A 57671-nucleotide genomic window follows, 5' to 3' on the forward strand; every position below is an offset into this window, starting at 1 on the left:
AAACACCTTTTCCAACTGTTCCTTCCTTCTCTTTTCATCGTCATAACTGCAGATCCATTAAAATAAGGATTGAAACACATCGAAAAAGAGGAAAACGGAAGTCAGCAAGTTGTCATAACTGCAGATCCATTAAAATAAGGATTGAAACTAGACCGTGGGAGCTAAAAGTGGTTGCATGCCAGTGTCATAACTGCAGATCCATTAAAATAAGGATTGAAACACTCTGACTTTGTATGCTCCACCGCAATAACTATCCTGTCATAACTGCAGATCCATTAAAATAAGGATTGAAACTTATTGTTATTATTAATACTGTTATTATTAGAACTGTCATAACTGCAGATCCATTAAAATAAGGATTGAAACTGACATAGTTAATAATAATAATAGTCAGAAAGTATTGTCATAACTGCAGATCCATTAAAATAAGGATTGAAACTTAGAACTAAGTTTGCACTAATTGAAGCTGATGAACGTCATAACTGCAGATCCATTAAAATAAGGATTGAAACATGTTATTCACTTCTTTGACGGGACACAAATCAGTGTCATAACTGCAGATCCATTAAAATAAGGATTGAAACACCTTTTCCAACTGTTCCTTCCTTCTCTTTTCATCGTCATAACTGCAGATCCATTAAAATAAGGATTGAAACAATACCACCTTAAAGACTTTATTAAACACGGTGGTGGTCATAACTGCAGATCCATTAAAATAAGGATTGAAACTCATATTCGCTTTCCAAAATTTCATGAGTGATATAATGTCATAACTGCAGATCCATTAAAATAAGGATTGAAACATTCAGATTGACAAAGAAAGAAACTTCGAAGAACTGTCATAACTGCAGATCCATTAAAATAAGGATTGAAACACTCTACAATAATATCAAAGGAGGAATAACAATGAGTCATAACTGCAGATCCATTAAAATAAGGATTGAAACATCAGAAACCAGGAAGAAATAAACGAGATAGCAAGAAGGTCATAACTGCAGATCCATTAAAATAAGGATTGAAACCAGACTTACAACCCGCAAAAAGACACATTCCATTGTCATAACTGCAGATCCATTAAAATAAGGATTGAAACTTGCCTATAACTTCTATATCATCAGCCCAACTTTTTGGTCATAACTGCAGATCCATTAAAATAAGGATTGAAACGTTCTCTCGGTTTTGTAGGTATCTTTTTTAACAGTGTCATAACTGCAGATCCATTAAAATAAGGATTGAAACAATGTTTTGCTATATTGCTTAAGAATGTTTTGCTAATGTCATAACTGCAGATCCATTAAAATAAGGATTGAAACTCGAACAGATGGGAATATTCCTCCTCAATCCTGTTGAGTCATAACTGCAGATCCATTAAAATAAGGATTGAAACATCAACGTTCAGGCTTTGTATTTCTAACAAATGAAGAGTCATAACTGCAGATCCATTAAAATAAGGATTGAAACTCCACTCCTTTTAATATGCTAATACCATTATAACAGTGTCATAACTGCAGATCCATTAAAATAAGGATTGAAACATGGTGCAAGTTGGGATACAACTTCATATTACAAATGGTCATAACTGCAGATCCATTAAAATAAGGATTGAAACATACTCATTATCTAACCTCCTACTCTGACACCACGTCATAACTGCAGATCCATTAAAATAAGGATTGAAACATTCTCTAGCTCCTTTGCCTCTATTGCAATCAAAACAGTCATAACTGCAGATCCATTAAAATAAGGATTGAAACATTATTCTTTTGGAGACTGGTTCTGTTTCTGAAATGTCATAACTGCAGATCCATTAAAATAAGGATTGAAACTAGTTTGTTCTATTCTAGACCTACCATCTACTGGGTCATAACTGCAGATCCATTAAAATAAGGATTGAAACTTAAACCCTTTGTCTAACTGTTCTTTTGATATTCCTAGTCATAACTGCAGATCCATTAAAATAAGGATTGAAACTTTGACCTGTATAACGGAGAAACTGACACAGTGATAGGTCATAACTGCAGATCCATTAAAATAAGGATTGAAACAAAAATAAGCAGTTTTATAAGATGCTTAGCTTATTGTCATAACTGCAGATCCATTAAAATAAGGATTGAAACTTGTGCTAAATTTCCCCAAATTGCTCCAAGTGAATCTAGTCATAACTGCAGATCCATTAAAATAAGGATTGAAACTCCTCCTTGTTTTGATCGTGCCTAAAATTAGCTTTAGAGTCATAACTGCAGATCCATTAAAATAAGGATTGAAACCCCCCTAACCACTGGCTTAACATGATATTTTTCTGCAGTCATAACTGCAGATCCATTAAAATAAGGATTGAAACATTCTTCTATCACAAATTCACCACCATTAGCAAATGGTCATAACTGCAGATCCATTAAAATAAGGATTGAAACATTACAGGATAAAGGGTGCTAATGTCTACATAAGAAGGTCATAACTGCAGATCCATTAAAATAAGGATTGAAACATATACCATTCTACTATTTTTTCCGCTGTTTCTGCGTCATAACTGCAGATCCATTAAAATAAGGATTGAAACTCCCCTTTCAATGTATGCTCTAATCTTCTTCTAAAAGGTCATAACTGCAGATCCATTAAAATAAGGATTGAAACACTATCACTTTCAAATTACCACCTCCAAAATAAAACTAGTCATAACTGCAGATCCATTAAAATAAGGATTGAAACTTAAACTCTTTGGGTAACCCTTTCATTAACTCTTTGTCATAACTGCAGATCCATTAAAATAAGGATTGAAACATCCATCTGTTACATTATTAATTCCACTAATTCCATGTCATAACTGCAGATCCATTAAAATAAGGATTGAAACTTTATACCCCCCTTTTCCATATCTGGATTTTCCACACGTCATAACTGCAGATCCATTAAAATAAGGATTGAAACATTACAGGATAAAGGGTGCTAATGTCTACATAAGAAGGTCATAACTGCAGATCCATTAAAATAAGGATTGAAACATTTTAAGTTCCCACCATTCGTGTCCTTTATATTCCTGTCATAACTGCAGATCCATTAAAATAAGGATTGAAACATTTTTCGCTTTGCTCGTCTATATCCATAAAATCAGTCATAACTGCAGATCCATTAAAATAAGGATTGAAACTAATCTTCTATTTTCTGATAAAATTCAGATGTAAATGGTCATAACTGCAGATCCATTAAAATAAGGATTGAAACAAGGTTCCAAATTATGAGGTATTAAGCAACGGTGAGTCATAACTGCAGATCCATTAAAATAAGGATTGAAACTAAGTATTTCATCAACCTATTATTATTATATCAAGTCGTCATAACTGCAGATCTATTAAAATAAGGATTGAAACGAAAGTACTGATGCTTTGGAAAGAGAAGGTAGTAGAGTCATAACTGCAGATCCATTAAAATAAGGATTGAAACGTAGCATCAGCACCTAAAGGCATAATAACTTTAGGTCATAACTGCAGATCCATTAAAATAAGGATTGAAACAATAAATGCAGGAATTATCAAAGTTTTGTTGAATGTGTCATAACTGCAGATCCATTAAAATAAGGATTGAAACATTGGATCAAGGTCCGTTTGCTCTTCATCATTATTCGTCATAACTGCAGATCCATTAAAATAAGGATTGAAACTCAAAAATCAAGAACTGATATCAAGAACCAGGTGCAAAGGTAGTCAAGAATTATTACAAGCTGCCAGGTGTTGTTGAAAAAGAGAGGCTAACAGCTATGATAGATTATTTATCTCAATAATTTACAGACGGCCAGTTAGAGGAAGATCAAATCAAAACAGCATTGAAGGTAGGTGATTACAATACCAACAATTGAGGATTTTAGAAGAGAATTTGAAAAGGCTGAAACACACGAAGAGAAAAAACGGGTCCTGGAAAAACTAGAATGTTATATCAAGGCCCTGGAAGATCTCAAAAAAATAATATCAAGAGCCGTATTAAGAGGAAAAATATTTTTCACAAGAGAATAAAAAAAGGGCCGTTAAGGCCCTTCTTTCTTTTTATCTTCCTTCTCTTTTCTTTCTTCTTTTTTCTCAAACTGCATTAACTCCCACACACCCTCCAAACCTAACCGCTTGGCCTCTTTTCGTGATATGTTAGACCATCTAGTCATAAACTTCAGCCCCCTTGGCTATCTGCTTTAAAAAAACTATTAATTCTTGCTTGCGTTTTTTCAATTCTTCTCTTCTTTTTGCTAACTTCCTGTACTCATCAAGTCTAACCACTTTTTTGCTCATCTTTTTGGCCCTCCTGATATTGATATAATAGATCATAATAAGACCTGATATTGCCTATCTCACAATCAGTCAGAAACGTTACGACTGTCCAACCGGACCAGGCACATTTGCTATCAGGTGTTATTATAGCGAATACTAACTTATCGTTGATCTCACCAACAAAAAACGGGTAGTATATGTTGCCTGAAAAAAGATGGGGTTTTATGCCAACCTTTAATTTAGGCAGGAATTTACCTTTAATGTGGCCTGCTATCTTTCGCTTGCCCCACTTCGCTTTAACACGCTCATGCCACCTCTTATAAGCGTGTCTCGTAATCTTAACTGTCATAACTGCAGATCCATTAAAATAAGGATTGATGTTTCTGTCAATTGAAATTTGACCCTTTTAATAATTGAAAACTGACCCGGGTAAGAAAAAAATAATAATAATTTTATTGACCCACCCATTCTTTAGTTTTTTTCATTCAGTAAGAATTACCATTCATATTAATTAGATATGATTTGTGGGTCAATCTATCTACCATAGCTGCAGTTAATGCCGGATCATTAAACACCTCATTCCATCTTTCAAAAGAGATATTGGAAGTTATTATAGTAGACTTTCTCCTGCTCTTAGAGAAAGGAAGGAGAACCGAAGAAAACTTAAAAGATGATAAATTTAGCTTTTATTTAATTATATATATGATAAAATATAAGCAGTGTGAATTATATTTAACGTAAAATTTCAAGGAGGTCAAAATAATGATAGAAAATTCTACCTTAAGAAACCCTGATTTAGCAGAAGAGGGATGGAGAAAAATAGAGTGGGTTGCAGACAAGATGGATATCTTAAATCAAATACTTAGAGAATACAAAAAAGAGCAACCTTTTGCAGGTAAAAAGGTAGCAATCTGCCTGCACTTAGAGGCTAAAACAGCTTATATGGCTTATGTGATCAGTCAGCTGGGGGCAGATGTGGCAATTTGTGGCAGCAATCCTCTTTCTACTCAGGATGATGTAGCAGCTGGTCTGGCAGCACATGGAGTTGAGGTTCACAGCTGGTATGGCTCTACAGCTGAAGAATATAAAGCTCACCTAAATAAAGTGCTTGATACTGAACCCCACTTTATAATTGATGATGGTGGAGATATGGTAGAAAGCCTTCATACTGAACGTCAGGAGTTATTGCAAAATATTATCGGTGGGGCAGAAGAAACTACAACTGGTATTCACCGCTTAGAAGCAATGGAAGCAGATGGCACTCTTAGTTTTCCGATGATGGCTGTAAATGATGCTAAATGCAAATCGCTTTTTGATAATAGATATGGTACAGGACAATCAGTCTGGGATGGTATTATGAGAACCACAAATCTAGTTGTAGCAGGTAAAACTGCTGTAGTAGCTGGTTATGGCTGGTGTGGTAAAGGTGTAGCAATGAGAGCTAAAGGCTTAGGAGCCAGAGTTATTGTAACCGAAATAGACCCGATAAAAGCCAGTGAAGCCTGGATGGATGGTTTTGAAGTAATGCCGATGCAGGAAGCAGCGAAAAAAGGAGATTTTTTCATCACAGTTACAGGCTGTAATGATGTAATTGCCAAAGAACATATCAAAGTAATGAAGGATGGGGCAATATTATCTAATGCCGGCCACTTTGACGTTGAAGTAAGCAAAACAGATCTCAAAGAATTAGCAGTTGAGACAGCAGAAGCCAGAAAAAACATTAAAAAATATCAAATGCCTGATCAGAGAAAAATTTATCTCTTAGCAGAAGGAAGGCTGGTTAACCTGGCGGCTGCAGATGGACATCCGGCAGAAATTATGGATATGACCTTTGCTTTACAGCTCTCTTCACTGCTTTATTTAGATCAAAATCAAGCTTTGGCAAATAAGGTCTATAAGATTCCAGATAAAATTGATAATATGGTTGCAGAATATAAATTAAAATCACTGGGAATAGAAATTGATAAACTTAGTGAAAGCCAAGAAAAATATATCAATAGTTGGGAGACTAATTAACATGCTTTTAAAATATGGTAGAGAAAAATTTTCACTCGATCTGCCCAAAGAAAATCTGCTTAAAGTATTAAAAGCTGCTGAAAAAGCGGGGCTTGAAGATCCTTTAAAAGCAGTTGAGCATTCCCTGAAAGAGCCAATAGCTTCTAAAGCCCTTAATGAGCTTTTGAAGGAAAAAAAGATAGAAAAGTTAGTTATAGTTGTTAATGATGTGAGCAGATATACACCTTATGAATATATGCTGCCTCCAATTTTAGAGACCCTCAAAAAAGCAGGAGTCAAAAAAGAAGCGATCACCTTTTTAGTTGCTACAGGAGTGCATGATGCTCATTCTGAGGCACAAAACAGGGAAATCTTTGGCGATGAAATTCATGAGAATTATACTTTTCATCATCATGATTGTGATGGAGAGCTTGTAGAATTGGGCAGCTTAAATACGGGCAATAAAGTTAAAATAAATAAACTTGCCGTGGAAGCTGATTTTATAATTACCACAGGAGTAATATTACCTCATTATATGGCAGGCTTTTCTGGGGGAAGAAAATCAATTTTACCTGGAATTGCAGGTAGAGAAACAATAGAAAATAATCATGCTAATATGGTAAAGGTAATGGCAGAAAATCCTCCTTTAGCTGAAAATCCGATTAATCAGGAAATGTTTGCGGGAGCAGAGCTATTAGGGGTTGACTTTATAGTTAATGTGGTGACAAACAGTAAGCGTGAAATAGTAAAAGTTGTTTCAGGTGATTTACGGGAAGCCTGGTCAGCTGGTATAGATTCTTCAGCTGAAATGTATGAAGTAGAAATAACAGAAAAAGCAGATGCTGCTATTGTAAGTTCAGGTGGATTTCCGCGAGATATAAATGTTTATCAGGCCCAAAAAGCACTTGATCATGCTGATCATGCTGTCAAAAAAGGTGGAACTATTATTTGGGTTGCAGAATGTACAGAAGGTTTAGGAGAAGAGCGTTTTGAACGCTGGATGAATGAGGCAGAAAAGCCTGAAGATAACATAGCAAGGATCAAAGAGAAATTTTTAATAGGTGGTCATAAGGCCTATGCAATTTCTAAAGTAGTAAAAGATAAAGAAGTTATTTTGCTTTCTGCATTATCTAAGCCCCAAACTGAAAATATGTTTCTTAAAAAGAAAAAAAGTTTAGCAGAAGCTCTAAATTATCTAGAAGAAAAATATCAAGGTAATTATAAGGCCTATGTTATGCCTCAGGGTAGTTTAACAGTTCCAATTTTGAAATATGAAGACTAATAAGGAGTATCAAGGCGGGTAAATCAAAAATTTATCCAGATTAATATGGCAAAAAACAAAGAAGAATATCAATTAAGATATATTTACCACACAAATAAATATGAAGATGCTTATCTGATAGAATTAGAACTTGATCAGTATTGTGATCTCTATAATGCCTGGGATGGCTCAGCTCTTGATAGAAAAGCACTTGATCCAGGTCTATCTAATTTTTTAGAAAGAGCCAGTTTTGAATTACCTTTAGAAGAAAAGGTGGAAATCTGTTTTTATTTACCGGAAGAAAAAAAGGATGAAAGCAAAGAAGCAGATGCTAGAGCAACTATCAAAAATAATTTCAGAATGGATATATTTTTTCTCAATAGAAAATTAGATAATAATAAGCGAAAAATTTCATATTATTTCCTTTTAGGAATAGCTTTTATTTTAACAGCTTATTTGATTCCTGAAAATCAGGACTTAAGTCTTTTGGTCTCTCTATTACAGGAAGGTCTATTTATCGGAAGCTGGGTTTTTATGTGGGAAGCATCATCTTTATTCTTTTTTTCCACTAAAGAATTAAAAGATAAGAAAAAAAGATATTTAAGATATTTAAGTTCAGAAATCATTTTTAATTATTATTGATTTTAATTTAGCTTTAAAGATCTCACTGGGTAAATTGGTGAGATTTTTTCTTTTTTCTTTTGAATATGATAAAATTATTATTGCGATTTTAAAAAATGAAAAGTAAAACTTGAGCAGCTAGGAGGAAAAGGAATGAAGATAGCAGCATTTGGAGTAGAAGAATGGATGAATGAATATGAAAAAGGTGCTAAATATAATATTGCAGAAACCTGTGTAGAATCTTTAACAGTAGAAGAATTACTTAATTTAAGTGATAATCCCGAAAAGAAGCTAGAAGAAATCAAAAAGATTAGGCTTGACTATGGGGATATTAAGGGTTCAAAGGCTTTTAAAAAGGGAGTATGCAGTTTATATAAAAGTTTAGCTCCTCAAAATATTTTACCTTCTCATGGGGCAAGTGGGGCTAATTTTCTGGTGATGTATTCACTTGTTGAAGCTGATGATAGGGTTGTTTCTGTTCATCCTACTTATCAACAACTTTATTCAATACCGGAATCATTTGGGGCAGAAGTTAAAAAATTAGAATTAAAATATGAAGATAATTATGCCATAGATTTGGCTAAATTACGGCAGTTGGTTAATCAAAATACAAAATTAATTGCTATTAATAATCCCAACAATCCTTCTGGAGTTGTTATGGGAGAGGAGACTTTAAAAGCTATTGTTGAGATAGCGCGTGAGGTTGATGCCTATGTTCTGGCTGATGAAGTTTATAGGGGGTTAAATAAAGCTAAAAAAATACCTGCGGTAGCTGATCTTTATGAAAAGGGGATCAGTGTTGGTAGTATGTCAAAAATATTCTCCCTTGCCGGCTTAAGAATGGGCTGGCTTGCAGCTGCCGAAGAAATCATAGATAACTGTCAGCTGCATAGAGATTATACAACAATTAGCAATGGGAAAATAGATGATTTTCTGTCTGTTATTGCTCTAGAAAATAGAGATAAGATCTTTAAAAGGAATTCTAATAAATTAGAAGATCAGCTCGAAATTCTTGATCAGTGGGTTAAATCCGAAGCTCTGGTTGAATATGTAAAACCAAATGGAGGTACTACCGCTTTTTTGAATTACAAAATTGATTTAGCTTCTGAAAAATTTTCCAAAAAATTATATGATGAAAAAGGAGTTTTGACTGTTCCCGGGAGTGCATTTGGAAGAGAAGGTTTTATTAGAGTAGGATTTGCCGGGAATAAAAAAGAATTGCTAAAAGGACTTCAACTTTTAAAAGAATTTATCCAGGAAAATAAATAAAGAAAACTAAGCTGAGCTAATTAATTCGGAGGTAGAAAATGCTAAATAAGCAGATATTTGTGAGTTATGGTGAGCAAGCTAAAAAAATGACTAAAGAACTACTTGAAAAAATCGACCTAAAAGCAGAATTAAAAAAAGATGACTTAATTGCTTTAAAACCAAATTTGGTCAATGCCAGCAGCTCAGAAAAAGGAGCCACAACTGATCCTCAAATAGCTGCTGCTCTAATCGAATATTTAATCAACAAAGGTTTTGAAAAGCTTATAATTATTGAAGGCTCCTGGGTTGGGGCAGATACTGATAATGCTTTTTTAAAATGTGGTTATCAAGAACTTGCTGCTAAATATGAAATTCCTTTATATAACCTGCAAAAAAGCAGTTATAAGCAAAAGAAAGTGCTAGATATGGAGATAGAAATAGCTGAAATAGCTTTAAAAGTTGATTATTTAATTAATCTACCTGTTTTAAAAGGTCACTGTCAGACAAATATTACCTGTGCTTTAAAAAATCTTAAAGGCTGTCTCTCAGATCAAGAGAAAAGACGTTTTCATAGAATAGGGCTTCATAAATCAATTGCCTATTTAAATAAAGCCTTAAAACAGGATTTAATTATAGTTGATGGTATTTATGGTGATTTAGATTTTGAAGAGGGTGGTAATGCTGTTAAAATGAATAGAATTTTAGCTGCTAAAGATCCAGTTTTAGTTGATAGCTATGCAGCTGAATTATTGGGTTACCATATTTCTGAGATCCCCTATCTGCAGATTGCGGCAGAAATTGGGGTTGGGAATAATAATTTAGACAAAGCAGAAATTATAGAAATGAATAAAGATCAGGCTGCAGATATAAATTATAATTCTAGCAAAATTGAGCAATTAACAAAAAAGATTAAAGCTAAAAATGCCTGTTCAGCCTGTTATGGAAGCTTGATTCATGCCCTGAAAAGATTGGCTGAAAGGGGTAAATTAAAAAGAATAAATCAAGCTATTTACCTTGGTCAGGCTTATCAAGCCAAAGAAATTGCGGGATTAGGAATTGGCAACTGCTGTAATCAAGCTGCTGAATTTGTCAAGGGATGTCCACCATCAGCTAAAGAAATTATTGACTTTTTAAACGACCAAAATATGTAAAGAATAATACAGTAAAATTTTTCTTGCTATGATAATTTATTAACAGTGTTAAAAAATTACTTAAACTGAAATGAGGAGGGACATGTCATGGCAAAAGATATTTATGAAGCGATTAAAGACAGAAGGAGTAATTATTCAATTAGTAATGAGAAGGTTGTTCCTGAAGCTAGGGTAGAAGAAATAGTTAAATTTGCAGTTAAACATACTCCTACCGCTTTTAATTCACAAACAGGTAGGGTGGTAATTTTATTTGATGAGGAAAATAATAGATTTTGGAATATAGTTGAGGCTGCCCTGAAAAAGATAGTTCCTGAAGAAAGTTTTGCTTCAACTAAAGAAAAAATTGATGGTTTTAGAAGTGGTTATGGAACAGTTCTATTTTATGAGGATCAGGCAGTTGTGGAGCAAATGCAGGAAGATTTCCCACTATATAGTGAAAACTTCCCTAAATGGTCTGAACAATCTTCAGGTATGCTGCAGTACAATGTCTGGACTTTGCTGGAAACAGAAGGCTTAGGAGCTTCACTACAGCATTATACTGAATTAATCGAAGAAGATGTCAGAGCAGAATGGGATATCCCTAAAAATTGGCGTTTTGTTGCCCAAATGCCATTTGGTAAAGTAACTGCAGCGCCAGATGAAAAAGAATTCCAGCCCCTATATAAAAGAGTAAAAGTTTATAAATAAAGCTTTAAAAAGCTTTAATCTTAAATTAAGCTCCCCCGCTGGGAGCTTTTTTTGCTTCTTTTAGATAAATTCATTATAATAGTGTTTAAGATGTTATAATATTTATTAAAGTGAATTTTATAAAATAAAGGGGATAAATATGACAGTTAAATTAAATATTAAAAATCTAGGAATCCTAGAGCACCAAAAAGCTTATCAACTACAACTGGAAATGCTGAAAAAAAGAATAGCTAATCAGATAGAGGATACACTTTTGATTGTCGAGCATCCACCTGTCTATACAATAGGGACAAGTGGTTCCAGGGAAAACATTAGGGTCAGTTCTGATTTTTTAAATGAGGCTGGGATTAAAGTATATGAAACAAATCGTGGTGGAGATATTACCTATCACGGACCTGGCCAAATTGTAATTTACCCTATCTTAAATTTGAAAAATCATAAAAAAGATTTACACTGGCTGCTGCGTTCATATGAAGAAGTTTTTATTAAATTATTGAAAGATTTTGCTATTGATGCCCAAAGAATAGATGGTTTAACAGGTGTCTGGGTCGGAAATGAAAAAATCACAGCTATTGGGGTAGCTGTTAGACGCTGGGTAAGTTATCATGGTTGTGCTTTTAATTTAAGTCCTAATTTAGAACATTTTTCTTATATAGTGCCCTGTGGAATAACTGATAAAGGGGTAACATCTTTAGAAAAGCTGCTGGGCAGAAAAGTTGAAACAGATCAGGTAATAGAATTATTAATCAAAAATTTCAAAGAAGTATTTGCGATGGAGGTAATAAATTATGAAAAGTAAGTTCCCAGAGTGGCTGAAAAAAAGGCTTCCTGCTCAGGAAAAGTGGATGCAGGTTGAGGATATTTTGGAGGATTTAAAATTGAATACTGTTTGTCAGAGTGCTCAATGCCCAAATCAAGGAGAATGTTTTGCCAATAATACAGCAACCTTTATGATCTTGGGAAAGATTTGTTCCAGAAACTGCCGCTTTTGTGCGGTTAGCTCAGCTGAGCCCGAAAAGGTAGATCCTGATGAACCAGCTAATTTAGCAGAAGCAGTTAAAAGATTAAATTTAAAATATGTTGTAATTACTTCAGTTACCAGAGATGATTTAGCTGATGGTGGTGTTAGTCAATTTATTAAAGTTGTTGAGGAAGTTAAAAAAATAGATCAGGATATCAAGGTTGAACTTTTAACTCCCGATTTTTTGGGTAAAGAAAAAATATTAAAAAGCTTAGCAAAAGCAGAATTTGAGGTTTTCAATCATAATATTGAAACAGTACCCAGATTATATAGTGAGGTAAGACCTGAAGCTGATTATCAGCGCTCACTTGATGTACTAGAAAAAATGAAAAACTATAATCCCTCCTTATTTACTAAATCAGGTTTAATGCTTGGTTTGGGTGAAAAGGAAACAGAAGTAATTCAGGTTATGCAGGATTTAAGAGAGGTTGAGGTTGATATTTTAACTATAGGTCAGTATTTACAGCCCTCTCAAGAACATTTAGAAGTTAAAGAATTTATCAGGCCGGAAAAATTTGCCGAATACAAAAAAATTGGTGAAGAATTAGGTTTTAAATCAGTTGTTTCTGAGCCTTTTTCCAGAAGTTCATATCATGCTTCAAAAAGTATTTAATGATTTAGCTTATTGCAATTAAGATCTCTTAATCATAGTATTTTAGAAAGGAGCAGATTTATGAAAATTGTTGTTTTAGATGGACATGCAGTTAATCCTGGTGATCTAAGTTGGGAGCCTTTAAAAGAGCTAGGTGAGCTTGAAGTTTATGAACGGACTCCAGAAGAAAAAATTATGGAGCGGGCAGAAGGAGCAGATATAATCCTCACAAATAAAATTGAATTTACAGCCGAAAGGATAGCTAAACTGCCTAATCTGAAATATATTGGTGTTCAAGCAACAGGTTATAATATTGTCGCTTTAGAGGCAGCTGCAGAAAAGGGGATTGTAGTAACAAATGTTCCCGCTTACAGCACTGATTCTGTAGCTCAGTTTGTTTTTGCTTTAACTTTAGAAATAGCCCATCATGTGGGAGAACATAATCGGGTAGTAAAAGCCGGTAAATGGAGTAAAGCCGAGGACTTTTGTTTTTGGGAATATCCCCTAATAGAGCTGAAGGGTAAAAGCATGGGTATAATTGGTTATGGGAATATTGGCCAGAGAACAGCAGAAATAGCACTTGCTTTTGGTTTAAAGGTAATTGTTTATGATAGAAGCCCAGCTAAAAAAATTGCCGCTGAAGATATTATGACAGCTCAAATAGAATTTCTTGAATTAGAAGAACTATATGATAAGGCAGATATTATCAGTCTGCATTGTCCTTTAACTAAAGAGACAGAAGGTTTGATCAATCAAGCAAGTATTTCGAAAATGAAAGATGGGGTAATTATTATCAATACGGCCAGGGGAGGCTTAATTGTGGAAGAAGACCTTAAAACTGCGCTTGACAATGGCAAAGTTTATGGGGCAGCAGTTGATGTCTTAGCCAATGAACCTCCTAGTCAAGATAATCCACTTTTAAAGTCAGATAAAACAATTATAACTCCTCATATAGCCTGGGCCTCAAAAGAAACCAGACAGCGGCTGCTTGATATTGTGGTTGAAAATATTAAGAGCTTTATCAATGGTCAGCCAATTAATCAGGTTAATTAAATTCTGATTTGTCTGCAGCAGTATTTATAAAAAAACAATAAGATGAAGTTGGTAATTATGCTAAAAAAATATATAAAAAATATAGAAAGCAATAAATATTTAAAGATCATCGCTGAATTTTCTTTATTACAGTTTTTTTTCTGGAGCACATGGGCTATTTATGGCAGCTACTTAGTTTTGTACTTGGGAGAAATCGGTTACAGCAATATGCGGATTGGAACATTAATGTCCCTGAGAACTTTCACCGGTTTAATTGGACCACCTGTAATTGGCTTTATTTGTGATAAAATTGAGAGCAGAAAAATAGTTTTCATTATTTCTATGACATTAATGGGACTGATTGTTGCTCCTTTTACTTTTTATGGAGACTGGATGCTTTTTATTGCCATAGGAGTAATGGGGTTTTTATGGGAGCCACAGCAGTCTGTACTGGACAGCTGGATTATTGAAACTTCAGAAAAAACTGCCCTTAATTATGGTTTCATGAGAGCCTGGGGTTCAATTGGTTTTGCCCTTGTTGTAACTCTTTTTGGCCTGGTTATTGAATTTTTTGGCTGGACAGTACATTTTTCAAGTTATGGCCTGCTGGCTTTTATTGTGGTTGTAATTTCTCTAATGATCGAGGATAATAGTTATGCCAAAAGTGATGATTCAATAGCTGAGCCTGGAAAGCAAAAAACAAACCTGAAAAATCTGCTTAAACTTTTAAAAGATCCAGAGTATCTTTTCGTATTATTTGTTACACTTTTAATTTTTATTCCGGCAATGATGATAATGGTTTATCTTGCCCCAATAGTTCAGGCTGTAGGGGGAGATTCTAGAGATTTAGGTTATATATTATTTTTTAATGCTTTAAGTGAAGCACCCATCTTTTTTATGGCTAAACATTTTCTGCAGAAATATAAAACTAAAGCTCTACTTTTATTTGCCGCCACTTTTTATTTGCTGAGAACTATAATTGTTGCCTTAGCTGTTTCCCCAGCTCAGTTAATATTTTATGGTCTGCTCCAGTCTCTATCATTTGGAGTCTTTTTGGTTACCATCCGCTACTATGTAAAAATAATTGCTCCAGTTGGTCTCAAAACAACTGCCCAAAGTATTACTCTGATGTCAGCCTTTGGAGTGGGAGGTATAATTGCAAGCCTTTTAGGAGGATTTTTAATTGACACTTATGGAATGAATTCCATGTTTGCTGTTAGTATTGCTTTTAGCTTATTGGCAGTAATAGTAATACTTTTCTCGATAATAAGAAAAACTTGAACTACTCAAATTGACTAATTAGTTGATATTTTCTGAATATTTTGTGGTATACTATCTATGAACAATAAAATATTTAATAGTTGAGGGGGATATAAGATGGAATATGGTTTATGGAGTATTTTACCACCACTAGTAGCAATTTTTCTGGCAATTACAACAAAACAGGTTTTTATCTCATTAATTTTAGGTATTTTTTCAGGTACATTGATCTTAAATGACTGGCAGCTTTTTGTCTCAATTAATGCCACATTAGAAGAAATAGTACTGGTTTTTTCTGAAGGCTGGATTACCAAAACCATAATATTTTCATTTTTGGTAGGAGGACTAATTACAGTAATTTCTGCTTCGGGAGGAGTACAGGGATTTATTAATTATTTAACAGAAAAAAAGGATTTAATTAATGATAAAAGAGGTGCTTTACTTCTAGCCTACATAACAGGACTTGTTATCTTTATCGAATCTTCTATTACAAGTTTGGTTTCCGGAACTGTAGCAAGACCATTAACAGATAAGTATAATGTTTCTCGAGAAAAATTAGCCTATGTATGTGATTCTACATCTGCTCCGGTTTGTGGCCTGATACCACTTAATGGTTGGGGAGCCATGCTGATGGGAGTGATTGGGGTCCAGATAGCAAATGGAGTAGTAGAAGGAACCGCAGCAGGGCTGCTGGCAAGATCAATTCCTTTTCAGTTTTACAGTATAATAGCAATTATAGCAGTTGGTTATTATATTATAACAGGTAATGACTGGGGACCAATGAAAAAAGCAGAAAAGAGGGCCAGTGAAAAAGGTCTGCTTTTAAGAGAAGGTGCTACCCCGATGGTTTCTGAAGAGGCGACTGCAACTCCTCCTAAAGAGGGAGTTACTCCAAATATGTGGAATATGATTTTGCCACTAGTTGTTTTGATAGTTATGATGCCGCTGAGTCTTTACATAACAGGTGAAGGTAATATTTTGCAGGGTTCAGGCTCAACTTCTGTTTTTTGGGCAGTAATTACTGCTGTAACCTTTGCCGGCTTTTTATATGTTTTAAGTGGTATTATGTCTTTAAAAGAATATATAGATTATGTCTATCAGGGAATAGGAGCTATAGTTCCAGTAGCAATACTTTTAATTACCGCTTTTGCAATTGGTAATGTAATCGGTTATTTAGAAACAGGTCAGTATATGGCAGCTTTAGTTGAGGGCAGGGTTAGTGGTGCTTTTGGTCCTGCAATGATCTTTTTGATGGCCTCACTAATGGCTTTTTCAACTGGTACCAGCTGGGGAACATTTGGGATTATGATGCCAATTGGGATCCAGATGGCTGTTGCCATGGGAGCCCCTTTATATCCAACTATAGGAGCAGTTGTGTCAGGTGGAATTATGGGGGACCATTGTTCTCCAATTTCAGATACCACAATAATTTCTTCAATGGCTTCAGCTTCAGATCATATTGATCATGTTAATACTCAGCTCCCTTATGCATTATTGAATGGAGCTTTTGCACTGGTCCTATATTTGGCTGCTGGTTTCATATTTTAAAATATAATAATTTGTGGGGGATAATAATGATAAAGGCTGTAATATTCGATATGGATGGAGTAATTGTAAATAGTGAAGCAATTTATGAGCAGGCTGATAAAGAGATCTTCAAGCATTACGGAATAAACTTAAGTGATGAGGAATTACAGAAATATATTGGAGTGAATTTATTAGATATCTGGACAGATCTGCTGAGCAAATATCAGCTTAAAGATCAATATAGTGATTATCAAGTTGAAGATTTTATTGAAGAACATGTTCATAGTCATTATGAAGTATTAAGTGAGAGTGATGAACTCAAACTGATGCCGGGAATAAAAGACTGGTTTGAATATTTTAAAGCTAATAATTATAAAATGATTATTGCTTCTTCATCTTATGCACCAATAATTGAGCTGATATATCAGAAATTTGGGCTTGATAAATATATGGAAGGCTATGTAGATGGTAATTCTGTGGAAAAAGGCAAACCAGAACCTGAGATATTCCTAAAAGCAGCAGAAAAGCTGCAGCTCAAAGCTGAAGAGTGTCTGGTTATAGAAGATTCTGAGCATGGTATTACAGCAGCAAATAAAGCGGGAATGAAATCGATTGGCTTTGCCAGAAATACTGACTATAATCAGGATTTAAGTTCTGCCGATATTTTAATTAAAGAATTTAATCAGCAAAACTTAGCCAAACTTAATCTTTAGCCATAATAAAAAAAGCTGCTGAAATTTCTTCTTTGAAGTTCAGCAGCTTTTCTTTTGAAAATTATTAAAAAACACTATCTATCATTTTTTTGCTGGGTGAAGAAATAAAGCTCTCAGAGATTAAATACTTATCATTGACTGCACTTTTACAGGCATTAATACCGTGCTGACAGGCTTGATTATCACCTGTAAAGATCACGACTGCTTTTCCACCAGTTGTCATGCCTAATTTAAGCTTTACCAAATGTACTTCTGCTGCTTTAACTGCAGTATCAGCAGCAATAATACCTGAGCTTATATTATTGTATTCTAAAACTCCCAGAGATTTAATCTTATCTTTATCAATCTTTTTATATTTAAGCATCTCTAAAACTTCTTCTGAAACCTTAGGAATCAACAATTTTTCTATTACTGCTTTTTCTCTTTCAGCCAGAGCAAGTCCGGTGTTGAGAGAAGATTTGACAGCACTAATTTTACCTCCAATTAAAACACTGTACTTACCAGGACAGATGAATTTAGTTTCTAATAAATCAATGTCAGCAGCTTTTGTCATTTCATCAGCACATTTAATTGCTACAGCAATTTTTGAGAACTCAATTAAAGCAATACTTTTTTGCATTTTAAAACTCCTCTTTTCTCTTTAAAATCTGCATCTTTAAAGCATAAATTATTAATCTCTATTATATAATTTGATGAATTTCTTAATATTCCTTTTTTTATGCTGATAATTTTCAGTAAATTTTAAATATTGCTTGTTTTTAGAGTCTATATATGGTAAAATTTCCTCAGACGAAGCTATATTTTAACAATTTAAATGACAGTTATTATAATGGATAAATTTTCAAATATATGTAACTTTCTCTATCAAAAATCAAATTTTAAATACAGCAATTAAACAAAAAAATATATAAAAATAATGCTCATTTAAATTATGCTCAGTTCAAGCTTAAATAGAGGGAAATATTTTTGGAATTTAGAAATAATTTATAATAGCTGATAATTGTGAGCTGGAGGTGGTATCTTTAGGGTATCTTTCTCTGGCATGTTTTATTTTAACAAAATTTATTTTATTTGGAGGTGGAAATTTGGAGAAAATAATAAGTGTTGGTATAGATATTGGCACCTCTACTACCCAGGTTATTTTTTCTCATATTACAATTGAAAATCTTGCCTCTGCCTATTCTGTACCACAAATTGATATAATTGATAAAAATGTTTTTTATAAAAGTGAGATATATTTTACTCCTTTGATTTCTGAAACTGAGATCGATGGTCAGGAAATCAAAAAAATCATTGAAAGTGAATTTAAAAAGGCAAATGTCGCTAAAAAAGATATTAGTACCGGGGCGGTTATTATCACTGGTGAAACAGCCCGCAAAAAAAATGCAAGTTTGATTTCAGAACAACTTAGTGACTTAGCAGGAGATTTTGTTGTTGCTACAGCTGGCCCTGATTTAGAATCTATTATTGCCGGCAAAGGAGCTGGAGCAGATAAGCTTTCAGAAAAGCTAAATAAGCTGGTTATCAATTTTGATATAGGGGGTGGAACTACAAATATAGCGCTTTTTGAATCGGGACAGGTTATCGATACAGCTTGTTTGGATGTTGGTGGAAGACTGATTCAATTAGATGAGCAGAATAGACTGCAATATATTTCTAAAAAAATAAAAAAGCTTGCTGCTGATCTGAATTTAAATTTAGAAATAGGCAAAAAAGTGGAAAATAGTGAATTAGAAATCATAGCTGAAAAGATGGCTTCTGTATTATCCGAGGTTTTAAAAGCAGGAGAAAAAAGTTCTGACTATAATTATTTAATAACCAATCATGATTTAAGCAAAAATTATGCTATTAATTATGTTTCATTTTCCGGGGGAGTTGCTGATTATATTAATAATGATCACTCTGGTGATCTCTATAAATATAATGACCTGGGGATAATACTTGCTCAAAAAATTAGAGAATCAAGCCTTTATAAAGACCACCAGGTTTATCAAGCAGAAGAAACCATACGGGCAACTGTAGTTGGTGCAGGGAGTCATACAACAGATATCAGTGGGAGTACAATTACATATACTGATAATATTTTTCCACTAAAAAATATCCCGATAATTAAAATTACTCCTGAGGAAGAAAAACTTTCTAAAGAAGAGTTAGTCAAAGTCATAAAAAAGAAATTAGATTGGTATGATTTAGATTTCGAAGCTCAAACGGTAGCGGTAGCTATGAAAGGAAAAGAGAATTTTAACTTTGCAGAAATAACTGAATTAGCAGAGGCTATAATCGCGGGGATGGAAAAAATCATCAAGCTTGACTTCCCTCTGATAGTAATTTTGGAAAATGATGCTGCTAAAGTTTTGGGACAGACCATTAATCGCTTAAGTAAAGAGCCAAAAGCTGTTGTTTCACTTGATGGGATAAAAGTTGATAATGGAGATTATATTGACATAGGAAAACCTCTTGCCAGGGGAAAAGTACTTCCAGTAATTATTAAAACTTTAATTTTTGGCAAATAAATAAATAAGGAGTGGCTTTGAACATGAAATTAAAGACCAAATTATTTGGCGAAGTATTTCAGTTTGAATCTGTTAAGGAGGTGCTGGCCAAAGCAAATGAAGAGAAATCGGGAGATCAATTGGCAGGGATCGCTGCTGAATCGGTAACAGAAAGAATAGCAGCAAAAACTGTATTGAGCAATTTAACTTTAGCTGATCTTCGTAATAATCCTGTAGTACCTTATGATGAAGATGAAGTAACAAGGGTGATTCAGGATGATCTCAATGAGAGAATCTATGGGGAAATTAAAAATTGGACAGTTTCTGAATTAAGAGAATGGATACTCTGTGAAGATGTGAGTGGGAGTGATATTCGTAGAATCAGCAGAGGTTTAACAAGTGAGATGGTAGCAGCTGTTACCAAATTGATGTCTGACCTTGATTTGATTTATGGTGCTAAAAAAATGGTAGTTACAGCTCACTGTAATACTACTATTGGTAAAAAAGGTACTTTATCTTTTAGACTACAGCCTAATCATCCAACAGATGATATCGATGGAATTCTGCCTTCAGTTATGGAAGGTTTCTCCTATGCAAATGGAGATGCAGTATTAGGTTTAAATCCTGTCAATGACAGTGTTGATAATATTGCTAATATTTTAAAATGTTTTGATGATTTCAAGCGGGAGTGGGAGATACCTACTCAGATTTCTGTTTTGGCTCATGTATCAACTCAGATGAAAGCAATTAAACAGGGTGCCCCAACTGATTTGATTTTCCAGAGTATTGCTGGCTCAGAAAAAGGCAATGAAGGTTTTGGAGTAACTGTAGACCTGCTTGAAGAAGCCAGACAGTTGGCTTTAAGAGAGGGTACAGCTACAGGACCTAATGTTATGTATTTTGAAACAGGTCAGGGTTCTGAATTATCTTCAGATGCTCATTTTGATGCTGATCAGTTGACAATGGAGGCTAGATGTTATGGTTTAGCCAGAAGATTTGATCCCTTCCTGGTTAACACTGTTGTCGGCTTTATTGGTCCAGAATATTTATATAATGGGAAACAGATGATCAGAGCTGGCTTAGAAGATCATTTTATGGGTAAACTCAGTGGAATTTCGATGGGTGTTGATGCCTGTTATACTAACCATATGAAAACTGATCAAAATGATGTAGAAAAGCTGGCAGTATTACTTGCCAATGCTGGCTGTAATTACTTTATTGGAGTTCCTGTTGGTGATGATATTATGCTCAACTATCAGGCAGCAAGTTACCATGATGCTCAGGCTATTAGAGAAGTTGTCGGCCTGAGACCAATTAAAGAATTTGAAGAATGGGCTGAAAAAATGGGAATTTTAAAAGATGGTAAATTAACAGAAAAAGCTGGTGATGGTTCAATTTTTCTTAAATAGCCAGGGGGTACTTTGATGAAACTAAAAACTAAACTATTTGGAGAAAGCTATCAATTTAAAGATATTAAAGAACTACTAGCAAAAGCCAATGAAAAAAAATCTGGTGATGAACTACTAAAAATTGCTGCTGAAAATGCAAAGGAAAGAGCTGCTGCTAAAGTGGTTTTGGCTAATCTAAAACTTTCAGATTTGCGGGAAAATCCAGTGCTTGATAAAAGTGAAGATGAAGTATCAAGGGTGATTGATGAACTAATCAATGAAAGAATCTATCAGGAGATCAAAGACTGGACGGTTTCTGATCTGAGAGAATACATATTAAGCCATAGTACTTCTGGCAGTGATATTAAAAGAATCAGCAGAGCTTTAAATGGAGAAATGGTTGCTGCAGCTGCTAAATTGATGTCAAATATGGATTTGGTCTATGCTGCCAGTAAAATCAACATTTCATCTAAAGCAAATACTGTAATCGGTTTAGATGGATGCTTATCTTTTAGACTACAGCCTAACCACCCTACTGATGATTTAGATGGGATTTTAGCTTCTATGATGGAAGGTTTAAGTTATGGTTGTGGTGATGCTGTAATAGGAATTAATCCAGTTAATGATAGTGTAGAAAATACCAAAGCTATCATGGATTTTATTAATGATTTTATAAATAAATGGGAAATACCAACTCAAAGCTGTGTTTTATCACATATCAAAACTCAGATGAAAGCAGTTGAGGCAGGAGCTTCAGTTTCAGTCTTTTTTCAAAGTATAGCTGGTACTGAATCTGCCAATAAGGCTTTTGGAGTTGATGAAGCACTACTGGATTCGGCTTATGATTTGATAAAAAAACAGGGTAATGCTCCTGGCCCAAACCTGATGTATTTTGAAACAGGTCAGGGTTCAGAAATGTCGTTAAACACAGACCATGGTATAGATGAAATGACTTTAGAAGCAAGAACTTATGGTTTTGCTAAAAAATATAAGCCCTTTTTGGTTAATAATGTATCAGGTTTTATTGGGCCAGAAACCTTGTATGACGGCAAGCAGATGATCAGAGCAAATCTAGAAGATCATTTTATGGGTAAATTAAGCGGTCTACCAATGGGAATGGCTCCCTGTTATACTAACCATACCAAAATGGATCAAAATGATCAGGAAACAGCAACTATGCTTTTAGCGATGGCAGGTTCAAACTATTATATGGGTGTACCTGCTGGTGATGATATTATGCTGAGTTATCAGGATACTAGTTTTCATGATGATGCTACTTTAAGAGAATTAGTAGATAAAAAACCAGCACCTGAATTTTTTGCCTGGTTATTAAAAATGGGAATTATGAATGAAGATGGTAGGCTGAGTGCTGAGGCTGGAGATCCTTCTATATTTTTTAAAAATGGAGAGGTGAATTAAATGGTATCTGAAAATGAACTAAAAACTATTATTGAAGAGGTAATAAAAAACTTAGATAGAAATAATTTGGGGGATAAAGAAAGTAATAAAAGTGGTGGAAATTCAGAGATTGAAGCAGGTGAAATTCCAGATATCACTGAAGTAGATTTACAAAAAGAGATGCTGGTTCCAGAGGCAAATAATCAAGAGGAGTTTTTGAAATTAAAAGCTAAAACTTCGGCCAGACTTGGTGTTTGGAGAGCAGGTCCCCGCTATAAGACCAACACTTTGCTTAGATTTAGAGCAGATCATGCAGCAGCAATGGATGCTGTTTTTACAGGAGTTTCTGAAGAGCTGATTAATGAAATGAATTTTGATACATATCAGACTCTATGTAGTGATAAAGATGAATTTTTAACCAGACCTGATTTAGGAAAATTATTTTCAGATCAAACACTGGCAGAAATGAAAAATAACTGTCAATCCAATCCTCAGGTTCAATTATATGTAGCAGATGGTTTAAGTTCTACAGCGATTGAAGCCAATCTTCGCGATATTTTCCCGGCTATCAAACAGGGGCTTGAAGGATATAATATAGAAATGGGAACACCATTTTTTGTGAAGTTTGGTCGAGTTGCTTCTATGGAACCTATTTCCGAATGTTTAAATGCAGATGTTAGTTGTGTATTAATTGGAGAAAGACCAGGCTTAGCAACTGCAGAAAGTATGAGCTGCTATATGGCATATAAGGCTGAGATTGGTATGCCTGAGGCAAGAAGAACAGTAATCTCAAATATTCATTCTGGAGGTACTTCAGCAGTTGAGGCTGGTGCTCATATTGCCGATGTTATTAAAGCAATGTTAGACCAAAAAGCTAGTGGCTTAGATTTGGAAATTTAGATATTTAAATAATTAAACAGGAGGATAAAAATATGAGAGATGATCCCTTACGCGCCGAAGTTTTAAGTGTACAGTTAATACCTAATGTTAATGATGCCCTAAAAGAAAAATTGAATCTTGAGAAAGGCCACAGAAGTATTGGCTTGATCACCTGTGATATAGATGATGTTGGATATACTGCTTTAGATGAAGCAACTAAAAAAGCTTCAGTCGATATAGTTTATGCTAAGTCATTTTATGCAGGTGCTGATAATGCAACAACTAAACTTGCTGGAGAATTTATTGGTATTATGGCAGGTCCAAGCCCAGCAGAAGTTAATAGTGGTCTTGATGCAGCAGTTGACTTTATAGAAAATGGCGCCTGTTTTTACAGTGCTAATGAAGATGACAGTATTTGCTATTATAATCACTGTGTTTCTAGAACTGGCAGCTTCTTATCTGCAGAAGCCGGAGTTCCAAAAGGTCAGGCGCTTGCATATTTGATTGCCCCACCTATGGAAGCTATCTATGCCCTTGATGCAGCATTAAAGTCAGCTAATGTAGAATTGGTTACTTTTTACGGACCACCTTCAGAAACTAACTTTGGTGGAGCTTTATTAACCGGCAGCCAATCTGCCTGTCAGGCTGCCTGTAATGCTTTTGCTCTTGCTGTGAAATCAGTAGCAGATAAACCATGCAATTATTAACTAAGGAGAGATAAAACATGAAAAAAGATGCACTCGGAATCATAGATACAAAAGGATATGTAGGTGCAGTTGTTGGAGCAGATGTTTGTACCAAAGCTGCTAATGTTAAGCTGACCTCATGTGAAAAAACTACTGGTGGTTTAGTTACAGTTGAAATCAGAGGAGATGTTGGTGCAGTAACTGCTTCCATCAATGCAGCCAGCTCTGCTATTCCAAAAGTTGGCAACTTAGTGGCTACCCATGTAATACCCAGACCCTCAGATGAATTAGAAAGAATTTTGGGTGGTTTAAAAGCAGACTTAAAAAAACACAAAGAAACAGGCCAAACAATTCAAAGAGATTTAAAAGAAGTAGAAGCAGAAAGTAGTGAGCCTGATCAAGCTGAACAGGAATTAAGAGAAAAACTATGGGATATGAAAGTTGTAGAACTGCGCTCTCTTGCCAGAGATACAGAAAATATTGCCATGACAAATAATGAGATTAAGTTTGCTAGAAAAGCAGAACTTGTTGATGCTCTTGCAGAAGCCAATCCAGATTTAAGTGATGAGTAATAGCTCTTGGAGGTGGTTTCGCTTTGCAAAAAAAAGAATTACTAAGCTTGATAACAGAGAAGGTTTATAAAAAAATATCCAGTTTAGAAAAAGCTGAAAATGAAAAAAAAGCAGAAAGCGAATATTTTTTATTGGAGAAAAAAGTTATTGATTCTTATATAATCAAAAAATTATATAAGCAAGGTTATAATAAAATTAAAATAAAAGCAGATAGTATCATAACTGCAGAAGCAAAAGATTTTATAGAAGCCAAAAATATTTGCCTGTCTAAAAAGAGCTGAATTTCTTTATGATCCTGTAATTTAATTGATTATAGGATCTTTTTTTGTGAATATTTGCCCTCAGGCAGTTTTTTCTGCTATAATTAATCCGTAAGGAATTTTTTTGATTAAGATATTATTCTAAGAGGTGAATTAAATGAGGACAGTTGGAACTCAGGTAAGAGGTATTAGAGCTCCTATAATCAAAGAAGGTGATGATCTCGCAGAAATAGTTGTTGATTCTCTGCAAAAATCATGGCAGCAAGAAGGCTATGAGTTAAAAGATCAAGATGTGGTAGCAATAACAGAGTCTCTTTTAGCCAGAGCACAGGGTAATTACATAGACATAGATGATATTGCTGAAGAAATAAATGAGATTTTTACAGATTCAGTTGGAATAGTATTCCCCATTTTAAGTAGAAATCGTTTTTCAATGATTCTCAAAGGGATTGCCAAAACTAAAAAGAAAATTTATCTACAGTTGAGTTATCCTAATGATGAAGTAGGAAATCCGCTTTTAGACAGTCATAAACTTGATGAGCTTGAGATAAATCCCTATACTGATGTAATAGATGAAGAACTATATTATAAGGAATTTGCTGATTTTAAACATCCCTTTACAGGTATAAATTATGTGGATTTATATAAAGAAGTTGCCCAAGAAACAGAGATAGAAATTATTGCTGCAAATCAGCCGAAAAGCATTTTAAAATATTGCAAAGATGTTATTGCAGCTGATATTCATACTAGAGAAAGAACAAAAAAGCTTTTAAAAGAAGCAGGTGCAGAAACTGTAATCAGTCTTGCTGATATTTGTAATCAAGATCGTGGTAGGGGCTATAATCCGGAATATGGACTATTGGGCTCAAATAAAGCTTCAGATACGGAGCTAAAATTATTTCCCCGTTCTGGGCAAGAATTTGTTGATCAAGTCCAGAAAAAATTAAAAGAATTGAGCAATAAGAATATAGAGGTTATGATCTATGGTGATGGAGCCTTTAAAGATCCACAAGCAAAAATATGGGAACTAGCTGATCCGGTTGTTTCACCAGCTTATACCTCAGGTCTTGAGGGCACACCAAATGAAGTAAAATTGAAATATTTAGCAGATAATGATTTCAAGAATTTAAAAGGTCAAGCTCTTCTCAATGCTGTTAAAGAAGAAATAACTGACAAAGGAGATGATTTGAGGGCTGATATTAAATCTCAGGGAACTACTCCCAGACGTTTAACAGATCTGTTAGGAAGTTTATCTGATCTTGTTAGTGGAAGTGGTGATAAAGGAACTCCTATTGTGTTGATTCAGGGCTATTTTGATAATTTAGCTGATGATTAAAAACATTAATTTAAAGTAAGGAGAAAAATAATGAAGGAAAAAATTGCAGTTGTAACAGATAGTACTTCTGATTTAAGAAAAGATGATTTATCAGAACGTGGGATTAAGTCTTTAGCTTTAAAAGTAATTTATAGTGATCGACAGTATGAGGATCGAGTAGATATCACTCCAGCAGAAGTATATAATAATATGGAAAAAGAAATTCCTACAACATCAATGCCTTCTCCTCAAGAAATTGAAGATCTTTATTCTGAATTAAGAGAAGAAGGTTATACTCATATTATTTCCATCCATATTTCAGCTGGACTTTCTGCGACTTACAGTAATTGTAAAATGGTAGCAGATCAAATTGAAGGAATTGAAGTAGAAGTTATTGATTCACAAATGCTATCGATGGCCTTAGGTAGATTAGTTTTATATGCCAAAAAAATTGTTGATAAAAATGAGTATAGCTTTGCCGAAATAGTTGAAATGGTTGAAAAAAAGAAAAAAGAAATAGAAGTGTTTTTTGTAGTTGAAACTTTAAAATATTTAAAAAAAGGTGGCAGAATCGGCAAGGTTTCAGGAACAATAGCAGAGCTTTTAAATATCAAACCGATTATTTCTATTGATGATGATGGAGAATACTTTACTTTTGATAAGATTAGAGGCCGCAGCCGTTCCCTTAAAAAAATATTTAATATTATAAAAAGCAGAACAGATAAGGATAAAAAATATGCAATTGATGTGATGCATGCTGCAGCAGAAGATGAAGGAGAAAAACTTTTAGAAAAAATTAAGGGGCTGCCGGAAATAAAAGAATGGTATTTTGGTGAGATTAGTCCTGTTATGGTAGTTCATACCGGTCCTGGCCTAATCGGTGTTGTGCTTAGTGAATTAGATGATTAAGGGCATTAAAATAAAGAAATTATCTTTGGGCAGCTAATTAAAACGGCTGCTCTTTTTGTTTTTAACTTGAATTTTATTAACAATAATTTTTGAGTGGTCGGGTTTATGAAATAAAAAAGGTTAATAATTATTGTTAGAGAATTAAATAAACATAGTCTGCTAAATATCTAAGAGCAAAAACTCTATTTAGCTTATCTTATTAAAAGGAGATAATTATTATGGATGATTTTAAAGCTAATAATCTTAACAAAAAAGAAAATAATATTTTTAAAAAGCGTAAAGTTAGGGAATATAAAAATGGTGATTTTAAAGATAAAAAAGATATTTTAATTCGCGAAAGCCCTTTAACAATATTTATTGAAGGCCATGAACTTTTAACCCTACTCTGCTTAAAAGAAAAAACTGAAGAGCTAATCACAGGCTATTTAGCTGCAGAGGGAATAATTGAAAAAGCAGCCCAAATAAAAAAAATTGAATTCAAAAAGCAAAAAGAAGAAGCCCATTTAAAACTAGCAGTTGATTTTAAGATCGAAAAATTTGAGCAGAGAAAGGTTATTTTAGGTTCAAGTTGTGGCTCAAGTTTTATCAATATTGAAGGTTATGAACTTTTACCTAAGATAATCAATTCTCAAGTTATTTCTGCTCAGAAACTGCTGAATTTAATGAAAAAATTTGAATCTGAAGCTGTATATTTTAAAAAAACAGGTGGAACTCATATCTCTGCTTTAGCTTCTTTGGATAAAATTATTTTTGCTTCGGAAGATATTGGACGTCATAATACTGTTGATAAAATCATTGGGGAAGCATTAATTAATGAAATTGAGCTAGAAGATAAGTTATTTTTCACAAGCGGCAGAATTTCTTCAGAAATGATAATAAAAATAATCAGACAAAAGATCCCCTTCTTGATTTCTCGTTCTGCCCCAACTGAGGCCGCTCTTAATTTAGCCTTAGACAGCAATTTAACTTTAATTGGTTTTTGTAGAGGCAGGCGAATGAATATCTATAGTGGCAGTAAAAGAATCAGCGATTAATTGGCTTTAGATATGATTTCAAACAAAAAATAAATTATAAGTTGACTTATAGTCAGTTTTTTGCTATCCTTAATGGTGTCTATTAATTGAAGAACTATTATCTTTGATTATGACTGATTTTTAATAATTTTGTAATTGTTTTGTTCACCCTATATTCAGTGGTGAAGTATTATTATTAGTTTCAAACCACTTGTTAAGGAGGAAAAAGAATGACAGTAGAAGACAAAGAAAATTCACTAGAAAATAAAAAAGAAAAGATAAGGCTTGGTGGAGGAAAAGAAAGAATAGAAAAACAGCATGCAAAAGGCAAAAAAACAGCTAGAGAAAGGCTGGATTATTTGCTTGATGATGGTTCTTTTAACGAATTAAATATGTTCATGGAAAATCGTAGTACCTCTTTGGGGATGGATGAAAAAGATGTTCCTGGTGAAGGGGTAGTTGTTGGCTATGGTACTATAGATAATCGACTGGTATATGTTTATGCCCAAGATTTCACAGTAATGGGTGGATCGGTGGGGGAAGCTCATTCACAAAAAATTCAGGCTGTAATGGACCTGGCAATCAAAAATGGAGCTCCTATTATTGGCCTCAATGATTCAGGTGGAGCTAGAATTAATGAGGGGATAGATGCTTTAAATGGCTATGGAGAGATTTTTTATCGTAATACAAAGGCTTCTGGAGTTGTTCCCCAGATTTCTGCTATTTTAGGTCCCTGTGCAGGTGGAGCTGTTTATTCACCAGCAATTACCGATTTTATTTTTATGGTTGATAAAACTAGTAAAATGTTTATAACCGGTCCGGGAGTAATTAAATCTGTAACCGGAGAAGAAGTTTCGGCAGAAGATCTTGGTGGTGCTGAAACTCATAATAAACTAAGTGGTGTAGCTCATTTTATGGAAGATAATGAAGAAGCAGCTTTAGATAAGATTAGATTATTATTATCTTACATACCAGATAATTATAAAGAAGAAGCAGAAATATTTGCTGTAGATGATGATCCAGCTCGCAGCACTGAAGAGTTAAAAAAGATAGTTAAAGAAGATGCCAAAAAATCATATGATGTTAGAGATGTAATTGATATCTTAGTAGATAAAGGTAGTTTTTTAGAAGTACAGCCCTATTTTGCTGAAAATGCAGTTATTGGTTTTGCTAGATTAAATGGACGCAGTGTAGGTATTGTTGCTAATCAACCAAAACATCTAGCTGGCTGTCTTGATATTGATGCTTCCACTAAAATAGCAAGATTTATTCGCTTTTTAGATAGTTTCAATATACCGATAGTTTCTTTGGTTGATGTTCCCGGATATATGCCTGGTACTGAACAGGAATATGGAGGGGTTATTAGACATGGAGCCAAAGTACTTTATGCCTATTCTGAGGCAACAGTTCCCAAAATAACCTTAATTATGAGAAAGGCTTATGGAGGAGCATATATTGCTATGGGTAGTCGTTCTGTAAGGGCAGATCTTGTTTATGCCTGGCCAATTGCAGAAATTGCTGTAATGGGTCCCGGTGGGGCAGCTAATGTAATTTATCGGCGTGAAATAGCTGCTGCAGATGATCCTGAAGAATTAAGACAGCAAAAAATCGATGAGTATCGTAATAATTTTGCTAATCCATATATTTCTGCAAAAAGAGGTATGATCAATGATGTTATAGAAATGGAAGAAAGCAGAGCTAAGCTAATTAATGGATTAGAAATGATGATTAATAAACATGAAGATAGTACTGATAAAAAACACGGGAATATTCCTCTCTAAAATATAATTGAGGTCAGAAAAGCTAAAAAAGTGGGTGAAAGTGTGGAAAACTTTGCGTTCGGTCTTGAACTTTTAATAATAGGTCTGGGAACGGTTTTTCTTTCCCTTTATTTGCTCTCAGTTTTTCTATATTTTAGTGGAAAAATATTAGGGCCTAAAGAAATGCGAAAAAAGGTTCCAATAGAAGAGAAGAAGGAAAGTAAAGAACCTGAATTGGATGGATTGAGCAGAAAAAAAGCAGCTGCAATTACTGCAGCAGTTTATGCAATGCTCTCAGATAAGAAAAGTTACAAGATAATATCTATTAAAAAAAGAAATCAAAACTGGAAAAGATAGGAGCTGAAATAGATAATGAAAAAATTTAGAGTTGAAGTAGATGGTGAAGAATTTATAGTCAATATTGAAGAAATTGCAGATGAAAGTGGAACTACTGTCAGTTCTGCTGCAGAAAAAAGTGGGCAGCCTGCTTCTACTAAAAGTAAAACAGTTTCAAAAAGCACAGGTTCTACTAAAAGCAAAAACAAAAAAAGAAAAGAAAGTAAAGAAGAACTTCCTTTAGATAGAATAGCTTCTAATGGTGATATTATTGCTCCTATGCCGGGCAGTATTTTGGAAGTTGATGTAACTAAAGGTGATAGTGTTGAAAAAGGTGATCTGTTAATGGTTTTAGAAGCAATGAAGATGGAAAATGAGATCACTTCACCAAAAGCCGGTACAGTAAAAGAAGTTCATGTTAGAGCTGGAGACAGTGTAGATGCAGAAGATTTACTGCTGGTACTGGAGTAGGAGGCTAAATAATGTTAGATAATATTTCACTATTTGTCCAGTCAACCGGTTATGTGAATCTTGGCTTGGGACAATTATTTATGATTTTGATATCACTTGTCTTACTTTATTTAGCGGTTGTTAAAAAATATGAGCCATTATTATTGGTACCTATAAGTTTTGGGATGCTGCTTGTAAATTTACCCCTTGGTGATTTGATGGCTGAACCACAAAATGGTCAAATCGGGGGGCTGCTTTATTATTTATATTATGGTATAAAATTGGGTATTTATCCTCCCCTTATTTTTATGGGGGTTGGAGCCTGGACAGATTTTGGTCCCATGATCGCCCAGCCTAAAACTGCTCTTTTAGGAGCTGCAGCTCAGTTTGGTATCTTTGCAACTATTTTTGGAGCGCTCGCAATTGGTTTTTCTCCTGCAGAGGCAGGAGCAGTTGGTATTATAGGTGGGGCAGATGGTCCTACTGCAATATTTGCTGCCAGCCGTTTGGCTCCCCATTTATTGGGTCCAATTGCTGTTGCTGCTTATTCTTATATGGCTTTGGTTCCGATTATTCAGCCGCCAATTATGAAACTTTTTACTACTCCTGAAGAAAGAAAGGTTAAAATGGAGCAGTTGAGACATGTTAATAAAAAGGAAAAAATAATCTTTCCAATTGCAGTAACCTTACTTGGTGGACTGCTGGTACCTACAGCCTTACCTCTGTTGGGAAGTTTAATGTTTGGAAACTTAATGAGGGAAGTAGGAGTTGTTGATCGTTTATTAAAAACAACTCAGAATGCTTTAATGAACATAGTAACCCTGTTTTTAGGTTTAACAGTTGGGGCAACTGCTAGTGCAGAAGCCTTTTTAAATGCCCAAACAATTGGGATTATAGTGCTGGGTTTGGTTGCTTTTGCTTTTGGTACAGCTACAGGGGTTATATTTGGTAAGATAATGCATAGAGCAACTGGTGGTAAGGTTAATCCTCTAATTGGGGCAGCAGGTGTATCTGCAGTGCCAATGGCTGCTAGGGTTGTGCAGAAGGTCGGCCAGGAGGAAAACCCTTCTAATCACCTTTTAATGCATGCTATGGGACCTAATTTTGCCGGAGTAATTGGCTCTGCTATTGCAGCTGGTGCTTTAATTGCAATTTTGGGTTAAATTGAAATAAAAAGAAATAAATATCTGAATAATTAAACCCTGGCTTTCTAAGCAGGGTTTTTTTAATTTCTGCAGAAATATTATAATAAAGCTATAATTAGAATTTTAGATAGCTTAACTTAGGGGGGATATTGATGTTTAAAGAGAAATGGCTAAAAATAGCTTACACGATAATTCTTGGCCTGATTATTATATTTTTAGCAGGAAGGATTCCCTATTTTATGGAACCATTAACCACAGTTTTAAGCTTTATTATGCTTCCCCTTTTATTTAGTATTTTTTTATATTATTTGTTGCGTCCCCTTGTTAATATTTTAGAAGAAAAATTAAAAATCAGGACAATAGCTGTTATAATTTCGTTTTTAGCTGCTGTTTCTATAATAACTATCATTATATATTTAGGTGGTAATATAATTTATGAACAAAGCAGAGAATTAGGAGGAAGATATGAGCTTGTTTATTCTTCTCTTGTAGAAATATTTGAAAATATAAGAGATTTTATCAATATAGAAAGAGAAATTATAGATGATTTTAATCTCAGGGAAAGACTGATTGCTTATACTGATTCTATAATAATGAGGCTTTCAACTTATAATTATATGGGTATTTTTAGTTCTTTAACAAATATAGGTTTAATAATATTATTAATTCCTTTTGTGCTTTTTTATTTACTCAAAGATGATAAAAAGATTTATCAAAAAACAATAGAGATGATTCCAGAATCTAAAAGATCACAAGTAGAAGAATTAGCTCAAGATATAGATAAATTACTTTCTGATTTTATTACCTCTCAATTATTAGTTTCTCTTTTTACCGCTTTTGTAATGTTGATAGGCTTTTTAATAATTAGATTAGCCAGTCCTTTAGTTTTAGCTTTAATTGTTTTTATAACCTCTTTAATTCCAATAATTGGACCTGCTATTGGAATTTTACCGGCTTTATTTCTAGCTCTCACTGAAAGCATTATAACAGCTTTGATTGTCATTATAATCTTTATAATTGCCCAGTATCTAGAAGGTAATTTGATCAGGCCGCTTATCCAGGGGAAATCGATGGATATCCATCCCCTTGTAGTATTGTTTGTAGTCTTAACAGGTGTATATTTATTTGGCTTAATTGGGGCTTTGATTTCTGTGCCTCTCTATGCGGTTTTGAGATTAATCTATCAAGAAAGAATATTAAAGAAAAAGTGAATATTTTCAGCAAGAGCCGGTAATTCCGGCTTTTTTTTTGTTGTCTATAATACTTTTTTCTTTTAAGACTTGACTAAAGTTGAGTAATGTTGTAGGATATAAATATGACAATGTTGATCAAATAACTTATATAAATATTTTGAAAATGAGGAGATGTCATAGATGAATAAAAAATTATTAAATGTTTGTAATTTGAAATCAAAAGTTGAAGCTGAAAAAATACTTCAGGGAATTAATCTTGAAGTTGAAACAGGAGAAATCCATGTTATTATGGGACCAAATGGTTCAGGTAAATCTACTTTAGCTAATGTTCTCATGGGACATCCAGAACATGAGATCACAGATGGCAAGGTAGAATTTGAAGGCGAAAATATTAATGACCTTGCTGTTGACAAAAGAGCAAAAAAAGGTATCTTTTTATCTTTCCAATATCCTCAAGAGATTCCTGGTGTTACAGTTGAAAACTTTCTTCGTACAGCTAAAACTGCAGTTACTGGAGAGAATCAGAGTATTTTTGACTTCAAGTTTTTATTAGAAGATAAGATGAAACTATTAGATATAGACCAATCATATGCAGATAGATATTTAAACAAAGGTTTTTCTGGTGGAGAAAAAAAGAAAAACGAAATATTACAGATGGCAGTTTTAGAGCCTAAATTAGCTATTTTAGATGAAACTGATTCAGGTCTTGATGTAGATGCCACAAGAACTGTTGCTGAGGGTATCAAAAAGCTGGCCTCTGATGATAATGCAATGATTATAATTACTCACCACAATCAAATTTTAGATTATCTTCAGCCTGACTATGTACATGTACTTGTAGATGGTAAAATCGTAAAAACTGGAGATATGGATTTAGCCAGAGAGATCGAAAAAGAAGGATATGCTGCTTATAAGCCAGAAAAAGTCGAAGATTATAAGTCAGCTAAAAATTGTTAGTTTAACTTTAGCCTTTAAAAGTATTAAAAATCACAAGCAAGACTTGTTTTATAGGAGGTTTTTGAAATGAGCGAGAAAACTCAAGTAGAAGATATAGATCGCAGTCTTCATGATACTAAAAATGAAAATAAATATAGATATAAATCAGAAAAAGGATTAACTCCGGAGGTTATCAAAGATATTTCTAGAGAAAAAGATGAACCTCAGTGGATGACTGATTTTCGCCTTAAATCATTAGAAATTTATCAGCAAAAAGAAATTCCAGATTGGGGAGCAGATCTTTCAGATCTTAATTTAGATGAAATAATTGCCTATATCAGGCCTGATGCTGATCTCCAGAGTGACTGGGATGAAGTACCAGAAGAAATAAAGAACACCTTTGATTCACTGGGAATACCTGAGGCAGAAAAGAAATCTCTAGCAGGAGTAGGAGCTCAGTATGATTCCGAGGTTGTCTACCACAACTTGAAAGAAGAACTGGTAGAACAGGGTGTTATTTATATGGATATGGAGAATGCGATTAAAGAATATGAAGATGTAGTTAAAGAACATTTTATGCAGCTAATAACACCTAATGACCATAAATTTTCTGCCCTCCATGGAGCAGTTTGGTCAGGGGGATCATTTGTCTATGTTCCAGCCGGAGTAAAAGTAGATATACCATTACAATCATACTTTAGATTTAATGCTCCCGGAGCAGGTCAATTTGAGCACACCTTGATTATTTTAGAAGAAGGAGCAGAAGCTCACTTTATTGAAGGGTGTTCTGCACCACAGTATTCTATTAATAATCTTCATGCTGGTGCTGTTGAATTATTTGTTGGCGAAAATGCCAGTTTGCGCTATAGTACTATAGAAAATTGGTCTAGAAACATGTATAATTTAAATACAAAGCGGGCTTTGGTAGAAGAAGATGGAGTTATAGAATGGGTTTCTGGTTCATTTGGCTCAAAAGTTTCCATGCTTTATCCAATGAGCATCCTAAAAGGAAAAGGAGCCAGAGCAGAATTTACAGGTGTTACCTTTGCTGCTGAAGGACAGTATCTAGACACAGGTGCTCAGGTTATTCATGCAGCTCCTCATACAACTTCAACAGTTAATACCCGTTCAATTGCCAAAGGTGGAGGTAAAGCTTATTACAGAGGGCTTTTAAAAGCTACCGAAAATGCCCATCATGCCAAGGCTACAGTTTCATGTGAGTCTTTAATGCTGGACAATGACTCTGTATCTGATACACTTCCAATTATGAAATTAGAAACAGATGATATAGATATTGGACATGAAGCCAAGGTTGGTAGAATTAGTGAAGAATCAATATATTATCTAATGAGTCGGGGAATAGATGAGGAAGAGGCCAAAGCTATGATAGTGCGTGGTTTTGTTGAGCCAATTGCTAAAGAGCTTCCTCTAGAATATGCAGTAGAATTGAATAATTTAATTAGTTTAGAACTAGAAGGAACTATAGGATAGGTGATGATAGATGTATACTAAAAAGTTGGTAGATAATTTAACAACAGGACAGTCTAAATTATTGAGTCAAAAAAGAAAAAACAGCTTTAATCAATATAGTAATTTAGCTGAAAAAAATTTCAAGAGAATCGGTCTTTTTGATTATCAGACTCCAGAATATAGGGCCTATAATAAAGAATATATTAAAAATAAAAAAGGTTTAGATGAACTGATAATAACTAAGATGACAGATAACTTAAATAATGAAGCAGAAATAATGGCTTATTTAGATAAATTTACAGAACCACTTGTAGAAAAAGGTAATAAAGGTTTAGGTGCTAAATATACCTCAATGGTGGATGCTTTTTATAATACAGGTTTGTTTATTAAAGCACCAGCAGGTAAAGAGTTTAAAGTACCAGTTGAAATATTTTATTTGCTGGAAAAAGATAATCCATTTTTAATTGATAATAATTTAATAGTTGCAGAAGAGGGTTCAAAATTAACTGTTGTGATAGATTATGAAATGGAAGTAGAGGATTTTGAAGCTTTTCACAATGGTTTAACCAGGGTTATTGTTGAAGCAAATGCAGTTTTAAATATAATAAAAGTACAGAGATTTAATGATCAAAGTGTTAATTTTGATAGTAATTTTTCTATTATTTCTAATCAGGGAGAAGTAAATTGGATTCCTATAGAATTGGGAGCAAAAACTTCTATTACCAATAATGAAAATCTCCTTGCTGAAGATGGTAGTAAAGCAAATATAAGTTCAGTTTACTTTGCCGATGGTGAGAGAAAAATGGACCTTGCCTATAAAATGAATCACCAGGGAAGACATAGTTTCAGTGAAATAGAAACTAAAGGTGTTTTAAAAGATAGGGCAAAAAAAGTATTTAGAGGTGACTTATACTTCCAGAAAGGTTCCAGTCAAGCCAGTGGTGCTGAGAGTGAAGAGGTATTAATGCTTGATAAAACGGTAGTCTCAGACTCTATTCCAGCTCTTTTCAGTGAAGAAGATAATGTGGAAGGAGAACATGCCGTAAGTGCAGGTCAAATTGATCAAAATAGATTATTTTATTTGATGAGCAGAGGAATGAATGAAGCTGAAGCTAAAAGAATGATGATTGAAGCAGCATTCAACCCTATTTTTGATAAAATACCTTTAAATGAACTCAAAGGAAGTGTTATTAATGATATCAAAACTAGAATTAGAGAATAAATATAAATCAGATTTTCCAATTTTACAGCAAAAAGTAAATGGTAAAGATCTGGTCTATCTTGATAATGCTGCTACAACTCAAAAACCTCAAGCTGTTATTGATGCAGTAAATGATTATAATAAAAATATTAATGCCAATCCCCACCGGGGGGCCCATATTTTAAGTGTTAGGGCCACAGAGGCATATACCCAGGCCAGAGAAAAGGTAAAAAACTTTATCAATGCTGAATTTAGTCAAGAAATTATTTTTACCCGAAATACTACAGAATCAATAAATCTGCTTGCCTACAGCCTGGGAGAATTATTAGATGAAGGTGATGAGATTGTACTATCTATAATGGAACATCACAGTAATATTATACCGTGGCAGCAGTTGGCAAAAAGAAAAAATTTGAAGCTGAAATACCTTTATCCTGATCAAGATTACAGAATTCCCTTTGCAGAATTAAAGGAAAAAATTACTAAAAGAACTAAAATATTTAGTATTTCCCAGATGTCAAATGTTACTGGGGTAATTAATCCAGTTAAAGAAATGGCCGAATATGCCCATCAACAGGGAGCCTATGTAGTTATTGATGGTGCCCAGGGAGCTCCTCATATTAAGACTGATGTCCAGGCTATTGATGCAGACTTTTATGCTTTTTCTGCTCATAAAATGCTGGGACCTATGGGGATAGGTGTTCTTTACGGGAAAAAAGCTCTTTTAGAAAAAATACCACCTTTTTTAACAGGTGGAGGTATGATAGAATATGTGCATGAGCAGAGTTCTACTTTTGCTCCCCTGCCGGAAAAATTTGAAGCAGGAACACCAAATGCTGAGGGAGCAGTTGGCTTGGCTGCAGCGATAGACTATCTAGAAAATATCGGTTTAGCTGAAATAGAAAAACATGAAAGAGAATTAACAGAGTATGCTCTAGAGAAAATGAGAAAGTTAGATTATATAGAATTGGCTGGCCCTGATAATTTAAAAGACAGGGGAGGAATAATATCCTTTAATTTAAAAGGAATCCATTCTCATGATCTAGCTAGTATTAGTGATACTGAGGGTATAGCTCTGAGATCTGGTCATCACTGTGCTCAGCCCTTGATGAAATATCTTAATTTGAATTCTACCGGTAGAATTAGTTTCTATTTCTATAATAGTAAAGAGGAAATAGATAAATTTCTAGAATCTCTGCAAAAAGCAAGGGAGGTTTTTGGTTATGGATCTTGATTCAGTCTATACAGAATTAATTATGGAGCACAATAAAAACAGCCGCAACAAAAGGGAGTTAGATGAGCCTGATATAAGTGAACACGGCCATAATCCCAGCTGTGGAGATGATATTACCTTAGAATTAAAAATTGAGGGAGAAATAATAGAGGATGCAGCTTTTAATGGTAGTGGTTGTGCCATTTCTCAGGCTTCAACATCTATTATGATTGATCTAATAAAGGGGAAGAAAATTTCGGAGGCTTTTGATTTAGTAGATACTTTTATAGCTATGATAAAAAAAGAAATTGATGATCAACAAGAATTAAGAAAACTAAAAGAAGCAATGGCCTTAAAAAATATCTCTAATATGCCAGCAAGAGTAAAATGTGCTGTTCTATCCTGGCACACCCTGAAAGAAGCTTTAAAGAAAAATTAATTAGAGTTAAATATTTACTAAAATCTTTAACTTCACCAAATTTGGTGGAGTTTTTCCTTTACAGGAACTAAAAATAAATATATAATCATTGATAATGAATCTCAATAAACAAATAATTTTATAAGATGAGGTGTTAAAGATGGAAAATAGAAAAAAAGGAATAATATATATAATTTTATCATCATTATTTTTTGCTTTAATGGCGGCAGCAGTTAAATATTTAGCAAATATACCAACAGCAGAAAAAATATTTTTTAGAAGTTTTATTGGCGTTGTGGTAGCCTTTACTTTAGTGAAAAGAGATGGTGGGACTTTAGTTGGAAATAATAAAAAACTGATAATTTTAAGAAGTATTTTTGGTCTTTCAGGAATAGCAGCCTATTTTTATGCTTTAAGTCAGATCAATCTGGCAGATGCAGTTATTTTAAATAAAATGTCTCCTTTTTTTGTAATGATTTTTGCAGCATTGTTTTTAAAAGAAAGTATCAGCAGCAAACAAATAGTAGCTTTAATAATAGCAGTTTCAGGTGCTTTGTTAGTAATTAGACCAGGTTTTGACGCTAATCTAATTCCGGCTTTAATAGCCCTGCTGTCCAGTGTTCTAGCTGGTATGGCCTACACTGTGATCAGAGAGCTTAGAAAAACAGATTCAGCAGCAACAGTAGTTTTTTACTTTAGTCTTTTCTCTACTATAGCAATGTTTCCTTTTATGTTACAAGGAGGTTTTGTAGTTCCTCAGGGGATTGAAATCATAGTTTTGATAGCACTGGGGGTTTTTGCAGCAGCAGCCCAGCTATTTATGACAAATGCCTATCGCCATGCTGAAGCAAGCGAGCTTTCTATCTATACCTATTCAAATATTGTATTTTCTTCTATTTTTGCTCTGCTATTTTTTCAAGAATTTCCAGATCTACTTTCGATTTTAGGTGGGGTTTTAATTATTTCAGCTGCCTATTTGAATTTCAGAACTAAAGAAAAAGCACTTATGACAAAAAAGAAGCGGGCAAAGCAAAGCTTATCTGAAAATAGAGCAGCTTTATAGTTTAGTTAATCAAAGCTAATTGCATATTAATTCTTTATTGTGTTAAAATTAAAATAGCTTGATTATAGTTCTTAAATAAAGATAAATGGGGGCCAGCAAATTGGAAAATATCAATACAATTTTTTTAGATGTAGATGGAACTTTAACAAATGGCAAAGTTTATTTGGATAATGGTGAAAACGAATTTAAGGCTTTTGATGTAAAAGATGGGCTGATAATTGTTTCTGCTCTTACCTTAAACTATAATGTAATTATTATGACAGGTAGGGAATCACATGTAGTAGCAAGACGGGCTGCAGAACTTGGAATCACAGAGTTTTATCAGGGGATTAGAGATAAACAAGGCAAAATGGAGCAATTAATGCAGAAAAACAATTTTTCTTATCAGAATCTAGCCTATCTTGGTGATGACTTAAATGATCTGGCAGTTATGAAAAAAGCTGCTTTTGCTGCTTGTCCTGCTGATGCTGCTGATGACGTAAAAGAAATTGCAGATTTTGTTTCTGAATTTGCTGGTGGCAATGGAGCTGTTAGAGAAATCTTAACTCATTTACTTAAAGCAAAAAACGATTATGATAAAGTTTTAGAACTTTTTAGCTAGGCAAAAGATTTTTAAAGGAGAAAGCTTATGCGTATTTTAGTTGATGGTGATAGCTGTCCGGTATTAGATATTATTTCTCATATAGCTAAAAAAAATAATATAGAACTGCTTGTTTTTACTGATTTGAATCATCAGCATCAGCTGGAATATGCTAAAATTATTACCGTTGATCAAGGATTCCAATCAGTTGATATGAGATTATATAATCAAAGCAAAGCAGATGATATAATAATTACTTCTGATTATGGTTTGGCTGCTTTAGCATTATCTGAGCAAACAGCTGTGATAAGCTTTTCGGGTAGGGAATTTACAAATAATAATATTGAGCGTTTACTTGCCCATAGACATAGACAGTTTAAAGAACGCCGAAGAACTGCTAGACATACTTCCCATAAAAAAAGAAGTGAAAAAGATGATTTGAGATTTAAAAATAAGCTTTTGGAAATAATAAAAAGATTCAGGTGATTTTTCAGCTTGTAATCGGGAGATGATAGGGATGCCTGATTTTTGGACTCATATTTTGGCAGGAGAAAAAGTTTTAAAAAGTTGTGAAAATGAGGAGTTAAGTAATTTAATTGCAGAAAACTATCAGCTTTATAATTTTGGCTGTCAGGGAGCAGATATCTTATTTTATAAAGATTTCTGGCCCTGGAAAAGATCAAAGAATTCTTCACAGGCAGCCAGTTTTATTCACCGTATATCAGCTAAGGATATCTTTGCAATAATATTAAAAGATCTCGATCAAAGTGAGATCTATAAAGATGGGAAAATTATTGCTGGAGCAGAAAAAAGAGGATTATTAACTTATCTTCTGGCTTTTATTGTCCATTATAGTTTAGATAGTATTAGTCATCCTTTTATACTTGCTAATGGAGGAGCTGGTCAAAAGCACAAATTAATTGAAATAAAAATTGATATCTATATGATTGATAAATACTGGAATAAAGATGTTTTAGAGCTCAACCCACAAAGTTATTATCAACTTAAAGCAGAGTTTAAAGAAGAAATAGAACGATTTTATGCAAATATTTTTTCTGAATTACTACCTTATCCTTATAAGGCTGGTATGATAGAAGGAGCTTATACTGATCTTAAAAAATACCATAGTTTGTTTTGTGATAATAAGCAGTATAAATATTATTTTTTTAAATTGCTAAATTATCTTTATCCTGATGAACTTGCTTCTTACAGCTATCAACTGGCAAAAGATAAAGAAATATGGTCTGCAGAAAACTATCAGCAGTTTGAAAACTATTTTGCTCAATCTCTAAATAAAAGCAGAGAGTATTTTACTTTACTTTTTAACTATTTTAAAAAAGAAATATCTTTAAAAGAAACTCTTAGTGCTTTCAGCAGTAGAGATTTTTTAGGCCAGAACAAAGCAAAAAACTCCCTTTAAATTTAGGAGATTAGATCCTAAAGCAAAGGGAGTTTTAAAATTCAAATTTAATAATTAATTTGTTTCTAGGGGTAAATCCTCTCGATTAGCCCAACCAACCCAGGACTCATCATAGACCTTAACATTTTCGTAACCGACCATTTCTAGGGCCAGATAAGAGTGAGCTGCTCTAACTGCAGTATGACAGAGACTGGCAATAACATCTAAATCTTCAGTTATACCATGTTCTGCGTAAAGTTCTCTGATTTCAGCAGCTGTTTTAAAAGTATTATCTTCATTTAGGTGCTGAGTCCATTCTACATGAACAGAACCGGGAACCCTTCCCATTCTATCTGCACCAGGGTTTGTATCTTCACCTAAATACTCTGCTTCAGAACGGGTGTCTAAAACTACAAAATCAGGATTATCAAGATTTTCAGCAACAGTATCAGTATCAACGATCCAGTCATTTCTTACTTCACTAATAGTAAAATTACCCTGATCAACTGATCTTGGTAACCTTCTGATATCATGACCAGCATCTGTCCAGGCTCCATAACCACCTTCAAGAAGCCTTACATCATCATGACCATAATATCTGAATACGAACCAGAGTCTGGAAGCCCAGAGTCCACTTGCATCATCATAAACAACAATCTCAGAATCATTATTTACTCCTTTTGCCTGAGCAGTAGCAGTAAACTGTTCTGGTGTTGCTGCTAAACCAGGAACCCAACCATCAGGATCGGCAAAATCATCGCCCCACATTTGGACTGAGCCGGGGAGATGCCCCAATAAATATTTAGCTGTGTTTCTTACATCAATAATGACAAGATTCTCATTATCCATGTTTTCACTTAGCTCTTCAACAGATATTAAATATTCGGGATGAGTATAGCCCCTATCTGCTGCTGCTAATGAAAAAGAAGTGATTAAAAGTAAAAGGATAGAAATTGAAGTTATAACTAAACTTTTTCTTAGTTTCATTAAATACCCTCCTCATTTTTTAGTTGAACTTAAATCTATTATATATCAAAATAATATAAATTGCACTATTATTCACAAAAAATAATTAAATCAATTAAAGCAGGAATAATTCATCTTTTGTTGAAAATAACAAAAAGGACAATAATTATTTTAACTGCTAGGGGGATAAGGAAATAATGAAAAAAGTACTTTTAGATTGCGATAATACTATGGGTTTAGATGAAAAAGATGTAGACGATGGTCTTGCTTTTCTTTTTCTTCTTGGTAGAGAAGATATTAATTTGATGGGTGTAACAAGTGTTTTTGGCAACAGTAGCTTAGAAGATACTTTCTCTACTACAGAAAAACTCTTAGAAGATTTTGCTTTAAAAGATGAAATACCACATTTAAAAGGTGCAGCTGAAGCGGGAGATTATGATACAGAGGCTGCCAAATTTTTAGCAGAACAAGCAGCGGAAAATAAAAATGAAATTACTTTAATTGCAATTGGACCGGTTTCTAATCTTTATGGAGCCTGGAAAATTGATAATGATTTCTTTAAAAATTTAAAAGAAATTATAGTTATGGGGGGGATTACCTCACCACTTGAAATTGGTGATGAAACAATTGATGAACTGAATTTTTCTTGTGATCCAGAAGCCGCAGAAAAGGTGCTTAAAGCCGAAGTTCCGGTTGCTGTAATGTCAGGCAATCTCTGTCTTGCAGCAAGATTTGGCGAAAAGTCATGGCGGCGAGTAAATAGATCTAAAAATAAGCCGGTTAGAGCTTATATGAAAGATAAAATAGAAGATTGGTACGAATATTCTTCAGAGATGATAGGACTTTCAGGCTTTTATATGTGGGATGTTGTAAATGTTGTTTACATGATCTCACCGGAAATCTTCCCTTATAATAAGCGAAAAATAATTTCTACGGTAGAAGATCTGAAACATGGAATAATTAAGACTGATAATGCTGATGGTATGCTGGCAGATCCAGCAATTATCAATTTACCTACTACAATTCTAGATACCAAAAGATTTAAAGATATTGCTTTTGCTGCCTGGGATAATATAGAGATTATTCCAGAGGGCTATTCTGATGATGATTAATGATTATATATTTCTGATGTCATAATACAAAAAAAGCGGCATAAATCTGTTTTCTTTTATAAAGAAAATATTTAAAATATGTTATATAATGTAGTTAATTGCTAAATTAATCACAAAGTATATTATAGACTAGTATTTTTAAGAGAAGATCAACAAATGCAAAAAAGAACTCATAAAAATGTCCTTTTAACAGGGCATTTTTATAATTAAATTTCGGAATTAATCTTTCTCAGCTGATTTTTAAGCTAAGAAGGCTTAAAAACTGCAGCTGTTTTGAGGGGGAATGAAATGTTTTCTTTAATTATACGTAGGTTTCTATTGGGACTAATTACAGTATTAGGGGCAATGATATTATTATTTATTTTAATACAGTTAGTGCCTGGAGATCCTGCTAGTATAATGCTTGGACCAAGGGCAAGTCCTCAACTTATAGAAAATATTCGGGCTAGGATGGGTTTAGATCAACCTGTTTATGTACAGCTATTTAGATTTATATTTAATATTTTTAGAGGTGATTTAGGTACTGATGTTTTAAATCAGCGTTCTGTCAGTACTATGATCATCAATGTTTTGCCCTATACTATAGCTTTAGCTACTGCTAGTATTTTTATTGCTGTAGTTTTAGGAGTTCCTCTGGGGGTTTACAGTGCTTTTTATAGAAATACTATTTTAGATAGAATATTAACATTTGCTTCTATTTCTATTATCACAACTCCTTCTTTTTTATTTGGTCTTTTCTTTCTTTTGTTATTTTCTTTAACCCTAGGCTGGTTTCCAGTAATGGGTGGTGGAGAAAGTGGTAACCTGCTTGATCAACTTTATCATTTGGTTTTACCAGCTTTTGCCCTGGGAATACGCTGGGTAGGTTATGTAGCTAGGCTGATTAGGAGTTCTGTCTTAGAAGAAATGCATGAAGATTATATTAGAACTGCCAGAGCAAAAGGTCTCAGCGAAAAAATTGTAATTTCAAAGCATGTGCTTAGGGGAGCTATTTTACCAGTGGTAGCAATTTTAGGAGTAGGTTTTGGTAATCTGCTGGGAGGAGCCGTTCTAATTGAAGTTATATTCCACCGCCCTGGTCTCGGTTATTTAATTTATAATGCTTTTAGAACCCGCAACTATCCGGTAGTTCAGGGAGCTTTAGTAGTTGCGATATTTATGTATGCAGTTGTAAATATGTTTACTGATTTATCCTATGGTTTAATAGATCCACGGATTAGAAAGGGAGAATAGAGCTAAATGGAGTCCAAAAATACTCTGCTTAAAATAGCAAATAAAACAAAAAAAATGGGTAAATTTTTTATATCACAAAAGGTTTTTAAAGACTTTTTTGGTAAAGTTGGATTTGCTTTAATTGTGATCGTTTTTTTAATGGCTATATTTGCCCCTTTTTTAAGTCCATATGATCCAGATCAAGTAAATGTGATAAATAAATTGGCAGGCCCTTCTAGAACTCATCTGATGGGAACAGATCATCTCGGTAGAGATGTTTTTAGCAGAATACTTTATGGTAGTAGAATTTCTTTAGCAATTTCAATTGCAGCAGTAACATTTGCCTCAATTATTGGGACAGTTTTGGGGATGATCTCTGGCTATGGTTCTGAAACTCTAGATCACATACTGCGGACATTTTTTGATATAATTAGGTCTTTTCCTTCTTTGATTTTTGCAATTGCGGTAATCATAATGTTGGGAACATCAGGAATTCCAACCCTGACCATTGTGATTGGCTTTACCTATTTTCCCCGTTATGCAAGATTAATTAGGGCTCAGACCTTGAAGGTCAAAAAAAAGGAGTATTTAATTAGTGCAAAGGCTATTGGGCAGTCAGATATCAAGATAATGTTTAAACATATCTTGCCCAATATAAAAGGTCCGATGTTTATTATGGCTGCAATGGATATACCCTCAATTATTGCTTTTGAAGCAGGATTAAGCTTTTTAGGGCTTGGGGTTAACCCACCAACTCCAAGCTGGGGAACTATATTAAGAAATGGGTATTTAAATATTAGGCATTCACCCTGGATGGTTATCTTTGGAGGGGGAATGCTCATTTTTGTGACCCTGGGCTTTACTTTTTTAGGGGAAGCTTTAAGAGATGCTTATGATCCCAGGCTGAAAAATTTATAGCAAATTAGAAGGAGAGAAAATTTATGAAAAATTTTAAAAGTAGTTATTTAAAAATAACGTCTACTATATTTATAGTTTTAATGCTATTAGTTTCTTTAAGTTCAGCAGCATTAGCAGCAGATGATGTTTTGAAAGTAAGGGCAATCAATGGTGCAGATATTAGTACTATGGATCCTGCCTATTATTATGGAGATGAAGAATTAAATATTGATTTATCATTTTACAGTAAATTAATTAGATTTAAAGCAGCTTCTTCTGAATGGGAATTAGATGCTGCAGAAGAATTCGAAGTTAGTGATGATGGCAAAGTTATTGAGTTTAAATTGAGAGAAGGCATTCAGTTTCATCATGGTTATGGTGAATTAACAACTGAAGATGTAAAATTTTCCTTTGAAAGAATAGCTGATCCAGATAATAATTCACCCTATAAAAATGACTGGGCAACTTTAGAAGAAGTAGAAATAATTGATAGATATAGGGGTAGAATTATTCTTTCTGAGCCTTATGCCCCACTTTTTACCCAAACACTAGCCTATAATCCGGGCAGCATAATTAGCAAAAAAGCTTATCAGGAAAAAGGAGATAATTTTGCCACAAATCCGGTTGGCTCAGGACCATATTATTGGGAAGACTGGGATCCAGGTGAAAAGATAACATTAAACAGATTTGAGGATTATTTTGGTGATTTACCTGACTTTAGAAGAATAGAAATTTATCCTATCTCTGAAGTTAGAATGGCTGAAATTGCATTAGATGCAGGTGAACTAAATTCAACTCAGATTTCTTATGATTCTTTTGCTATCTATAATCAGAGAGCAGACATCAATGTTGAACAGGTTGCAGTGACAAGACAGGTTTATCTAGGCTTTAATATGCAGGAAGAGCCTTTTAAGGATAAAAATGTTCGCAAAGCAATTCGTTATGCAGTAAATGTAGATGAAATTTTACAGGGAGCATATAATAATATAGCTGCAAGAGCTAATTCCAGTATTGTCGAAGGTGTTTTAGGCCATTGGGAAGCTGCTCTTCAATATGAGCTTGATCTAGAGAAAGCAAGAGGATACTTGGCAAAAGCAGGTTATGAAGATGGTTTTCAAACCGAATTGGTGGTACCTGTTAGAGAACCACTACCAGAAGCCGGCCAGATTATTAGACAGCAGCTTTTAGAAATTGGCATAGATGCCAAAATCCAGATGACTGACTCTTCTTTTGACTACTTAAGTGAGTCAAGATCAAATATGCATCTACAGGATTGGGGACCTACTCTTGATCCTGATAGATGGACTAAATGGTGGCATTCAGACCACATTGGCTCATGGAACTTCAAAAACTACTCAAATCCAGAATATGATAGTTTGGTAGAAGCAGCAATTTTAGAATTAGATCAGGATAAAAGAGCAGAATTATATATAGAACAGCAAAAAATATTAGATGAAGATGTATCTGCAGTTTGGATATCCCATGGTGCTCACCTTCAGGCAAGTCAAGAGCATATAAAACCGGTCTTTTTAACTCAGAGATCACAATATAGGTACTGGGAAATAGCAGAATAAAGTCAAGAGTATAAAATAATTAGATATTCTTTTTAAAAGAGAGAGGGGTCCCCTCTCTCTTTTGGCTTGAATAGCTAAAATAACATTGAAAAAATAGTCAAAAGGGTATTTTGTTATCAAGCTAAAATATGCTATAATAAAAGAAAGTTCAAAAATTTGGAAGGTGGATCTTGCAGATGGACTATAGTCTTTCAGTGATTATTCCTGCCCTTAATGAAGAAAAAAATATTACTAGAATAATTGATTATATTAAAAATGAAAATATAAAAGCAGAAATAATTGTTTCTGATGGCAATAGTGATGATTTAACGGTAGAGAAAGCCAAAAGCAAAGGAGCAAAAGTTGTTGTTGGGAAAGCAGGTAGGGGCCAACAGTTAAATAGAGGTGCCCAACTGGCAGCAGCACCAATACTGCTTTTTTTGCATGCTGATTCCAGACTAGAAAAATCTGCTTTAGAAAATTTAGTCAAAAAGATGGCGGAAAAAGAAAATAAAATTGGTGGTTGTTTTAAACTTAAAATTGAATCTGAACATCCTCTGCTAAAATTTATTTCCTGGTCTTCTAATTTAAGAGCTAAATATTTAAAATTGATTTTCGGTGATCAAGGAATCTTTATTCGTAAAAAGGTCTTTGAAGAACTAGGTGGTTTTCCTGAGCTAGAACTAATGGAAGACTGGGAATTTTCTAAAAAGATGGCTGCTTATGGAGAACTAGAATTTTTAGAGAATAAAATTTTTACTTCAGCAAGGCGCTGGGAAAAAAATGGAGTTTTTAAAACCTTTTTTTTAATGCATAAAATCAAAATCTTATATATTTTAGGTGTTAAAGCAAAAAAACTAAAAAAAATTTATCGCGATTCTCGTTAGATAATAGAGGAGGAGATTAACTTGAAGGCTGCATTTGTTATTATGAGTAGAGCCCCAATAGCTGGGAAAACAAAAACAAGACTTCAATCACATTTAAGTCCAAAAGAATGTGCAGAGCTGCATAAAGCTTTTTTAAAAGATATAATTAATAAATTTTCAAATATCAAAAAAAAGTACAGTCAATTAGATTTGTATTTAAGTATTACTCCTCCAGAAAGCGAGAATTTATTTAAAGAATTATTGAATGAGGATTTTAAAATAATAACTCAAAAAGGAAAAGATCTGGGTAGGAAAATGTATAATTCTCTATTAGATGCTTATCAGCTCAGCAATTCACCTGTTATAATAACCGGATCGGATTTACCTTCTTTACCGATCAGTATAATTACAGAATCATTTGCTGGTTTAAAAGAAAGGGATCTAGTAATTGGTCCCTCATTAGATGGTGGTTATTATTTATTGGGCATGAAAAAACCCCATGCTTTTCTTTTTGAGCAGCAAAAATGGGGTAATAAATCTGTACTGGAAAAAACTTTAAAAGCTGCTAGCAAATACGATCTAAAAAGTCATTTTTTGCCAGAGTGGTATGATGTCGATACTTTTAATGAATTACTTATACTTAGAGAGTATTTAAAAATGGGAGATAAGTCTAATAATGATTATCCAATTGAAAGCAAAAAAATTATTGATAAGTTATTATAAATTTATAGATTAAAATTTGATGGAGGTATTTTAATATGCCGTTACAGGAAGAAATGAGCAGAGCACTTGCTAAATATATAAAAAAGAAAGATTTTCAAAGAGCAATTGGAATTACTGAAAATGCAGAAATTGAGTTTTTAGCTCAGGGAGAATATAATTTAAACTATCTGCTAAAAGATGGAGAAGATAAATTTGTAATCAGGCTCAACTTAGGCAGTCAGATGGATCTAGATGATCAGATAGGATATGAATTTTATGCTTTAGAACAGTTGGCTCCTTCGGGAGTTACTCCTAGACCATATTATCTGGATAATTCAGAGGAGGAACTTCCTTATGGAATGCTGGTAATGGAATATTTACCCGGGCGTCCATTAGATTATCAACGAGACTTAAAAAAGGCTGCAGAGGTACTGGCCGGTGTGCATGAGGTAGAAATAGCTCAAAACAGTATTTTAATTGAAGAAAAACAGCCTTTAAATGCTATCTGGGATGAATGTGACAGCCTTTTAGATAAATATTTTAAGTCTGAATTGGCTGATCCTCAAGTTAAGGAGTTTCTGCAAAAATTAAAAATGGATTTAAAAGAAAAAAGAAAAAAAGAGGCAGATATTATTGAGCTTTTACCACTTTCAATAGTTAATACAGAGCTTAATTCTGCTAATTTTTTAATTGATGATAAAAATGACAAAGCTTATTTGGTAGATTGGGAAAAACCATTGATTACCACCCCACTGCAGGATTTAAGTATCTTTATGGTTCCTACCACCACTCTCTGGAAAACTAATTTTATTTTTAATCAGGGAGAAAAAGAAGAATTTCTTCATCATTATTTAAAAGCAAGAGGGCTTGATGCTTATTATCAAGAAATTAGTTCTGCTTTAGAACTATTTAATAAATTTTCTGCAATGAGAGGTATTTCCTGGTCAGCTATGGCCTGGGTGGAATATCAGGAACCAGGTCGTCTTATTAAAAATGAAGACACCTTTAAGACAATGGACAGCTATTTAAAAATTGATTTTTTAGAAATGCTTTTTCCTCAGATCACTTTATAATTATTAATCAAAATCAGGCTAAAAGAGGTGTGGTTATATGAGTTCATTATCAGCTGAAGAAAGAAAAAATTTAATAGTCAGACTGCGTAGAATAGAGGGCCAGATCAGAGGTCTTCAGCGAATGATTGATGAAGGGAAATATTGTGTTGACATTCTAACTCAGATCAGTGCCAGTCGAGGAGCCCTAAAAAAAGTAGGGCTTAAGGTTTTAGACAGCCATATCAATGGTTGTGTAAAAAATGCTATTTCTAAAGAAAATGGTGATGAAGAAATTATTGCTGAACTGATGAATGTTATTGATAAATTTACCGATTAATGAGACTTAACTAAAAGGGTGGTTAAATGCTTGCCTTAGAAAAAATAATTTCTTCTTTTTTGATGCCACCAGGTTTTTTTATAATAATCTTACTGATTATCACAATTTATTTATTTCTTAAATCTGATTCTAAATTAATCAAGTTTTTAGCAGCAGCCGCTTTGATTTTTTTGATTTTTATCTCAACTGCTTTTGGTGTAAAAGTAATGCTTTTACCTTTAGAAAATTATGCAGAAGAGATATCACTTGATTTAGAAACTGAGCTTAAAAAAGAGTATCCAATTGTGGTATTAGGAGGAGGCAATTATTATAAAAGTGATGGAAGTGCAGAGCCTTCAGTTCACAGCAAACAGAGACTAACTAAGGCCTATCAGCTCCAGCGAATAATTAATACTAAGATTATTTATTCTGGAGGAGTAGGCATTGGACATGATAATTTTAGTGAAGCAGATGCTGCTAAAGAATTTTTGCTCGGTCTTGGTTTAGAAAGAGAAAAATATGAAAGTGAAGATCAGGCTCGCTCAACTTACGAAAATGCACTCTATACCAAAAAATGGCTTAATGAAAATGAGATTGAAAAAGTTTATTTAGTAACTTCAGCTTATCATATCTATCGTTCGGCCGGAGTATTTAGAGCTCAAGAAATAGATTTTATAGCTCTTCATTCTGGCTTTATTTATGACCATCAATTTAGCTGGCTTAATTATCTACCAAATAGAGGTGCCTTACAGGCTAATTTAGCAGCTTTACATGAATTAGTGGGTATTGTTTGGTATTATTTAAGAGCCAGAATTTAAATAAATCTTTATTAGTAAAATATTAAGGAGTTTGATATCATGAACAAAAATATAAATAAGGTTGACTTACACATGCATACTACTGCTTCTGATGGTGCTTTAACTCCCCAAGAATTAATCAAAGAATGTGTGGAGTTTGATCTTGAGGTCTTTTCTGTTACAGATCATGATAATACTACTGCACTTAAAGAATTAGAAAAAGAAGCAGCTAAATATCCAATAGAATTTGTTCCTGGAATTGAAATTTCAACTTATAGAGGTGAAGCTGAATATCATATTCTGGGCTATTATATAGACCCTGAAAATGAGGCTTTATTAGGTTTAACCGAAACTATTTTGGATTCTAGAATAACAAGAGTTCATAAGATGGTGGAAATCTTAAGTGAGATGGGATATCCTTTAGAATATTCAGATGTGCAAAAATATGCGGCAGGAGTAAGTATTGGTCGTCCCCATGTTGCCCGAGCTCTGGTGGAAAAAGGTTATGTAGATAATATTGGTGAAGCTTTTACAGATCAATTTATTGGTGGAGAAGGAAAAGCCTATGTTGCAAAAGAAAAAGTTCTTCCTGCAGAAGCGATAGAAGTGATTTTAAAAGCTGGAGGTGTTCCTGTCATAGCTCACCCTTATTTAATTAATCATGGTGATCCCCTAGATAAAGAAGAGATAGCTAGATTAAAAAATGTTGGTTTAAAAGGGGTGGAGGTTTATCAGAGCAAACATGATAAAAAAACAACTGCCAAATATAAAAAAATAGCTGAAGAACTTGATCTTTTAATAACAGGTGGTTCTGATTATCATGGAGAAAATTCACCGGGAATATTACCTGGTGATTGTGGGATGAATAGAGAAGAGTTTAGAAAACTAGAAAGTTTTGCTGCATCTATGGTATAATAAGTTTTGATTTTAAAATAGAAAAATATTATTAGAAAATAAAAAGGAGTAGTGAGTTTAGAGTATGCATAATGTAACGATGATAGCTGGAGATGGAATAGGGCCAGAAATATCTAATGCAGTTGCTGAAATTATTGCAGCAGCAGGTGTTGAAATCAATTGGGATAGGGTAGAAGCCGGGGCTGGAGTTATGGACAAATATGGAACTCCATTACCTGAGCAGGTTTTCGAATCAATAAGAAAAAACAAAGTAGCCTTAAAAGGTCCAATCACAACCCCAGTTGGTAGTGGATTTAGAAGTGTTAATGTGGCTATTAGAAAAGAACTTGATCTGTATGCAAATGTACGACCACTTAAGGTCCATGCAAAAGCATTTGCCCAAAATCAAGCTATTGATATGGTAGTTTTTAGAGAAAATACTGAAGGACTTTATGTAGGAATAGAACATTATGTTGGTGATGAAGCTGCAGAAAGTATTAAAATAATAACCAGAAAAGCTTCCCGGAGAATTGTTAGGTCTGCATTTGAATATGCTATTCGTGAAGGCCGTAAAAAAGTTACTGCTGTTCATAAGGCAAATATTTTAAAATTTAGTGATGGGCTATTTTTAGAAGAGGCTAGAAATATTGCAGCGGAATATGCTCAAACTCATCCAGAAATTGAATTTGATGATAAGATTGTTGATAATATGTGTATGCAGATGGTTCAATATCCTGAGCAGTATGATGTTTTAGTTATGCCCAATCTTTATGGTGATATTGTTTCAGACTTAGGAGCCGGTTTGATCGGTGGACTTGGTCTGGCCCCAGGTATGAATCTTGGTGATGAGATCGCTGTATTTGAAGCAGTTCATGGAAGTGCACCTGATATTGCCGGCCAAAACAAAGCAAATCCTGTGGCACTGCTTTTCTCTGCTGTTTTAATGCTTAGGCATTTAAAGGAGAAAGAAGCAGCAGATAGAATTGAAAAAGCAGTTTCAGATGTTTTAAATGAAGGAAAAGTTTTAACTGTTGATTTGGGTGGAAATGCAAGCACAGATCAAATTACTGAAGCAATAATTGCAAATTTATAATCCTGTATAAAATTGCTAGTATAAGAAAGGAGAAATAAATTTTATGGAAGAAAAATTTCAAAATTTAATTGATGTTTTAGATGACTATAAAAATAGAGCTATTAAACGGCGTGAAGTTCATGGTTTAGAAGCCAGACCACTATCAGCTGAAGAAGTAGAGACTTTGTTTTCTGCTTTAAGTCTTGAGGGACTGGAGAATAAGAGCTATAAAATCTTCATAGAAAAGAGAATGGATAAATTAATTTTAGACTTGATTACAAATCAGGTTAGAAGAGGTACTTTTCCTTCTTCTCATGCAAAAGCAGAAGGCTTGTCTAAATTAATTAAAAAAGCTAAGTTAACTGAAAAAGAAAACCCTTATCTCAGTAGTGATAGAGCTTTAGAACTTCTGGCTGAGATGAAGGGGGGAGCTGCTGCAGCCCGTTTAATAGATCTTTTTGCCAAAGAAATCTATAAAGAAGAAATTACTGAGATTTTAAAAGATACGGTTTTATTAACCAAAAAAGATTTTAACACATTAAAGGAATTAGCCTCAGAAAATCCATATTTTGCAGATAAAGTAGCAGAAATTATGTTAAGCTGGGCCAAAAGAGAATTCGCTTCTGATTGGGAGTTAGATTCTCACTATCAGGGTATTTCTTTAAAGGTAGGAGATAATATTACCACAGGACATTTAAGTCCTTCTAAAAATGCAGATAGTAGAACCGACCACCCCTTACATGCTAAACATGTTATGGAAGGAAGAGAAGACGAAGAAGATTTAAGAGAGAGGTTGGCTGAATTAAAAGAGAAAAATTCAACTGTTATCTTTACAGCCGGAAAAGCTCTGGGTGAGGGATCATCTCGTAAATCTGCTACCTATACTATGCAGCAGTTGTTGGGGGAAGATCTTGCAGGTGAACCCGAAAAAAAGAAGGGTGGTATAGTTGCGGCTAAAAGTTTTGCCCCGATTTTTAAGGAGTCACTAGTTGCTTCAGGGATTTTACCTTTAGAGCTTGATACAAGTGATATCGAAGAAGGTGATGATTTAAAAATAGATTTAGATCAGCAAATAATGCTTGTTAATGATGAGCTAGAACTTGCTTTTGAACTTCCAATTGACTATAAACTTAAAAAGATTGCAGCTGGAGGAATGACATATTTTGATGCAGCAAATGAACTACAGACTATGGCATTAGAATATTGTCAGGAGAAGGGAATTGAAACAGGTGATATTAAAACACCTGCTCAGGAAAATATTGTTGAAGAAGAAAGTAGACCTCCCCAGACCTTAGCCCAAAAAATTGTAGCTTACAATAGACTTGATGGAAAAGATACAATCCTGCCTGGAGAAACTGCTCAGGTTAAGATGAGAGGAGCATTTTCTCAGGACACAACAGGTCCAATGACCATGGAAGAATATCAATCTATGGCTGGTGAGGATTTTGGGGCTGATTTTGTTGTTCAATCTTTATGTCATACAGGAGAATGCCCATCCAGCTCAGATAGAGATACCCACCGTTTTTTAAATGAATTTGTTACAAAAAGAGGTGGGGTTAGTTTAGAAACAGGTGAGGGGATTATTCATACAATCGGAAATAGATTTGTTTTACCAACAGATGTTATCGTTGGTGGTGATTCTCATACCAGAACTCCCAGGGGAGTTTCTTTTCCGGCAGCCTCTGATATTGTTGCTGGAGTTATGAAATATGGTAAACAGGATTTAACCATGGATGAATCGGTAAAAGTAGTTTTCAAAGGTGAACCTGAAGCAGGTATTACTGCTCGTGATCTAGTTTCTGCCCTGGTTGTTTATGCAGAAAAAACAGTGGGCAAAGATGTCTATAATGGTAGAATTATTGAAATGGAAGGACTGGAATTTTTAAGTTCTGATGAGAGATATATTCTTACCAATGCTGTAGCTGAAAGAAGTGCTTCAGCTGGTGTAGTCCCTAGTGATCAAACTACAATTGAAACTATTAAAGAAAACCTGGAGTATTTAAAAAATAGAGAAGATGCTGATAGTTCACCTTCAGTTAAAAGAACTATCAAAGCTGTAGAAGAATATTTAGAAGATCCAATTTTATTTAGAGCTGATGAAGATGCAGAATATGCTGCTGTAATAGAAATACCACTTTCTGAGATCAAAGAACCTATTGTAGCAAAACCCCATCATCCAGATAATGTTGCCTTTTTAGATGAGACGGCTGGCGAAAAAGTTGATGAGGTTTATATAGGCAGCTGTGTTGGTGGAGATCTTAAAAGTATTCAAGAAGCAGCCGAAATACTGTCCGGCCATAATATTCCCCATGGGGTTAATGTTGTAGTAGGACCTGCCTCACGTGATATCTATCAGGCTTTGATGATTGATGGAAGTATGATCAAGCTGACCGCAGCAGGAGCAACAGTGATTATGCCGGGTTGTGGACTTTGTATGGGTAATAAGCGCAGAATTGGTTCTAATTCAACCGCCTTTACAACAACTACCCGCAACTATCAATCTAGAATAGGTCCAGCTGATTCGAGAACTTATTTAGGAAGTGCTCAGGTAGCTGCCTGTACAGCTATTTTAGGCAGAATACCTACCACAGAAGAATATATGGATTTATATTTAAAGAGAGATAAAAATTAAATTATTAAGAAGCTATAATCCTCTTATAAGCTTTAGTTATTATAAGGGGATTTTCTTTATTTTAAAAGTTCTAAAGTAATTATTTTTTTGCTTAAATCAACTTGACTGAGGTGCTTAACTATGCTATTATTTAATTAAGATCAATTGTGAAATATTTCTCTTATTAAGAATTATTCCTAATAAGATATTTTTTTAAATATTGTTGAGAACAGCTATCAATTGGAACGAATATTGGAGGGTTTAGATGCCAGCAAAAAATTTAATCAGTAATTTTAAAGAAAGCTTTCATAATAAAGCCTGTAAGGCTCTACAAAAATTAGAAGCTTCTTTTAATAAGATAAATTATACAGGTTATCTTTATGACAAGTTTTTTTATAATCGTTTAATTGCTGCTGAGTTAGAATTAGCAGAACTAAAAAGAGGCAGTAAAATACTTCATATTGGCAGTGGGCCTAGACCAATGACAGCAGTTTATCTTGCCAGACAGGGTTATTTTGTGGATGGACTTGAAATTGATCCTGAAGCCAGACAGAGTTCTTGCAGTTATTTAAATGAGCTTGAAGTAAAAGATAAGATAGAAATTTTGGCGGGTAATGGAAAAGAAATTGATTACAGCAAATATGCTGCAATTTGGCTTTCTTTACATGTTAAAACGAAAAAAGAACTTCTTCAGGAAATTAGCAAAAAGGCTCTTTCCGGGACTAAAATTATTTATAGGAATCCGGCTTCCTGGTTACTAGCTTTTTATGATGAGATTTGTCCCCGCAGTTTTACAAATATAAATCACTGTAGAGAAACCCCTCTAATCAAAGCTAAACGGTCTTGTGTTTTAGAAGTAAATTAATTTTTTTAGTGTCCAATCGATAATGACTTTCATTATCTAATAATTAAAATAAAGGAGATCAGAGATGAGAGCAATCAGAAAAATAATTCAGCAAATCGAGAAAAAAGCCCAGGCAAATGATTTATTATTTAAAATTTATGCCAGGCCTTATAAAAAAACGGTTGCTAAAGAAATAAAACTTGGTAATATCAATTCTGAAGATGTAGTATTAAATATTGGCTGTGGTGCCTTACCTTTTACAGCCTATTATATTCATAAATTAAGTGGAGCCAAGGTTATTGCAGTTGATTATGATAAAAATGCAATTTTACAGGCGCAAAAACTAATGAGCAAACTTAAAATAACAGAAGAGCAGATTGAATTTCTTCATTTAGCTGCTGATAGGGCTTTAGAAAAGTGCAATTATTCTAAAGTTTTAGCTGCTCTGCAAACAGAGGGTAAAAATGATATTTATAAAAAAATTAAGTTGATTAAGGATAAAAAGATCAAAAAACTTTTGATAAGAGAACCGAGAAAAAAATTCTATGATGCATATGATAAATTAGAGCTTCCCAGGGGAGCTGTTTTCTCAAAAGCAAAGCAAAATTTTCTTACCTTTGATAGAACCCTTTGTTTTGATTTTGAGGGGAGTTTATAAAAATGAAAGTTATTAAATATAGCTTTGCGATTTTAATTTTAACCTTTCTTTCTTTTACCATCTGGCAGGGAAGAACTGAAATTGTAAATATCTTCAACCAAATCTCATATAAGCTGATTGCAGCTTTAATTTTATTACAAATTTCTACCATTATTTTAATAGCTTATCAATGGAAAATTTTATTTAAATTTAGTGGTCAAAACAAAGCAAAATTCAGTCATATTTTAAATATTAATTTGGCTTCTTCTTTTATCGAAAGTATTACACCATCTGCTAAATTAGGAGGAGAGTCAGCAAAGGTTTATCTTTATAATAAAATAACTGGGATAGAAGTTAGTGACTTTATCTCTTATATAGCAGTTCAAAAATTTGCTACTTTTTTACCATTTTTACTTTTTGCATTTATTCTTTTTATCTATAATAAAAACTTTTTAATTCAAGAGATTAATATTAATTTTAATTATAATATATTATTGTATAGTTTGATTTTCTTTGGCTTAGCTATAGCAGCTTATTTTTCTCTTAGTGCTAATCTAAAGCATAAAATGATTACTTGTAAAGATAAAATAAAAGCTATTATTAATCAAAGCTTTAATTTATGTACTTTTAAAGAATTATTATTATTGATATCTATTGCTGCTTTATTCTGGCTGCTTTATCCAGTCAAAACCTATATAATTGC

56 protein-coding genes, 1 pseudogene and 1 CRISPR repeat array (1 of these 58 only partly in view) are annotated in these 57671 nt (G+C 33.8%); of the genes and pseudogenes, 52 read left to right on the top strand and 5 right to left on the bottom strand.

What is annotated here, in order from left to right:
• The first annotated feature begins 39 nt into the window (after positions 1-39).
• Positions 40-3658: direct repeats of the CRISPR family, unit length 37 nt; unit sequence GTCATAACTGCAGATCCATTAAAATAAGGATTGAAAC.
• A gap of 172 nt (positions 3659-3830) precedes the next feature.
• Positions 3831-4007 (top strand): hypothetical protein, encoded by a 177-nt coding sequence (locus tag LJ207_RS03160; RefSeq protein ID WP_229344016.1) that lies wholly within the window; start codon positions 3831-3833, stop codon positions 4005-4007.
• Positions 4008-4018: 11 nt separating this feature from the next.
• Here the strand turns inward: LJ207_RS03160 and LJ207_RS12300 are convergent, their stop codons facing one another.
• The 3 genes and pseudogenes from LJ207_RS12300 to LJ207_RS03165 form a co-directional block, all read right to left on the bottom strand.
• Complete coding sequence (locus LJ207_RS12300; protein ID WP_255666702.1) at positions 4019-4150, bottom strand: hypothetical protein; 132 nt, start codon at positions 4148-4150, stop codon at positions 4019-4021.
• The gene (locus LJ207_RS12305; RefSeq protein WP_255666703.1) at positions 4143-4274 is read right to left on the bottom strand and encodes a hypothetical protein; all 132 of its coding nucleotides are present in this window, start codon (positions 4272-4274) and stop codon (positions 4143-4145) included. Before LJ207_RS12305 ends, LJ207_RS12300 begins: the two co-directional genes overlap by 8 nt.
• 464 nt (positions 4275-4738) lie before the next feature.
• Positions 4739-4911, bottom strand: a pseudogene (locus LJ207_RS03165) (ATP-binding protein); the annotation flags it as partial.
• Between the two features lie 104 nt (positions 4912-5015).
• On the opposite strand from LJ207_RS03165, the gene LJ207_RS03170 reads away from it, so the two are divergent.
• From LJ207_RS03170 to LJ207_RS03225, 12 genes are all read left to right on the top strand, one after another.
• On the top strand, positions 5016-6269 hold the full coding sequence (locus LJ207_RS03170; protein ID WP_229344018.1) for an adenosylhomocysteinase: 1254 nt from the start codon (positions 5016-5018) through the stop codon (positions 6267-6269).
• A 1-nt stretch (position 6270) separates the two neighbouring features.
• Positions 6271-7530, top strand: coding sequence for a nickel-dependent malate racemase, LarAH6 family (gene larAH6 / locus LJ207_RS03175; RefSeq protein ID WP_229344020.1), 1260 nt, complete (start codon positions 6271-6273; stop codon positions 7528-7530).
• A gap of 45 nt (positions 7531-7575) precedes the next feature.
• Positions 7576-8151 (top strand): hypothetical protein, encoded by a 576-nt coding sequence (locus LJ207_RS03180; protein ID WP_229344021.1) that lies wholly within the window; start codon positions 7576-7578, stop codon positions 8149-8151.
• A 132-nt stretch (positions 8152-8283) separates the two neighbouring features.
• Complete coding sequence (locus LJ207_RS03185) at positions 8284-9399, top strand: aminotransferase (RefSeq protein WP_229344023.1); 1116 nt, start codon at positions 8284-8286, stop codon at positions 9397-9399.
• A gap of 38 nt (positions 9400-9437) precedes the next feature.
• Positions 9438-10529, top strand: coding sequence for a DUF362 domain-containing protein (locus tag LJ207_RS03190; RefSeq protein WP_229344025.1), 1092 nt, complete (start codon positions 9438-9440; stop codon positions 10527-10529).
• 87 nt (positions 10530-10616) lie between these two features.
• The gene (locus LJ207_RS03195) at positions 10617-11216 is read left to right on the top strand and encodes a nitroreductase family protein (RefSeq protein ID WP_229344027.1); all 600 of its coding nucleotides are present in this window, start codon (positions 10617-10619) and stop codon (positions 11214-11216) included.
• A 139-nt stretch (positions 11217-11355) separates the two neighbouring features.
• A complete protein-coding gene (gene lipB / locus LJ207_RS03200) occupies positions 11356-12015 on the top strand; it encodes a lipoyl(octanoyl) transferase LipB (RefSeq protein WP_229344029.1) in 660 nt (219 codons plus the stop codon).
• Positions 12005-12850: a lipoyl synthase gene (lipA, locus tag LJ207_RS03205; RefSeq protein WP_229344030.1), complete on the top strand. Its 846-nt coding sequence runs from the start codon at positions 12005-12007 to the stop codon at positions 12848-12850. Before lipB ends, lipA begins: the two co-directional genes overlap by 11 nt.
• 60 nt (positions 12851-12910) lie before the next feature.
• Positions 12911-13882, top strand: coding sequence for a D-2-hydroxyacid dehydrogenase (locus LJ207_RS03210; protein WP_229344032.1), 972 nt, complete (start codon positions 12911-12913; stop codon positions 13880-13882).
• 57 nt (positions 13883-13939) lie between these two features.
• Complete coding sequence (locus tag LJ207_RS03215; RefSeq protein WP_229344034.1) at positions 13940-15142, top strand: MFS transporter; 1203 nt, start codon at positions 13940-13942, stop codon at positions 15140-15142.
• A gap of 96 nt (positions 15143-15238) precedes the next feature.
• Positions 15239-16669 carry a Na+/H+ antiporter NhaC family protein gene (locus LJ207_RS03220; protein WP_229344036.1) on the top strand — a complete coding sequence of 477 codons (1431 nt, stop codon included), beginning with the start codon at positions 15239-15241 and terminating at the stop codon, positions 16667-16669.
• Positions 16670-16695: 26 nt separating this feature from the next.
• Complete coding sequence (locus LJ207_RS03225; RefSeq protein WP_229344037.1) at positions 16696-17361, top strand: HAD family hydrolase; 666 nt, start codon at positions 16696-16698, stop codon at positions 17359-17361.
• 64 nt (positions 17362-17425) lie between these two features.
• Here LJ207_RS03225 and LJ207_RS03230 read toward each other — a convergent pair whose 3' ends face one another.
• Positions 17426-17980 (bottom strand): BMC domain-containing protein, encoded by a 555-nt coding sequence (locus LJ207_RS03230; protein WP_229344039.1) that lies wholly within the window; start codon positions 17978-17980, stop codon positions 17426-17428.
• A gap of 466 nt (positions 17981-18446) precedes the next feature.
• Here LJ207_RS03230 and eutA point away from each other — a divergent pair, with 466 nt between their 5' ends.
• The 24 genes from eutA to LJ207_RS03350 all read left to right on the top strand — a co-directional run bounded on the left by eutA (position 18447) and on the right by LJ207_RS03350 (position 41458).
• The gene (gene eutA / locus LJ207_RS03235) at positions 18447-19874 is read left to right on the top strand and encodes an ethanolamine ammonia-lyase reactivating factor EutA (RefSeq protein ID WP_229344040.1); all 1428 of its coding nucleotides are present in this window, start codon (positions 18447-18449) and stop codon (positions 19872-19874) included.
• A gap of 23 nt (positions 19875-19897) precedes the next feature.
• Entirely contained in the window at positions 19898-21262 is a 1365-nt protein-coding gene (locus LJ207_RS03240) for an ethanolamine ammonia-lyase subunit EutB (protein ID WP_229344042.1), read from the top strand.
• A 15-nt stretch (positions 21263-21277) separates the two neighbouring features.
• On the top strand, positions 21278-22660 hold the full coding sequence (locus LJ207_RS03245) for an ethanolamine ammonia-lyase subunit EutB (protein WP_229344044.1): 1383 nt from the start codon (positions 21278-21280) through the stop codon (positions 22658-22660).
• Positions 22661-23539 (top strand): ethanolamine ammonia-lyase subunit EutC, encoded by an 879-nt coding sequence (gene eutC, locus LJ207_RS03250; protein ID WP_229344046.1) that lies wholly within the window; start codon positions 22661-22663, stop codon positions 23537-23539.
• Between the two features lie 32 nt (positions 23540-23571).
• Complete coding sequence (gene eutL, locus LJ207_RS03255; RefSeq protein ID WP_229344048.1) at positions 23572-24225, top strand: ethanolamine utilization microcompartment protein EutL; 654 nt, start codon at positions 23572-23574, stop codon at positions 24223-24225.
• A gap of 17 nt (positions 24226-24242) precedes the next feature.
• The gene (locus tag LJ207_RS12445) at positions 24243-24776 is read left to right on the top strand and encodes a BMC domain-containing protein (RefSeq protein WP_305038481.1); all 534 of its coding nucleotides are present in this window, start codon (positions 24243-24245) and stop codon (positions 24774-24776) included.
• Positions 24777-24799: 23 nt separating this feature from the next.
• Positions 24800-25057 carry a hypothetical protein gene (locus LJ207_RS03265; protein WP_229344050.1) on the top strand — a complete coding sequence of 86 codons (258 nt, stop codon included), beginning with the start codon at positions 24800-24802 and terminating at the stop codon, positions 25055-25057.
• Positions 25058-25193: 136 nt separating this feature from the next.
• A complete protein-coding gene (locus LJ207_RS03270; protein ID WP_229344052.1) occupies positions 25194-26372 on the top strand; it encodes a coenzyme F420-0:L-glutamate ligase in 1179 nt (392 codons plus the stop codon).
• Between the two features lie 30 nt (positions 26373-26402).
• Entirely contained in the window at positions 26403-27260 is an 858-nt protein-coding gene (locus LJ207_RS03275) for a DegV family protein (RefSeq protein WP_229344054.1), read from the top strand.
• A gap of 218 nt (positions 27261-27478) precedes the next feature.
• A complete protein-coding gene (fdhD, locus tag LJ207_RS03280; protein ID WP_229344056.1) occupies positions 27479-28294 on the top strand; it encodes a formate dehydrogenase accessory sulfurtransferase FdhD in 816 nt (271 codons plus the stop codon).
• Positions 28295-28503: 209 nt separating this feature from the next.
• A complete protein-coding gene (locus LJ207_RS03285) occupies positions 28504-30054 on the top strand; it encodes an acyl-CoA carboxylase subunit beta (protein ID WP_229344058.1) in 1551 nt (516 codons plus the stop codon).
• 42 nt (positions 30055-30096) lie between these two features.
• Entirely contained in the window at positions 30097-30390 is a 294-nt protein-coding gene (locus LJ207_RS03290; protein WP_229344060.1) for an OadG family protein, read from the top strand.
• Positions 30391-30405: 15 nt separating this feature from the next.
• Positions 30406-30840 (top strand): biotin/lipoyl-containing protein, encoded by a 435-nt coding sequence (locus LJ207_RS03295; RefSeq protein WP_229344062.1) that lies wholly within the window; start codon positions 30406-30408, stop codon positions 30838-30840.
• Positions 30841-30851: 11 nt separating this feature from the next.
• Positions 30852-31982, top strand: a complete 1131-nt coding sequence (locus LJ207_RS03300; protein WP_229344063.1) for a sodium ion-translocating decarboxylase subunit beta — start codon at positions 30852-30854, stop codon at positions 31980-31982.
• 134 nt (positions 31983-32116) lie between these two features.
• Complete coding sequence (locus LJ207_RS03305) at positions 32117-33175, top strand: AI-2E family transporter (RefSeq protein WP_229344065.1); 1059 nt, start codon at positions 32117-32119, stop codon at positions 33173-33175.
• Between the two features lie 162 nt (positions 33176-33337).
• On the top strand, positions 33338-34114 hold the full coding sequence (gene sufC / locus LJ207_RS03310) for a Fe-S cluster assembly ATPase SufC (RefSeq protein ID WP_229344066.1): 777 nt from the start codon (positions 33338-33340) through the stop codon (positions 34112-34114).
• A gap of 66 nt (positions 34115-34180) precedes the next feature.
• Positions 34181-35584 carry a Fe-S cluster assembly protein SufB gene (gene sufB, locus LJ207_RS03315; protein WP_229344067.1) on the top strand — a complete coding sequence of 468 codons (1404 nt, stop codon included), beginning with the start codon at positions 34181-34183 and terminating at the stop codon, positions 35582-35584.
• Positions 35585-35594: 10 nt separating this feature from the next.
• Positions 35595-36785 carry a Fe-S cluster assembly protein SufD gene (gene sufD / locus LJ207_RS03320; RefSeq protein WP_229344068.1) on the top strand — a complete coding sequence of 397 codons (1191 nt, stop codon included), beginning with the start codon at positions 35595-35597 and terminating at the stop codon, positions 36783-36785.
• Positions 36757-37998, top strand: a complete 1242-nt coding sequence (locus tag LJ207_RS03325; protein ID WP_229344069.1) for a cysteine desulfurase — start codon at positions 36757-36759, stop codon at positions 37996-37998. The genes sufD and LJ207_RS03325 overlap by 29 nt, the downstream gene beginning before the upstream one ends.
• Positions 37988-38416, top strand: coding sequence for a Fe-S cluster assembly sulfur transfer protein SufU (gene sufU / locus LJ207_RS03330; protein WP_229344070.1), 429 nt, complete (start codon positions 37988-37990; stop codon positions 38414-38416). Before LJ207_RS03325 ends, sufU begins: the two co-directional genes overlap by 11 nt.
• Positions 38417-38555: 139 nt before the next feature.
• Positions 38556-39458 carry a DMT family transporter gene (locus LJ207_RS03335; RefSeq protein ID WP_229344071.1) on the top strand — a complete coding sequence of 301 codons (903 nt, stop codon included), beginning with the start codon at positions 38556-38558 and terminating at the stop codon, positions 39456-39458.
• 100 nt (positions 39459-39558) lie between these two features.
• Positions 39559-40059, top strand: coding sequence for a KdsC family phosphatase (locus LJ207_RS03340; RefSeq protein WP_229344072.1), 501 nt, complete (start codon positions 39559-39561; stop codon positions 40057-40059).
• 27 nt (positions 40060-40086) lie between these two features.
• Complete coding sequence (locus LJ207_RS03345; protein WP_229344073.1) at positions 40087-40524, top strand: YaiI/YqxD family protein; 438 nt, start codon at positions 40087-40089, stop codon at positions 40522-40524.
• Positions 40525-40555: 31 nt separating this feature from the next.
• Positions 40556-41458 carry a zinc dependent phospholipase C family protein gene (locus tag LJ207_RS03350; protein ID WP_229344074.1) on the top strand — a complete coding sequence of 301 codons (903 nt, stop codon included), beginning with the start codon at positions 40556-40558 and terminating at the stop codon, positions 41456-41458.
• Between the two features lie 54 nt (positions 41459-41512).
• On the opposite strand, the gene LJ207_RS03355 is transcribed toward LJ207_RS03350, so the two are convergent.
• Positions 41513-42424 (bottom strand): sulfurtransferase, encoded by a 912-nt coding sequence (locus LJ207_RS03355; protein WP_229344075.1) that lies wholly within the window; start codon positions 42422-42424, stop codon positions 41513-41515.
• A 176-nt stretch (positions 42425-42600) separates the two neighbouring features.
• On the opposite strand from LJ207_RS03355, the gene LJ207_RS03360 reads away from it, so the two are divergent.
• The 15 genes from LJ207_RS03360 to LJ207_RS03430 all read left to right on the top strand — a co-directional run.
• On the top strand, positions 42601-43515 hold the full coding sequence (locus tag LJ207_RS03360; protein ID WP_229344076.1) for a nucleoside hydrolase: 915 nt from the start codon (positions 42601-42603) through the stop codon (positions 43513-43515).
• 288 nt (positions 43516-43803) lie between these two features.
• Entirely contained in the window at positions 43804-44748 is a 945-nt protein-coding gene (locus LJ207_RS03365) for an ABC transporter permease (protein WP_229344077.1), read from the top strand.
• 6 nt (positions 44749-44754) lie between these two features.
• The gene (locus tag LJ207_RS03370; protein WP_229344078.1) at positions 44755-45645 is read left to right on the top strand and encodes an ABC transporter permease; all 891 of its coding nucleotides are present in this window, start codon (positions 44755-44757) and stop codon (positions 45643-45645) included.
• Positions 45646-45668: 23 nt separating this feature from the next.
• Positions 45669-47198, top strand: coding sequence for an ABC transporter substrate-binding protein (locus LJ207_RS03375; RefSeq protein ID WP_229344079.1), 1530 nt, complete (start codon positions 45669-45671; stop codon positions 47196-47198).
• Positions 47199-47374: 176 nt separating this feature from the next.
• Positions 47375-48064, top strand: coding sequence for a TIGR04283 family arsenosugar biosynthesis glycosyltransferase (locus LJ207_RS03380; protein ID WP_229344080.1), 690 nt, complete (start codon positions 47375-47377; stop codon positions 48062-48064).
• 21 nt (positions 48065-48085) lie between these two features.
• A complete protein-coding gene (locus tag LJ207_RS03385) occupies positions 48086-48766 on the top strand; it encodes a TIGR04282 family arsenosugar biosynthesis glycosyltransferase (RefSeq protein WP_229344081.1) in 681 nt (226 codons plus the stop codon).
• A 35-nt stretch (positions 48767-48801) separates the two neighbouring features.
• Entirely contained in the window at positions 48802-49818 is a 1017-nt protein-coding gene (locus tag LJ207_RS03390) for an aminoglycoside phosphotransferase family protein (RefSeq protein WP_229344082.1), read from the top strand.
• 37 nt (positions 49819-49855) lie between these two features.
• On the top strand, positions 49856-50134 hold the full coding sequence (locus LJ207_RS03395) for a metal-sensitive transcriptional regulator (protein WP_229344083.1): 279 nt from the start codon (positions 49856-49858) through the stop codon (positions 50132-50134).
• Positions 50135-50160: 26 nt separating this feature from the next.
• Positions 50161-50931 (top strand): YdcF family protein, encoded by a 771-nt coding sequence (locus LJ207_RS03400; protein ID WP_229344085.1) that lies wholly within the window; start codon positions 50161-50163, stop codon positions 50929-50931.
• Positions 50932-50970: 39 nt separating this feature from the next.
• Positions 50971-51825, top strand: a complete 855-nt coding sequence (locus tag LJ207_RS03405; protein WP_229344087.1) for a PHP domain-containing protein — start codon at positions 50971-50973, stop codon at positions 51823-51825.
• Positions 51826-51889: 64 nt separating this feature from the next.
• A complete protein-coding gene (locus tag LJ207_RS03410) occupies positions 51890-52897 on the top strand; it encodes an isocitrate/isopropylmalate dehydrogenase family protein (RefSeq protein ID WP_229344089.1) in 1008 nt (335 codons plus the stop codon).
• 43 nt (positions 52898-52940) lie between these two features.
• Positions 52941-55508: a bifunctional aconitate hydratase 2/2-methylisocitrate dehydratase gene (locus tag LJ207_RS03415; RefSeq protein ID WP_229344090.1), complete on the top strand. Its 2568-nt coding sequence runs from the start codon at positions 52941-52943 to the stop codon at positions 55506-55508.
• Positions 55509-55752: 244 nt separating this feature from the next.
• The gene (locus LJ207_RS03420) at positions 55753-56352 is read left to right on the top strand and encodes a class I SAM-dependent methyltransferase (protein ID WP_229344092.1); all 600 of its coding nucleotides are present in this window, start codon (positions 55753-55755) and stop codon (positions 56350-56352) included.
• Between the two features lie 64 nt (positions 56353-56416).
• Positions 56417-56989, top strand: a complete 573-nt coding sequence (locus tag LJ207_RS03425; RefSeq protein WP_229344093.1) for a class I SAM-dependent methyltransferase — start codon at positions 56417-56419, stop codon at positions 56987-56989.
• Between the two features lie 2 nt (positions 56990-56991).
• On the top strand, positions 56992-57671 hold the 5' portion of the coding sequence (locus LJ207_RS03430) for a lysylphosphatidylglycerol synthase transmembrane domain-containing protein (RefSeq protein ID WP_229344095.1). 280 nt of this gene lie beyond the right edge of the window; the window shows 680 of its 960 coding nt (coding positions 1-680); it begins with the start codon at positions 56992-56994; its stop codon lies beyond the right edge, outside the window.

The sequence above is a fragment of the Halanaerobium polyolivorans genome, assembly GCF_020711195.1.
Lineage (GTDB): Bacteria > Bacillota > Halanaerobiia > Halanaerobiales > Halanaerobiaceae > Halanaerobium > Halanaerobium polyolivorans.

What these genes read in the sequence shown, in the direction of transcription:
- fdhD (WP_229344056.1), top strand. Translation starts at nt 27,479, where the DNA reads ATGGATGATTTTAAAGCTAATAATCTTAACAAAAAAGAAAATAATATT.
- lipB (WP_229344029.1), top strand. Translation starts at nt 11,356, where the DNA reads ATGACAGTTAAATTAAATATTAAAAATCTAGGAATCCTAGAGCACCAA.
- LJ207_RS03395 (WP_229344083.1), top strand. Translation starts at nt 49,856, where the DNA reads ATGAGTTCATTATCAGCTGAAGAAAGAAAAAATTTAATAGTCAGACTG.
- eutC (WP_229344046.1), top strand. Translation starts at nt 22,661, where the DNA reads ATGGTATCTGAAAATGAACTAAAAACTATTATTGAAGAGGTAATAAAA.
- sufB (WP_229344067.1), top strand. Translation starts at nt 34,181, where the DNA reads ATGAGCGAGAAAACTCAAGTAGAAGATATAGATCGCAGTCTTCATGAT.
- LJ207_RS03220 (WP_229344036.1), top strand. Translation starts at nt 15,239, where the DNA reads ATGGAATATGGTTTATGGAGTATTTTACCACCACTAGTAGCAATTTTT.
- larAH6 (WP_229344020.1), top strand. Translation starts at nt 6,271, where the DNA reads ATGCTTTTAAAATATGGTAGAGAAAAATTTTCACTCGATCTGCCCAAA.
- sufD (WP_229344068.1), top strand. Translation starts at nt 35,595, where the DNA reads ATGTATACTAAAAAGTTGGTAGATAATTTAACAACAGGACAGTCTAAA.
- LJ207_RS03195 (WP_229344027.1), top strand. Translation starts at nt 10,617, where the DNA reads ATGGCAAAAGATATTTATGAAGCGATTAAAGACAGAAGGAGTAATTAT.
- LJ207_RS03335 (WP_229344071.1), top strand. Translation starts at nt 38,556, where the DNA reads ATGGAAAATAGAAAAAAAGGAATAATATATATAATTTTATCATCATTA.
- sufC (WP_229344066.1), top strand. Translation starts at nt 33,338, where the DNA reads ATGAATAAAAAATTATTAAATGTTTGTAATTTGAAATCAAAAGTTGAA.
- LJ207_RS03190 (WP_229344025.1), top strand. Translation starts at nt 9,438, where the DNA reads ATGCTAAATAAGCAGATATTTGTGAGTTATGGTGAGCAAGCTAAAAAA.
- LJ207_RS03370 (WP_229344078.1), top strand. Translation starts at nt 44,755, where the DNA reads ATGGAGTCCAAAAATACTCTGCTTAAAATAGCAAATAAAACAAAAAAA.
- LJ207_RS03275 (WP_229344054.1), top strand. Translation starts at nt 26,403, where the DNA reads ATGAAGGAAAAAATTGCAGTTGTAACAGATAGTACTTCTGATTTAAGA.
- LJ207_RS03345 (WP_229344073.1), top strand. Translation starts at nt 40,087, where the DNA reads ATGCGTATTTTAGTTGATGGTGATAGCTGTCCGGTATTAGATATTATT.
- LJ207_RS03305 (WP_229344065.1), top strand. Translation starts at nt 32,117, where the DNA reads ATGTTTAAAGAGAAATGGCTAAAAATAGCTTACACGATAATTCTTGGC.
- LJ207_RS12305 (WP_255666703.1), bottom strand. Translation starts at nt 4,274, where the DNA reads ATGAGCAAAAAAGTGGTTAGACTTGATGAGTACAGGAAGTTAGCAAAA.
- LJ207_RS03215 (WP_229344034.1), top strand. Translation starts at nt 13,940, where the DNA reads ATGCTAAAAAAATATATAAAAAATATAGAAAGCAATAAATATTTAAAG.
- LJ207_RS03180 (WP_229344021.1), top strand. Translation starts at nt 7,576, where the DNA reads ATGGCAAAAAACAAAGAAGAATATCAATTAAGATATATTTACCACACA.
- LJ207_RS03380 (WP_229344080.1), top strand. Translation starts at nt 47,375, where the DNA reads ATGGACTATAGTCTTTCAGTGATTATTCCTGCCCTTAATGAAGAAAAA.
- sufU (WP_229344070.1), top strand. Translation starts at nt 37,988, where the DNA reads ATGGATCTTGATTCAGTCTATACAGAATTAATTATGGAGCACAATAAA.
- LJ207_RS03400 (WP_229344085.1), top strand. Translation starts at nt 50,161, where the DNA reads ATGCTTGCCTTAGAAAAAATAATTTCTTCTTTTTTGATGCCACCAGGT.
- LJ207_RS03225 (WP_229344037.1), top strand. Translation starts at nt 16,696, where the DNA reads ATGATAAAGGCTGTAATATTCGATATGGATGGAGTAATTGTAAATAGT.
- LJ207_RS03245 (WP_229344044.1), top strand. Translation starts at nt 21,278, where the DNA reads ATGAAACTAAAAACTAAACTATTTGGAGAAAGCTATCAATTTAAAGAT.
- LJ207_RS03350 (WP_229344074.1), top strand. Translation starts at nt 40,556, where the DNA reads ATGCCTGATTTTTGGACTCATATTTTGGCAGGAGAAAAAGTTTTAAAA.
- LJ207_RS03375 (WP_229344079.1), top strand. Translation starts at nt 45,669, where the DNA reads ATGAAAAATTTTAAAAGTAGTTATTTAAAAATAACGTCTACTATATTT.
- LJ207_RS03360 (WP_229344076.1), top strand. Translation starts at nt 42,601, where the DNA reads ATGAAAAAAGTACTTTTAGATTGCGATAATACTATGGGTTTAGATGAA.
- LJ207_RS03240 (WP_229344042.1), top strand. Translation starts at nt 19,898, where the DNA reads ATGAAATTAAAGACCAAATTATTTGGCGAAGTATTTCAGTTTGAATCT.
- LJ207_RS03270 (WP_229344052.1), top strand. Translation starts at nt 25,194, where the DNA reads ATGAGGACAGTTGGAACTCAGGTAAGAGGTATTAGAGCTCCTATAATC.
- LJ207_RS03325 (WP_229344069.1), top strand. Translation starts at nt 36,757, where the DNA reads ATGATATCAAAACTAGAATTAGAGAATAAATATAAATCAGATTTTCCA.
- lipA (WP_229344030.1), top strand. Translation starts at nt 12,005, where the DNA reads ATGAAAAGTAAGTTCCCAGAGTGGCTGAAAAAAAGGCTTCCTGCTCAG.
- LJ207_RS03420 (WP_229344092.1), top strand. Translation starts at nt 55,753, where the DNA reads ATGCCAGCAAAAAATTTAATCAGTAATTTTAAAGAAAGCTTTCATAAT.
- LJ207_RS03405 (WP_229344087.1), top strand. Translation starts at nt 50,971, where the DNA reads ATGAACAAAAATATAAATAAGGTTGACTTACACATGCATACTACTGCT.
- LJ207_RS03185 (WP_229344023.1), top strand. Translation starts at nt 8,284, where the DNA reads ATGAAGATAGCAGCATTTGGAGTAGAAGAATGGATGAATGAATATGAA.
- LJ207_RS03365 (WP_229344077.1), top strand. Translation starts at nt 43,804, where the DNA reads ATGTTTTCTTTAATTATACGTAGGTTTCTATTGGGACTAATTACAGTA.
- eutL (WP_229344048.1), top strand. Translation starts at nt 23,572, where the DNA reads ATGAGAGATGATCCCTTACGCGCCGAAGTTTTAAGTGTACAGTTAATA.
- LJ207_RS03210 (WP_229344032.1), top strand. Translation starts at nt 12,911, where the DNA reads ATGAAAATTGTTGTTTTAGATGGACATGCAGTTAATCCTGGTGATCTA.
- LJ207_RS03170 (WP_229344018.1), top strand. Translation starts at nt 5,016, where the DNA reads ATGATAGAAAATTCTACCTTAAGAAACCCTGATTTAGCAGAAGAGGGA.
- LJ207_RS03300 (WP_229344063.1), top strand. Translation starts at nt 30,852, where the DNA reads ATGTTAGATAATATTTCACTATTTGTCCAGTCAACCGGTTATGTGAAT.
- LJ207_RS03285 (WP_229344058.1), top strand. Translation starts at nt 28,504, where the DNA reads ATGACAGTAGAAGACAAAGAAAATTCACTAGAAAATAAAAAAGAAAAG.
- LJ207_RS03390 (WP_229344082.1), top strand. Translation starts at nt 48,802, where the DNA reads ATGCCGTTACAGGAAGAAATGAGCAGAGCACTTGCTAAATATATAAAA.
- LJ207_RS03355 (WP_229344075.1), bottom strand. Translation starts at nt 42,424, where the DNA reads ATGAAACTAAGAAAAAGTTTAGTTATAACTTCAATTTCTATCCTTTTA.
- LJ207_RS03415 (WP_229344090.1), top strand. Translation starts at nt 52,941, where the DNA reads ATGGAAGAAAAATTTCAAAATTTAATTGATGTTTTAGATGACTATAAA.
- LJ207_RS03295 (WP_229344062.1), top strand. Translation starts at nt 30,406, where the DNA reads ATGAAAAAATTTAGAGTTGAAGTAGATGGTGAAGAATTTATAGTCAAT.
- LJ207_RS12300 (WP_255666702.1), bottom strand. Translation starts at nt 4,150, where the DNA reads ATGACTAGATGGTCTAACATATCACGAAAAGAGGCCAAGCGGTTAGGT.
- LJ207_RS12445 (WP_305038481.1), top strand. Translation starts at nt 24,243, where the DNA reads ATGAAAAAAGATGCACTCGGAATCATAGATACAAAAGGATATGTAGGT.
- LJ207_RS03425 (WP_229344093.1), top strand. Translation starts at nt 56,417, where the DNA reads ATGAGAGCAATCAGAAAAATAATTCAGCAAATCGAGAAAAAAGCCCAG.
- LJ207_RS03230 (WP_229344039.1), bottom strand. Translation starts at nt 17,980, where the DNA reads ATGCAAAAAAGTATTGCTTTAATTGAGTTCTCAAAAATTGCTGTAGCA.
- LJ207_RS03410 (WP_229344089.1), top strand. Translation starts at nt 51,890, where the DNA reads ATGCATAATGTAACGATGATAGCTGGAGATGGAATAGGGCCAGAAATA.